Genomic DNA, 57671 nt, shown 5'->3' on the forward strand with positions numbered 1-57671 from the left:
CAACTATCTGGGGATGAAAGAACAACTGCGGGCGCTCGGGGGCCCGATGCATTTCATGGCCTATCAGGAATACCTGCACGGACAAACGCTGACGCGTTTTAGTCTGGATCCGTTAATCACCAGCGTCGGCGAACGCCCTTACCCGGTAGCGCGTGCCGAGCTGCAGGCCATGTTGCTGGACACCTACGGCCGCGACCAGGTGCGCTTCGGCAAACGGGTTAGCGGTATTGAAGAAACCCCGCAGGGCGTTACCGCCTGGTTTGAAGACGGCAGTCAGGCCAGCGGGGATTTTCTGATCGCCGCCGACGGCACCCATTCTGCTATTCGCCCTTATGTGCTGGGCCATGGCGTGGAGCGGCGCTATGCCGGATACGTCAACTGGAACGGGCTGGTCACCATTGATGAGTCCATCGCGCCGGCCGACCAGTGGACCACCTTTGTCGGCGAAGGTAAGCGCGTGTCGCTGATGCCGGTCTCCGGCAACCGCTTCTACTTTTTCTTCGACGTTCCCTTGCCGATCGGGCTGGCGGAAGACCGCAGCACCGCGCGAGCCGACCTGCAACGTTACTTTGCCGGCTGGGCCGAACCGGTACAGAAACTGATTGCCGCAATTGATGCGGAAAGCGTCAACCGCATTGAGATCCACGATATCGAACCTTTCGAGCAATTGGTGCGGGGCCGCGTAGCCTTACTCGGCGATGCCGGGCACAGCACCACTCCGGACATCGGTCAGGGCGGCTGCGCGGCAATGGAGGACGCGGTGGTGCTGGCGATTGCCTTGCAGACCAATTCACTGGGTATTGAAGATGCGCTGCTGCGCTATCAGGAAAAACGCAGCTATCGGGTGAAAGATTTGGTGCTGAAGGCACGTAAGCGCTGTGATGTCACACACGGCAAAGAGATGGACGTCACCCGCAGTTGGTACGAGGAGCTGAAAACCGAAACCGGTGAACGCATTCTTTCAGGCATGAAAGAAACGATTCTGGGTGGGCCGCTGGCCTGATCCGCCCCCTCTTCGAGTCGAAGAGGGTTGATTCACCCTTTGCGCCGGTGAAGACGCCCGGCCGCCAGTTCGACGACCCGATCCGCCGAGGCGATGGTTTCCGGGCGATGGGCAATCAGTAAAATCGGCAGGCCAAGCTGGCGCAGGGTATGGCTAATCAGCATTTCATTATTCACGTCCAAATGGCTGGTCGCCTCATCCAGGATCAACAGTCGTGGTTTTTTGTAAAGTGCCCGCGCCAACAACAAGCGCTGTTTTTGCCCGGCAGACAGGGTGCCTCCCATTTCACCGATTAACGTCTGGTAGCCCATCGGCAGGTTATCGATATCCTGATCCAACTGCGCCAGCCGCGCGCATTCAACGAGCTTGTCCTGATCAACCCGTGGCGTGAAAAATGACAGATTCTCGGCGATAGAACCGCGAAACAGCTGATCCTCCTGCAAGACTACGCCGATATGCTGACGTACCTGCGAATAATCCCCCTGTCGATGCTCAATGCCCAGCGTACGTATCATGCCGGCCGTGGGCGAATACAGCCCCAACACCAGTTTGGCCAATGTGGTTTTGCCGCTGCCGGACGCCCCCACCAGCGCCACTACCTCACCGGGCATAATGTCCAGCGAGACCTGCGACAGGATTTCAGATTCGGTGCCGGCATAGTGAAAACTGACCTGCTCCAAACTCAGCGCCGGCCGATCTTGGGGCCAGGCGCTGGCGGACAATAACAGCGTTGAGTTGCCCGCCGCCTGCGCCGCTGCGTCTTCACGCGCCGTCAACACGATATCCGCCAGCCGTTGGTTGTAAACATCCAGCATTTTGTAGGCAACGGCCTTGTCGATCAGGCCGCTGATACTGGCGGAAAACCGGCCCTGAAAAGACATGTAGGCCACCAGCATGCCGACTGAAAACTGCCCGGCCAACACCGCCCCGGCCCCCAGCCACAGCACCGCCGCCCCAACCAGGCTGCCAATGACGGTTTGCATAATGCCGTAAACCATCATCAGCTTGCTTTCGCGCAGTTCAGCATTGCGCCGTGCGACATTGAGGTTACGCCAAACCGTTTCCCGTGGCGTAAGCGCCCCGTTGACCCGCAGGCTCAGTACGCCGCGCAGGCTTTCAAGAAAATGACTGGATTCCTGGGTGCCGGCAACCCAGGAGTCATCCGCCGCTTTACGCAACGTACTGAACCAAAACAGGCGCAGCAGCCCATACACCATCGCGGCGGCCAAAGCGACCAGGGTTAACTTCACGCTGTAGAAAAACATCATGGTTAAGGTACCAAGGACCAAAAGCACATCCAAAAAGGCTTCAAGCAACGTGGTGGTGAGGGTGTCCTGAATGGTGTCGACGGCATCAAATTTCGCGCTGATATCGCCCATGTTGCGCGATTCAAACCAGTTGATAGGCAGCCGCAACAGGTGGTGAAAAACATTCGCCGTCCACTGCATATTGAAGTTGACCGCCATGGTGAGCGTCGCCCACTGGCGGGCCAGCTCCAGCAGCGTCTGGGTGGCGGCCATCAGCAGCATGGCAATGACGATCAACGTCAATAAGCTGGCGTCCAACGCCACCAGCACCTCATCAATCACCAGTTGGTTGATTAATGGGCCGATCAACGCAAACACTTCCAGCGCCAGCGCGAAACAGAAGATCCGGGCCAAGGCCGCCTTCAGCCCCTGAGTTTTACCGATCAGCTCCCTCAGGCGGATCTTTTTTATCTGATCTTTGACGACAAACTGATGGGTTGGCGTCAATTCCATCGCCACGCCGGTAAAGTGACGATTTGCCTCCTGCAGACTCATTTTAACCAGGCCCCGCGCAGGATCATGCAACTCCAGAGTTTGCCCTCGCACCCGCTTGAGCACGGTAAAATGATTCATGTCCCAGTACAAAATGCAGGGCAGCGACAACAGGTGTAGCTCTTCAAGCTCCAGCTGCACTGCTCGGCCGCTCAGGTGCAGCCGTTCGGCGCAGGCAATCAGCTGCGAGAAGGTCATGCCGAGCTGAGAAACTTTAAACTGCGCACGCAGCGTAGGCAGATCTATGCGATGCCCATACCAACCGGCAATCATCGCCAGGCACGCCACGCCGCATTCTGCGGACTCCGTTTGGCGTATCAACGGTAGGCGCTTTCGCCAGCTCCAGTTGAGCCCTTCTGTAACGTCCATGTTTATATCCTTCCTTGCAGACTCCATAACGGCTCCAGCAGCCACTCGTACAGGCGGCGGCGATCCAACTCCACGTCTGCGGACACGGTCATCCCGACGCGCAATGGTTCCTGGCGCCCATAGGCGGTAATGGTGGTTTTCTCCAGCGCAACGATGACGCGGTAATGCCCTTCGTTTTCCTTCCAGGTCATCGGATTTTGCTGCATGACGTCATTGGCGCTCAGGCTGGCATCGGTGATGGCGCGGGTGGCGCCATACTGCACGCCAAACTTTTCATAGGGAAAGGAGGCAAAGCGCAACCCGACCCGTTGGTGAGGTTTGATAAAGCCCACCGCTTTGCTGGGCGCAAAGAGTTCAACCTGCAGCTCGGCACCGTCAGCGACCATCATCAGCAAAGGATCGTTTTGCTTGACCGTCTGCCCCGCCCGGGCCAGCACTACTACGACATGCCCGTCTACCGGCGCAGTGAGCGTGTGGTCACGCTGGGCAACCAGTTCTATTTCCTGTTGCCTGATGCCCTGCAACTGGCGTTCAAGTTCGGCGTCACGCCCTTGTTGATGTTGCGCCAGCGTCCGCAGTTCCGAGGCCGCCGCGGCAAGCTCACGCTTTAACCGCAACTGCGCCTGACGCTGCATTTCTACTTTTTCCCGCGCCGTCGACAACGTCATTTTCTGCTGCTGAAACTCAAGTTCGGAAACGTAACCTTTGCCTATCAGCTTGTGGTAGCGCGCCATCAGCGAATGCGATAATTCCGCCTGTTGCTTTACCTCCACCATTGCCGCCTCTGCGCTGGCCAGTTCATCCTGAAGTTGCGTCATGCGCTGGCGCACACCGGTTTGCTGTAAAATCCGAGTGGCCAGTTCTTGTGCGCGTTGGCGCTCCAGCATGTGATATTGCCGTTTTAACGAGTCGGAAACCGACGCCAGCGTCGCGATACCTTGACCATTGAAATATTCGCCGCTGAGCCGATAAAGTGCCTGGCCGGCTTTGACGGTCGCCCCCTCCGTCACTAAACGTTCGGTAACCTGTCCGGCGCTGCGGGCAACCACCTTGATCAAACCGCTGGATGGCATCACCACACCGTCCAAACGCGCTTTACGGGTATATTCACCCAAGATCAGAAATAGCCCGATAGCCAACACCAGCAAGATGCTGGCCCAGGCATAGGCGGTCAGACTGAGGCTGGCAGGAATAATTACCTCACCCTCCGCTTTATTGACCTGCGCAGCGAAATAACCCTCACGATAAATCTGGAGAGAACGTTCTGACATGGGGGTTACACCTTTATCGGGATTTTGGAACGATAATTATCTTACTGACCGCGACGCTTCCATTTGCGGACTCACCCTCGCGCTGAATTATATAATTTTTTCATCAATGTCATTACCCCTGGCGGCAATGAAAAACAAATCATCCATTTAGCCATTGCATCAGGGTTACTGTTCCTGATCAGGCTGCCCTATTGGCTAATGCCCACAATAAAAACAGATTATGGGATAGCGTAACGGCAAAAAGCACAATAATAAAAGCTGTCGAAATTGTTTTCGCCCGCCCTCTTTTAAGAACGTAAGGAAGATATAGATATAAATACACGTCGCCGCCATGTCAATATATAAAACCATTTCTGTCGATAGAACCAAGTGAACTAAATAGAATGAATTACACGGAACATTTAATTTAACCGCTAATACAACCCAATTACTTCGCAACTGCGTGAAATATTATTTACTCGCATTTAACTAATGCCATTCCACACTATTTCAATTCCCAAAACTAACAGACCGATAAAAAAACAGCGACGAAATACCGCAGGGCGACAATGCTGGCGCAGCACACTCCCCAACCACATCCCCACCAGCGCAGGAAGCAATGCCAATAATGAGGTGCCTAGCAACGCGCCCGGCAATGCATGTTGCCACGCCAGGCCAGCGGCTAATGCCAACGTCGAAACGGTGAATGACAGCCCCAACGCCTGCACCAGATCGTCACGCGCCAATCCCAATGCATTTAAATAAGGAACCGCCGGGATCACGAATACCCCGGTAGCACCGGTAATCAGCCCGGTAAGTACACCGCATAGAGGGCCCAACCTGCGTTCAGCCCTGGGTGAAAGCCGCCACTGAAAACGGCTAAAACCCAACAGCGCGTAAACGACCAAACAGACCCCCAACGCTATCGGTGCCAACCGGTTTTGACCGGTGGTCAAGGTGCCCGTGGTCAGCATTGTGCCCATGGCGACACAGGCCATCATCGGCCACAACCTGCGGCAAAGTGCACGGACGTCCGGCCCGGTGAACAACTGCCAGAAGTTGGTCACCAGCGACGGCACCAGCAACAGCGCCGCAGCCTGTGCCGGAGACATCAGCAGGCTGAGTAACCCCATAGACACCGTCGGCAGCCCCAGGCCAATCACTCCCTTTACCGTGCCCGCCAGCATAAAGATGCCCAGCAGGGCTAAAATTTCAGGTAGCGTCAACGTCATAGGTCTATCCTTCCTCATTATCCCTTGGTGCATGGATTGTCCGCAGCCCTTGCCTGCCGCACAATGCGGCAATCACTGAGCCAGCCTGAGGCAAATACGTAGGAGAAGCCGATGCATTTCGATTTTACCGACCTGCGGCTGTTTATCGCCGTGGCAGAGGCGGGCAGCATCACCGCCGGGGCCGATCGTGCCTGCCTGTCGCTGGCATCGGCCAGTGCCCGCATTCGCGGATTGGAGCAACAGGCTGGTATTCAGCTTTTGGCCCGCGGCGCGCGGGGAGTACAAACCACTCAGGCCGGTGAACGCCTGTTGGGCCATGCTCGTCTGTTGTTACAGCAAAGCGAACGGCTACGGGGGGATATGGCAGAGTTTTCCCCGGGCAACGCCTGCCATTTGCGTATTCTGGCCAATACCGTCGCCGCCAGCGCTTTTCTTCCGGAGTTGCTGGCCGACTATCTGCTGCTTAACCCACAGACGGACATTGCGTTGGAAGAGTTGCCCAGCACGGCGATCAGCCAGTCGATCCTCGATCAAACTGCGGATATCGGCATTGTCGCCAACCACGCCGACCTGCGCGGGCTGGAAAGCTACCCGTTCCGCCAGGATCGCCTGGTGCTGGCGCTACCGGTCGATCATCCGTTAGCCGGGCGCGCCAACGTCAGCTTTAGCGAAACGCTGGCATATGACTTTATTGGCTTAAGCGACGACAGCGCGCTGCAGCAACATTTGGCGCAACACGCCCTACGCAACGGCGGCCCAATGCGCTTACGCGCCCGGGCAGGAAGCTTTGAAGTGGTGTGTCGGATGGTGACGCGTGGTGCCGGTATCGCCGTGGTACCGGAGGAGATCGCCCGGCAATGGCCGGGCATGCAAGTCAGAATTCTTGTGCTGGACGATACCTGGGCCACACGCCAGCTGTCTATCGTAGTGCGTCAGTTGGCCCAGTTACCGCTACCGGCGCAGCGGCTTATTGCTTTCCTGCAACCGCAATAGCACCGTTTTTTAACGACAGTTAATGGCTGCCCGGATTGGCACGTAGCCTGGCAACCTGCGTTTCGACATCGCGCCATGCCGGTTTGTCCCCGGCATAATGCTGCCGTAGATAATTCACCAGATCAGCCACTTGACGATCGGAAAAACTGTCTTTGAATCCAGGCATAAAGCCCAAATCAGCGGTAGCCGGTTTGGAAATTCCCTGCAAAATCACATTAATCAGGTTATCCGGCCGCTCGCTGAATATATTGGTGTTGTTCGCCAAGTCCGGGCTGACGCCAAACAGCTGCGGCCCGCCGCTGGCGGCGCTGTGACAGGCTTGGCAGGCGCCCTGAAACAGACGTTCTCCGCCCAATTGCCCTACGGCGGTCGAAAGAGTGGTAGCCGGTTTAGCCTGCGGTTCCAGGTTCAATCCGGTCGGGTTGCTCAATGAAATCAGGTAATTGGCCATCGCTCGAACGTCGGTTTCCGGCAGTGTGGCCAGTTCGCCGACCACCGGCCCCATCGGGCCGGCCGCGACGCCGTGCTCGGCAGAATGACCGCTACGCAAATACTGGAATAGCTGCTCTTCGGTCCAGGATTTGTCCGCATTGGCCAATTGGTTTAATGCCGGCGCTTCCCAGCCATCCACCATCGCCCCCGCCAAAAAGTTGCTGCCGCCCTTTTCAGCGCCCATTAGATTGCGCGGGGAATGGCAGGCGGCACAATGGCCCAACCCGTTAACCAGGTAAGCGCCACGGTTCCACTGCGCGCTTTGCGCGGGATTTGACTGAAATTCGCCCTGGCGGAGAAACAGCGCATTCCAGCCGGCCATTAACGGGCGCATATTGAACGGAAAACGCATCTGATTAGCCGGGGTACTTTGCAGCACCGCCGGTTGCGACATCATATAGGCATACAGCGCTTGCATGTCACCCTCGGTCATCTTACTGAACGCCGTATAGGGAAATGCCGGATACAAATGCCTGCCATCGCGGCTGATGCCCTGACGCATCGCCCGGTCGAACGCGGTAAACGACCAGTTGCCGATACCGGTTTCCACATCTGGGGTGATATTGGTGCTGTACAGGGTTCCAAACGGAGTTTCCATCGCCCGCCCCCCGGCATTGGTTAGCCCTTCTGAGGCGGTATGGCATACCGCGCAATCCCCGGCGGCGGCCAACTGACGCCCCCTTTCCAGGGTCGCGGCAGACCAGGTACCTGAGCCAGGGGTAGCCACCGGCGCAATTTCGGCACGCCATGGCAGTGCCGTCGTCGCAACACCCAGCGCGGCGCCTAAAATCCCGGCCACGCCACCAAACCACCATTTACTGCGTTTGGTTTTGACTGGCTGCGTTGACGGCTGCCGCTGACTATCCGGACCGTTCAACGCCTCGCGCAGTCGATCAGAGGTGATCGGCAACTCGCGAAACCGAATACCGGTGGCATCAAACACCGCATTGGCGATGGCTGCCGCGCTGGGCACCGAGGCAGACTCACCGGCCCCCAATGGCGGATCGTAAGGGCGTGGCATCATCACGACATCCACCTCTGGCACCTCCGGGAAAGTCAGGATCGGGTAAGCCCCCCACTCTTTGCTGGAGATCGTGGATTCTTCGAAGGTCACTCGCTCTTTTAGCACCCGGCTGGTCGACTGGATAACGTTGCCGTGGATCTGGTGACGTACGCCGTCCGGATTGACCATCATGCCGGCGTCGTGCCCGACCACAATCCGCGTGACCGCCACTTCGCCGCTGACTTTGTCGATAGCAACGTCGGCGACCCAGGCGGCCCACGCGGCACCGAAACCGGGAAACTTACTGTGAATATAACGCGCATAGGCAAAGCCTCGTCCACGCAGTACGCCGTCTTCCGCCGGGGTTTGCATAGGTTCGGTATGCGGCGTCCAGCCGGCACGTTCGGCGGTACTGCGCATCAGTTCGGTGGCACGTTGATCCTTGATATAACGCAGCCGATATTCAAGCGGATCGACGCCGGCGGCGATAGCCAGTTCGTCAATATAGGACTCGTGCGCGAAGGTATTCGGCAGTGCCGATACGCCCCGCATCCAGGAAGCGCGGACAATCGGTGCCATATCCTCAATGCTGACGCGCAACGCCGGATATTCATAGGGCGGTACCGAAGTGCGATCCCCCATCTCATAAGCCACCGGCACCGGCTCCACCCTTCCGGTCAGCAACAGCGCCAGAGTGGGTGCACCGTTGGAAGGATAATAGGTGCGAAAATCATAGGCGACCGGATCACCGGCGGCGTCCAACCCACCGTCAACCTCCATCAGTTGCGCAGTGCCCTTCGGTTCCCACAGATGTTCCTGCTCACGGGTTAGCTGCACCCGTACCGGACGGCCTACCGCTCGCGACAGCAGCGCCGCATCCGCACAGACATCATCGGCGCAGTTACGACCATAACAGCCGGCGGCCTCCATGCGGATGATATCAATCTGATTTTCCGGGTACTCCAGCAGCCAGGCGAGATCGGCGCGCAACAAGTGCGGGTTCTGGCTACCCGACCACACCCGCAGTTGCTGTGGTTGGTAATCTGCCAATGCGCAGGACGGGCCAATCGACGCATGCAGTTGATATGGCCAAAGATAACTGCGGGTAAAGCGTCGGTCGGCGGCAGCCAACGCTGTATCCACGTTGCCGGTATCATGCACCACCCGCGTCGAATGGGGATTATCGCGCAGCGCCTGAGCCACATCGGTCATCTGCGGCAGGTTACGCCGCCAGTCTTTCCAGCTCACCTGCAGCGCCTGTGCCGCCTTGATCGCCTGCTCCTCGCGCTCGGCAACAATGCCGATAAAGTCTTCTATCACCACCAGCTTGACGATGCCGGGAATATGGGCAATCGATCGTTCGTCCACCGCCAGCAGGCTGGTGCCGACAAACTCACCGCTGTCGTAGCCCGCATACGGCGGTCGCACCACCCGCCCGTGTAACATGTTCGGCAACCGCATATCGTGCACATAGGTGGATTCGCCTGTGGCCTTGGCCGGGATATCGACACGTGCGGTGCTGGTCCCCACCAAACGGTACTCGGCCTGCGGCTTAAGCGGCGCATCACCGCTGATCGTTAATGCAATATGTACACCAGCCACCAGTTCGCCATAGCTCAGCCTTTGCCCGTCAGGGCTAACAACGATGCCGTCGTCCAGCGTCAGTTGCTCTACTCTGAAGTCAAAACGTTGTGCCGCCTGCTGCAGCAACCAGCGGCGCGCTTCGGCGGCGGCATTACGCAGGGGTACCGCCGAAATCTGCAGGGTGGCACTGGCGATAGTCGCCCCCTGATTCGGCGTGCTCTCAGTGTCGCCCAGCACCATGCGCACCTGATCCATGCGCAGGTAGAGCTCTTCGGCGACAATCTGACCTAATGCGGTGCGCACGCCAGTGCCCAGATCGACATGGCCGTTGAAGGCATAAACCTCACCGCTGTCGCAAATGGCAATAAACAACCCTTGTTCTTTGGGTTTCAGGCTCGGCGTCTGACCTTTCGGTACCAGCCCTGGCGGCGGTTGGATCTGATCGACAATCAGCAATGTGCCCTGGCGCTGCAATAGCTCCGCCTGACTCGGCAATGAGGAATGGGTATCAGTCATGGGACGAGGTTTCCTCGTTGCGATACAGAGTGATAGCGCGCTGAACCGCACGCAGGATTTCGATATGGGTGCCGCAACGACACAGATTGCCGGACAGTGCCTGACGGATTTCTCTGTCACTGGGCGAGGGATTTCGATCCAACAGGGCTTTGGTGGTCATGATCATGCCGTTCAGGCAATAACCGCACTGCGCCGCCTGTTCTTCAATAAAAGCGCGCTGCACCGGATGCAGATGTTGGCGATCGCCCAGCCCTTCCAGCGTGGTGACCTCACGGCCGGTCACACCCAGAGCCGGGATCACGCAGGAGCGTGCGGCAATGCCGTCAACCAATACGGTGCATGCGCCGCACTCTCCGAGGCCGCAGCCGTACTTTGGGCCATTGAGCGCCAAATCGTTGCGTAACACCAATAACAGAGGCGTATCCGCCATCACCCAGGTATGAATATTTTCGCCATTTACCGACAGCATCAATGGGTGCTCCGTCAGCGTTTTTACCGCGCCTTCCCTGGGCGATTGCACTTCAGATATCGCCATTCTCGCGTCTCCGCCTGCGCTCTGGTGATACCCGTCATCTTTCACGCCGCTGCGTCGTTGCCGCACTTGCCCATCCCAGTTACTGACTTGAGAGTGGGCAAGCTGCCAGCCTGGCTGCAATTTGAAAGCTATAGGGTATGAATTGTGGGCCGTGACCTCGCCGCCACCGCACTCACCAGACAACAGCAGTTGCGCGGGGCGAATCAGCCGGGTGGCTGGTCTTCCAGCATTTTATTGAGCAGGAACATCAGTGCTATACGCTCGGCCGGATTGAGCGTGCCGAAGGTTAATTCTGTGATCTTCGCCGCATGCGGCACCGTTTCCCTCAACAGATCGGCACCGGTATCAGTCAGCCCGACCACCACTTTGCGCCGGTCGACAGGATCCGGCATAACGGTGATCAGCTCACGCGCTTTGAGGCGCTCGACAATGCCGCGAATGGTGGCTTGATCGACTGCCGTCACCTGCACCAGCTCAGTTAGCGAACTCGGGCCCATGTCACGCACCGCGCACAGGGTAATAAACTGCACCGCGGTCAGCTGCGAATCGCCAACGTTCTGCTGAAAGATGGCCACATGGCGCTGGTAAACCTTACGAAGCAGGTGCCCGACTTGTTCAGTAAAATGATAATTTTCGGTCTTGCCGTTTTCTGCAGCCGGGTATTCGGGGGGCGTCATTGCGTTACTCTCACCATCTATGGAAACCACCGAGAATAGTACAAACCCCCGCGTTTAGCAGCAAGGTTAGCCCTGGCTTACTCGGGACGCCGCAGGAGCCACCACTTCGCCATCCGCCACTACCGTCGTGCCGTCCAGGCTAATGTCGCAATGGCGCAGCGCGATATCCATGTGGCACGGCGTTTTACGCGTACCACCGACTTCGGTATTCGGCCCGGTGGAAAAAAGGAAGTTGCCATAGAAGGCACGTGCATCCATACACATCCCGTCGTTTTTGTCGTGCAGCCCCATCGCCGTCCACTGTGCACGTGGCTGTAAGCCCCAGCCGATGTGCGAGATGCCGTACACTTCCGGATCGTTGAAATATTTCATGTACTCCCGAAGATATTCCGCCTCAAACCCCCCGTGAATACGCGTCACAAAGCCCTTGTCTATCTCCAGCGTGATCCGTTCCCGCGCATAGCTCTTGAACGGCAGCAGGATATCGCCCACATCCAGCACCAGTACCCCTTCGGCCTGTTCCTCATTCGGCCAGGTGAACAGGAAGCCGCTTGGCCAGTGATCCCAACGTCCCGGTTCGTCGGCGTAACCGTATTCGGTTACCGTGGGGTATTGCCCCAGCGGGGCGCGAAAATCGCTGCCGGCGACAGATTTCACCTGCATTAATTTTGCCTGTTCCAGCACGGCAGCCGCCGCCAACACTCGCGCTTTGTCTTCCGCATTAGGCAACATCCGTGCCAATACCTCCGGCGGCTCGACCGCCAGCAAAATACGCGTGCCGGTCTTAAGGATTTGCTCCTGCTCCGGCGAGTGCAGCAACATCATGGTATCGACCACCAGATCGGCGGCCTCCAACGCTCGCTGCGCCGCATGGTTGCCGGTCAATGCCGTATCACCGCAATAAGCAGTCATGTCGTTGCCCATGGCGCGCGGATGGTTAAACGAGGGCAACTCCACCGCATAAACCTTAGCGCCCAATCGCAGTGCAGCATCGGTAGCTGCGCGTACCGTGCGCGCATCGGAATAGTGACTTTTCAGGATCGCCACGCTTTGCGAAGCATCAACCTTTGACAGCGTAAGCACCTGCTCGAACAGCTGAACCAACTGACTATCATTGACCGCCATGCGGTATCTCCTGTTTTGCCTAAAGGGGTCGACGCGCCCGGCGCCAACGAGGTTATTTTGTACAAATTACAGTGAATACACTCTTTTAATTATCTAAGACTAAAAACCCACCGGAAGCAAGAAGCCCGAGACACCTATAAGCAAATCCTATTTTAAGCCCTTACCATCCTGTGATTAACATAAGGTTAACAGAAACCGGCAACCAATTAGCGTGAGCCAAGTCAAAATTAACACTTGTGCAACTTTGCGTTATTTAGCGTATACACTATAAATCGATTATCCGTTATCGCAGCGGATAGCAGGTAAAAAAACCAACAGTCAGGGGAAAAATGATGAGCAAACAACAACGCATTGCCGTAGTCGGCGCCGGTTTGGGTGGCGCCGCCGCCGCCGGTCTGCTGCAAAAAGCGGGCTTTACCGTCGATCTGTACGAACAGAGTCCGGTGTTTTCACGATTGGGTGCCGGTATCCATATGGGGCCAAACGTATTGAAGATTTTCCGCCGTCTCGGCATTGAACAACCCTTGGAGCAAATGGCGTCTCACCCGGACTTCTGGTTCAGCCGCGACGCCGAAACGGGTGATTATCTATCTCGCATCGAACTGGGGGCATTTGCCCGCAAAGAGTACGGTGCCGCTTACGTGACGGTACACCGCGGCGATCTGCAGGCCTTGCAGATGGCGGCGCTGCAACCGGGCAGCGTGCATTTTGGCAAGCACCTGAGCAAGATTGAAGAGCGCGAAAACCATGTGGTGCTGAATTTTGCCGACGGTACTCAGGCCAGTGCAGACATCGTGATTGGCGCCGACGGCATCAATTCCCGCATTCGCGAACACCTGCTGGGCACTGAAGCCCCTACCTACAGTGGTTGGGTGGCGCACCGGGCGTTGATCCGCGGCGATAAACTGGCCAAATACAACCTGAGTTTTGAAGACTGCGTTAAATGGTGGTCGGCGGATCGTCACTTGATGGTCTATTACACCACCCAAAAGCGTGACGAATACTACTACGTCAGCGGCGTGCCGCACCCGGCATGGGATTTCCAGGGCAGCTTTATCGACAGCAGCCGCGAGGAAATGTACGAAACCTTCGCCGGTTATCACCCGATTGTGCAGGCATTGATCGAGTCCAGCGAACAGGTCACCAAATGGCCGTTGCTGAACCGTAAACCGCTGCCGTTGTGGAGCGAAGGCCGCATGGTACTGCTCGGCGATGCCTGCCACCCGATGAAACCGCACATGGCTCAGGGCGCAGCCATGGCAATCGAAGACGCCGCCATGCTGGCGCGTTGTCTGCAGGAAACCGGCCTGACCGACTACCGCACCGCTTTCCAACTGTATGAAGCCAACCGCAAAGAGCGCGCCTCTCGCGTGCAGGCGGTATCCAATGCCAATACCTTCCTGCGCACGCAGGAAGATCCCGCCTGGGTTTACGGCTATGACCTGTATGCGCAAGCGCTGAAATCGGAGAACGCCGCATGAGCCACTTTCTGTATGGTGCCAACGTGCAGGCCAACGGCATTCGCCAGCACTATCTGCGCTACGGCGGGCAAGGCCCGGTGGTGATCCTGATCCCCGGCATCACCAGCCCGGCGATCACCTGGGGCTTCGTCGCCGAACGACTGGCTGAAAAGTACGACACCTACGTGCTGGACGTGCGTGGGCGCGGACTATCCGCCAGCGGGCCGGACCTGGCTTATGACGCCGAAACCTGTGCCCAGGACATCACCTCTTTCGCTTGCGCTTTGCAATTGGAAAACTACGCCCTGCTCGGTCATTCAATGGGGGCACGCTTTGCCTTACGCGCTGCCGCGCTCCATCCGGCAGGGGTGCGACGGCTGGTGCTGATCGACCCGCCAGTTTCCGGCCCCGGTCGGCGCGAATATCCGGGCAAGTGGCCCTGGTATGTCGATTCGATCCGTCAGTCACTGTTGGGTATGAACGCCGAACAGATGCGCACTTACTGCCCCAGCTGGAGCGAATCGCAGCGCCAACTGCGTGCCGAATGGCTGCACACCTGCTATGAACCGGCCATCCAACGCGCCTATGAAGATTTCCATCAGGTCGATAGTCATCGCGATTATCCCGCGTTGAGCATGCCGACATTACTGATGGTCGCGGGCCTTGGCGGCGTGATCCAGCAGGAAGACGAGGCGGAGATCCGCGCATTGCAGCCAGAGATAACTCTCGCGCACGTTGAAAATGCCGGACATATGATCCCGTGGGACGACTTTGACGGTTTCTTCCGTGCTCTGGGCAATTTTCTGGATTAATTAAGGAGTGGTGTCATGACTAAAAATTACCGCATCGGCCAAATCGTCCCCAGCTCCAACACCACGATGGAAACCGAAATTCCGGCGATGCTGAACGCTCGTCAGCTAATCCGCCCGGAGCGTTTCACCTTTCACTCCAGCCGTATGCGCATGAAACACGTCAGCAAGGCGGAGTTGGCGGCGATGGACGCCGAATCCGACCGTTGTGCTCTGGAACTTTCCGACGCACAAGTCGACGTGCTCGGTTATGCCTGCCTGGTGGCAATCATGTCGATGGGGCTGGGCTATCACCGTGAGTCACAGGCTCGGCTGGCACAGGTGACGCAAGATAATAACGCCGGCGCTCCGGTCATCAGCAGCGCCGGAGCGCTGGTCAACGGTCTGAAAGTGCTGGGGGCCAAACGCATTGCGTTAGTCGCCCCCTACATGAAACCCCTGACCCAAATGGTGGTGGACTATATCGAGCACGAGGGTATTGAGGTCAAGGTATGGCGGGCACTGGAGATTGCCGACAATCTGGCCGTGGGACGCCATGACCCGGCCAAACTGCCGGGCATTGTCGCCGAGATGGATCTGAGCGACGTTGACGCCATCGTGCTGTCCGCCTGCGTGCAAATGCCGTCCTTACCTGCGGTGGCTACCGTTGAAGCACAAACCGGCAAACCGGTATTGACCGCCGCCATCGCAACCACTTACGCCATGCTGACCGCACTGGAGCTGGAGCCGATCGTTCCCGGCGCAGGTGCCCTGCTGTCCGGCGCCTATTAAGGAGCAACTATGGCATCCGCAGCCGATAACTCACTCACCGATAATTACAGCGGCGTCTGGGGCAGCCGCATCGGCTTCGGCCGACATCCGGCCCTGCTGATGATCGATTTTATGCAGGGCTACACAACCGAGGGTGCACCGCTGTTCGCTCCCGGCGTGGTCAGCGCGGTCGAAGAGAGCGTGGCGCTGTTGGCCACCGCTCGCCAAACGGGAATTCCGGTGATTCACACCAATATCCGCTATCATGCGGGGCATTTTGCCGATGGCGGCATTTGGGTGAAAAAAGCTCCGGTTATGAAGGACATGGTGGAAGGCAACCCGCTGGCGGCTTTTTGCACGCAGGTAACTCCTCTGGCCGCAGAAGTGGTATTAAGCAAACAGTATGCCAGCGCCTTTTTCGGCACCTCTTTGGCCCCGATGTTGGTGGCGCTGGGCGTCGATACCCTGCTGTTGGCCGGTTGCTCCACTAGCGGCTGTATCCGTGCCAGCGCAGTGGACGCGGTACAGCACGGCTTCCGCACCATCGTCGTGCGGGAATGCGTAGGCGATCGTCACCCCGGGCCGCATGAGGCCAATCTTTTCGACATCGACAGTAAATACGGTGATGTCGTGACTAAAAAGGAGGCCCTCGACTATCTGAACCGGCTGTAACCCAGAGCTTCACCTGCACGGAGAGCTGAACAATAAAGAAGGCGCGGAAAGCGCCTCAAAAGCAAACACACAACGCTCCTCCTCCGGAGGCCACCATGCACCACCTGGAGACATCATCATGGCCATTGTTGAAACCCCGTTAACCGGGAAAGCGGGAGCAGAATCGCTTCTGTACCGCAAAATCACCTGGAAGCTGATCCCGTTCCTCTGTTTGTGCTATCTGGCCGCCTATCTCGACCGCATCAACGTCGGTTTGGCCAAGTTGCAGATGGCCGACCAATTGCAACTGAGCGAGGCCGCCTTCGGGCTGGGCGCCGGGCTGTTCTTTGTCGGCTATATCCTTTTTGAAGTGCCGAGTAACCTGATCCTGCAGCGCGTCGGCGCCAAGGTGTGGATTGCCCGCATCATGATCACCTGGGGCCTGCTTTCCGCCTGTACGATGTTTGTCACCACCCCCAACCAGTTTTACATCATCCGCTTTTTACTTGGCGTAGCGGAAGCCGGCTTCCTGCCAGGAGTACTGTATTATCTGACGCTGTGGTTCCCGACTTACCGTCGCGGCCGCATCATTGCGCTGTTCATGATCGGCCTACCCCTGTCTAGCGTGCTTGGCGGCCCGCTGTCTGGCTGGATCATGGGACATTTTGATATGCGACACGGGCTGCACGGGTGGCAATGGCTGTTTCTGCTGGAAGGCATTCCCAGCGTATTGTTGGGCGTACTCACGTTCTGGGTGCTGCCGAACAACTATCGACAGGCCAAATGGCTGTCCGAGGACGAAAAACAACGCATTGCAGAAGATCTGGCCCAGGACGACGCCGAAGCCAGCCACAGCAAGCACAGTTTTCGCGACGGTTTCTTTAACCTCAAAGTGTGGATGTTGGGTGGTATTGACTTCTCGATCCTGCTTAGCGCCTATGCCATGGGCTTTTGGATGCCAACCTTTATCAAGACTGCCGGCGTGACCAACATCACTACCATCGGCCTGCTGACTGCGTTACCGAGCGTTGCTGCCCTGCTGGGCATGTTGCTGATCGGTACCAGTTCCGACCGCATGCGTGAGCGTCGCTGGCACATCATTGTGCCCTTTATTGTCGGCGCGATGGCGATGGCCGGCAGCACGTTCTTCACCCATAACGTGATCGCCACGGTGTTGCTGTTCTCTGTTGCGCAGGCCGCAATCATCGGTGCGGTACCGGTGTTTTTCAGCCTGCCAGCCACCTTTTTGCGCGGCACAGCAGCGGCAACCGGCTTCGCGCTGGCCTGTTCGCTGGCAAACATTGCCGGGTTAGTGAGTAACTCGCTGATGGGGCTGGCATTGGACCTGACCGGTAAAAGCGGCGGCGCTCTGTGGGCATTCGCCGGGTGTCTGCTGATCAGTTCATTGCTGGTAGTTGCATTGCCTGCCAAGGTGGTTAACCGCTGAGGACGTTGGGCCCCGCTCGCGGGGCCTGACTTATTGGCAACCACAGGATCGGTCTGCCATCTTTGTCCTTGATTGCTCACGGGCCAAAATATCCGGCGCATGATAAATCCTCGTTTCGGCTATGTCCCGACGAAAAAAAGGACGCAAGAAACTTGCGCCCTTCCGGGAGTTTTGGGTTATGCCGCGAACTGTTATTCGTCTTTAAGACCGCGGTTGATCAACATCGGCTCGATGCTCGGTTCTTTACCGCGCCACTCGACGTACAACTTCTCCAGATCCTGGCTGTTACCGCGCGACAGCACCATATCGCGGAAACGCTGGCCGTTCTCCGCCGTCAGCCCACCGTGCTCGCTGAACCACTGGAAGGCGTCATCCGCCAGCATTTCAGTCCACAGATAGGCATAATAACCGGCGGCATAGCCGTTACCCCAGATGTGTTTGAAGTAGCTTGAGCGATAGCGTGGCGGCACGTAGCTGAGATCGATCTTGTCTTTCATCAGCGATTCGGCTTCGAATTTATCCACGTCCTGCTGCGGCTGATCGGCGCTCAGCATGTGCCAGTGCATATCCAACAGTGCCGCAGACAGCAGCTCGGTCATGTCGTAGCCCTTGTTGAACTTGTCGGCTTTTTTGATTTTATCGACCAGTTCCTGCGGCATGGCTTCACCGGTTTTGTAGTGTTTGGCGTAATGCGCAAAGACTTTAGGATCGCTGGCCCAGTGCTCGTTGAACTGCGAGGGGAATTCGACAAAATCACGTGCGGTATTGGTACCTGAAAGGCTTGGGTATTCCTGATCGGCGAACATACCGTGCAACGCATGACCAAACTCGTGGAACATGGTGATCACGTCGTCGTAAGACAGCAATGCAGGCTGACCTGCTGCCGGTTTGGTAAAGTTGGCAACGTTGTAAATCACCGGTTTGGTGCCTTTCAACTTCGACTGTTCGACGAAGTTGCTCATCCAGGCGCCGCCGCCTTTGTTGTCGCGTTTAAAGAAGTCGGTATAGAACAGCGCCATCGATTTGCCGTCTTTATCGAACACCTCATACACGCGCACGTCCGGCTGGTAAACCGGGATATCCTTACGTTCTTTGAAGCTGATGCCGTACAGCAGGTTGGCGGCATAGAACACGCCGTTGTTCAGCACGTTATCCAATTCGAAGTAAGGTTTGATCTGCGATTCATCCAGATCGTACTTCGCCTTGCGCACCTGTTCGGCATAGAACTGCCAATCCCAGGCGGCAACCTTGAAATCGCCTTTCTGCTGGTCGATCACCGCCTGAATGTCTTTGGCTTCTCGTTCGGCACGCGCAGTGGCTGCCGGGACGATATTACGCATAAAGCTCAGCGCCGCATCCGGCGTTTTGGCCATCTGGTTTTGCAGCTTCCAGGCCGCATAGTTCGGGAAGCCCAAGAGTTTGGCCTGTTCGGCACGAACTTTGGCCAGGCGCGCGATGGTCTGGCGAGTGTCGTTGCCGTCGCCCTTTTCTGCCCGGTTCCACGAAGCGTCAAACAGCGCCTTGCGAGTGTCTCGATTTTTCAGGCTTTGCAAATCCGGCTGCTGGGTGGTGTTTTGCAATACCAGTAACCACTGCTTGTCCAGCTTACGCTCACCGGCGGCCTGAGCGGCTGCGGCCAGTTCGCTTTCAGACAATCCGTCCAACTTACCCTTGTCGGCGATAGCCAGCGCACCGTCTTTGGTCGCCGCCAGCAGCTTGTTGGAGAACTGGGTACTCAGCGTCGCCGCTTCCTGGTTCAGCGCCTTCAGCTTGGTTTTATCGGCGTCGGAGAGATTGGCCCCCGCCAGCTCGAAGTTTTTGTAAGTCACTTCCACCAGGCGGCGAGATTCGGCATCCAGCTTCAGCGCATCACGCTGCTGATAAATGGTCTTGATACGCGCGAACAGTTTGCTGTTGAGCATGATGGCGTCGTCCAGCGCCGCCAGCTTCGGTGAGCTTTCTTCATCCAACTTTTGCAGCGCGTCGCTGGTGTTTGCCGAGGTCATGGCACTAAACACGTTCATCACTCGCGACAGCAACGCCCCAGACTGTTCCAGCGCCACGAAGGTATTTTTAAAATCAGGCTTGGCCGGGTTGTTGGCAATCTTCTCCACTTCCTCCAGCTTTTGCTTGATACCGGCATCAATTGCCGGGGCGTAGTCGCTCTCTTTAATCAAATTGAACGGCGGCGCCTGGAACGGCAGGCGACTTTGGTAGAAGAACGGGTTCTGGTTCTTTTTATTGTTGTGCTGGTTGGCTTCACCGGTCACGTTAGCCTCCTTCGCCTGACCACTCGGCAACGCGGTGTGGTCAGCGTGCGGGTTAGTTTCTGCTGCCTGTGCCTGCGAGCTCAGCGCCATGCCGATCGCCAACACCAATGTAGATAAACGCATCAAATCGAAACTCCTCCATGTTCACAGAATAAATTGCGCGGGAACCCCAGTTCCCAGGCCACATCCTAGCTTAGGCGCAGTTGGCAGTTTGAGCAAAAACAAGTGATTAGAATGTTGAGTTGGCCTAAGCATCAGGCTTTTGGCCTTCGGTTTAATGAAAACCTTTTCAGCGTAAACCTTGTCCGTAGCAGGCAATAACCTCTCCGGCCACCGCCACCGCGATCTCCGCCGGCAGTTTGCCCTTCACGTCCGGCAGGCCCAGGGGGCAGCGCATGGCGGCGATCGCCGTTTCGCTGATGCCGCGTTGGCCGAGCTTGTATTCGAAGCGTTTGCGTTTGGTCAGCGATCCGATCAGGCCAAAGTACCCTGCGTCGCCGCGACGCAAAATACGCTCCGCCAGTGCCAGATCCAGCGCGTGATCGTGGGTCATGACGATAAAGAAACTGCCCGGCGGCATGGCGTCGACGATCTCCAGCGGCTCATCGCTGATCTCTTGCTGCACCCCGGCGGGAATAACCCGCGGGAATTCCGCAGCGCGGCCGTCCACCCAGCGCACCCGGCACGGCAGCGTGGCGAGGATATTCACCAGTGCGCGCCCGACGTGGCCGGCACCAAACAGCGCGATCTGCGGGCGCGGCGATATCATCGGCTCAAACAGCACGCTGGTGGTGCCGCCGCAGCACTGGCCCAGTCGCGCCGCCAGCGGGAAACGCTCCAGCCGTAACTGGGGCGCAGCCTGTAGCAGCATTTCTCGGGCAATCGCCAATGCCTGAAACTCCAGATGGCCGCCGCCGATGGTATTCACCGCACGTTCGACGGTTACCAGCATTTTGGTACCCCGGTTGCGTGGCGTAGAGCCTCGTTCATCGACCAGCGTCACCAATACGCAAGGTTCACCGCGTCGCCGCAGATCGGCCAGTACTTCAATCCACTCGTCCATCGCCGTTCCCCCGCACGTCATCGGTGACAACGTCACCGTGTAACATCTGCTGCACGCCCCACAGCACCCGTTCCGGCGTGGCCGGTGCGTCAATGTTGGGTTGCAGGCGGTAATCCGCCAGGCTGGCGACCGCATCCTTGATCGCGCACCAAACCGAAATCCCCAGCATAAACGGCGGCTCGCCCACCGCTTTGGAATGAAACACCGTATCTTCCGGGTTTTTGCGGTTTTCCAGCAGCCTGACACGCAAATCGGCAGGCACATCGCCGATAGCCGGGATTTTGTAGCTGGCTGGCCCGTTCGTCAGCAACTTCCCTTGTTCGTCCCACACCAGCTCTTCGCTGGTCAGCCAGCCCATGCCCTGCACAAAGCCCCCCTCGACCTGACCGACGTCGATTGCCGGGTTCAGCGAGTCGCCCACGTCGTGCAGGATGTCGGCGCGCAGCAGTTTGTACTCGCCGGTCAGGGTGTCGATCAACACTTCCGCGCAGGCCGCGCCGTAGGCGAAGTAATAGAACGGGTGACCGCGGGCCTGGTCGCGATCGTAGAAAATTTTCGGCGTGCGGTAATAGCCGGTGCTGGCGAGCGAAACCTGATTGAAATACGCCTGCTCAACCACCTGCTCGAAGCTGAAATAACGCTCGGCCACTTTGACCTGGCCGTTATTGAAAATAATCTGCTCCGCACTGACCTGATGCTGTTTGCTCAGCATCTCGATCAGCCGCTGTTTAATGATCAGCGCGGCATTCTCCGCCGCCTTGCCGTTGAGATCCGTGCCGGATGACGCCGCCGTCGGCGAGGTATTCGGCACCTTGCCGGTATCGGTAGCGGTGATTTGAATACGTTCGATGTCCACCTGGAACACTTCGGCGACAATCTGCGCCACCTTGGTGTTTAGCCCCTGGCCCATTTCGGTGCCGCCGTGGTTAAGTTGAATGCTGCCGTCGGTGTACACCAGCACCAACGCACCTGCCTGGTTAAGGAAGCCGGCGGTGAAGGAAATACCAAACTTCACCGGCGTCAGCGCCAGCCCTTTTTTCAGGATTGGATTTTGCGCGTTGAACTGCCGGATCGCCTGACGGCGGGCCTGATAATCGGCACTTTGCTCCAGCTCTGCGGTGATTTCCTGCAGCAGGTTCTGCTCCACCGGCTGATGATAATGCGTAACGTTGCGTTGATCCTTGCCGTAATAGTTGTTTTTTCGCACCGCCAACGGATCGAGCGCCAGATAGCGTGCAATATGATCCATGACCTGCTCAATCGCCATCATGCCCTGCGGCCCGCCAAAGCCCCGGTAAGCAGTATTGGAAGCGGTATGCGTCTTACAGCGGTGGCCGGTAATCAGCACATCTTCCAGAAAATAGGCATTATCAGCGTGGAACATGGCGCGATCGACGATAGAACCCGAAAGGTCGAGCGAATAACCACAGTTGCCTGCCAGGCTGATTTTCACCCCGTGCAGCAGCCCGCTGTCGTCGAAACCTACGTCATATTGAATATAAAACGGGTGGCGCTTGCCGGTGATCAACATGTCATCGCGGCGGTTAAGGCGCATTTTGACCGGTCGCCCGGTGAGATGCGCCATCACGGCGCACAAACACGCAGGACCGGCAGCCTGCGTTTCCTTACCGCCAAAACCACCGCCCATGCGCCGCGTATCAATTGTCACTCTGTGCATTGGCAGGTTGAGCACCGAGGCCACCAGCTTTTGGATCTCGGTCGGGTTCTGAGTCGAGGAATACACCAGCATGCCGCCGTCCTCGGCCGGCATCACCGATGCAATCTGGGTTTCCAGATAAAAGTGTTCCTGACCGCCGACATGCAGCTCCCCCTGAATGCGGTGTTTCGCCTGCGCCAACGCGCGGTCGGCGTCGCCCCGTTGATGACGATGCGCCTCCTGCACCAGGAAACCTTCCCGTAAAGATTGAGTGACGTCCAACCGTGCCGGTAAATCCCGATAGGTCACTTTAATCGCCTGAGCGGCACGCCAGGCAATTTCCGGATCTTCCGCCGCCACAACCGCAATGACCTGTCCGACGTATTCCACCTTATCTTTCGCCATCAGCGGATCGCCGTGCGTTAAAGGGGCGATATCCAGTTCGCCCGGTACGTCCTGCCAGGTGATCACCCTTACCACGCCGGGAAAGTCGTAACAAGCCGACAGGTCCAGCTTTTCGATCTGCGCATGAGCCCGTTCGCTCAGCCTGGCCGCCAGATGCAATTGGTTCGGAAACTCAAGCCTGTCGTCGATGTATTGCGCTTCACCGCTGACGTGCTTGTCGGCACTCTCGTGCTTGCGGCTGCGGCCTACGCCGCTGGTTAACGACTGGCGGAAACGTTCTGCCAGGTGTTCCTGGGTGTGTTCGGTCCCTTTGCGATTACTCATGAGCGGTCACCTCTATTGCCAGCTGCAGCGCTGTCAGCGCAATGAAGTAGCGGCGCAGCAGGTTTTGCGCCACCAGCAAACGGTAAGCGCTGCTGGCGCGGAAATCGCTCAGCGGCGTAAAGTCCTGCGCCAACGCCTGTGCCGCTTGCTCAAGGGTTTCTCGCCGCCAGGGCTGCCCAACCAGTTGCTGCTCACAGAGTTCGGCGCGTTTCGGGGTCGCCGCCATGCCGCCGAACGCCACGCGGGCGCTGCGGATAACGCCTTGATCAAAGGTCAAATTAAAAGCGCCGCACACGGCCGAAATGTCGTCTTCCAGGCGTTTGGAGACTTTCCAGGCACGAAAGTCCGCCGGTGCGCTGGCAGGCAGGACGATACTTTCAATAAATTCCCCCGGCTGCAGTGCGGTTTGGCGGTAGCCAAGGAAGAAGTCGTTCAACGGCAGTTCACGCTGGGTAGCACCACAGCGCAGGATCAGCAGCGCGTCCAGCGCCAGCAATAAGGGCGCACCGTCGCCAATCGGTGAAGCATTGGCAATATTGCCCCCCAACGTGCCCTGATTGCGGATCTGCTGGGAAGCAAAACGCGCCAGCAGTTCACCAAAGGTCGGATGATAGTTGGCCAACATCGGATACAAATCGCTCAAGGCGGCGCCGGCGCCAATCACCAGACGATCGCCCTGCCAGCTTACCTGCCTGAGCGCCTCGATTTGGCCAATAGCGATGATCAGCGGGATATCCTGATGCCGCTGGGTGATATCCAGCGCCAGATCGGTCCCACCGGCCAGCAGTTTGGCCTGCGGGTGCTGTTGATAGAGCTGCGCCAGCTCATCGAGGCTCTGCGGCAGCAAACAGCGCTTGCCGTCAGCCTCCAGCGGCGTTGCGGCACGCATGGCCTGCAGCCGTTGCAGCGTTTGTGGCTGGTGGTGGTCGAAGCTGTCTGGCTTAGGGTTATCGCACGCCTGCTGCGCCGCCGCCAAAATCGGGCGATAGCCGGTACAGCGGCACAGGTTGCCGGCCAGTGCCTGCTGCGCCTGTTCGCGTTGATAAGACGCTGTGTTTTTTTGCAGGCAGAACAGCGACATCACGAAACCCGGTGTACAAAAACCGCACTGTGAGCCGTGGCAGTCGACCATAGCCTGCTGCACGCCGTGCAATTCCCCCTGCTGTTTCAGATCCTCTACGGTGATCAACTGTTTGCCGTGCAACGCGCTGACGAAGGTCAGACAGGCATTAACGCTGCGATAACGCAGCCGATCGCCTTCCGGCTCGGCCAACACCACGGTACAAGCGCCGCAATCGCCGGAGGCACAGCCCTCTTTGGTGCCGCAGCGGCCAAGGTCACGCCGCAGGTAGTTCAGCACCGTGGTGTTGGGATCGAGTGCGGTTTCTGTTTTCAGGGTTTGATTAAGCAGAAACTGGATCATGCCGCCTCCTGGCACTTGGCCGCTCGGTACACCACTTTGCCGTCGACGTAAGTACGATAAACATTGCGATCGTCACCCAGGGTCATCAACACAAACAGTTGCTCCGCCAGTTCGCGGCTGTTTTCATGTCGCAACTTTTGCAGCGGTGACACGGCCGGATCCAGCACCACAAAATCCGCCTCTTTGCCCACGTCGAAGTTGCCGATTTTGTCGTCGAGCGACAGGGCTCGAGCTCCGCCCAGCGTCGCGTGGTAGAAGGCTTCACAGGCGGAAAGCTGATAGCGCTGCAGCTGAGCGACCTTGTAAGCCTCACCCAGCGTTTCCAGCATGTTAAAGGTGGTCCCGGCCCCGACGTCGGTGCCGATACCCAGCCTGACCTGCTTCTGCCAGGCCTTTTGCAGGTTGAACAAACCGCTGCCCAGAAACAGATTGGAGGTTGGGCAAAAGGCGATCGCCGAACGGGTTTGGCACAGGCAATCCCACTCTTGTTCTTCCAGATGCAAACAGTGGGCGAACACGCTTTTCTCTCCGGTCAGCCCGTACTGGTGGTACACGTCCAGGTAGCTGCGGCTGTCGGGGAACAACTCTTTCACCCAGGCCACTTCATCAAGATTTTCGCTCAGATGGGTGTGCAGGTAGGCATCCGGAAATTCCTGGCGCAGCCGCTGCACCTGCTCAAGCAGCGCCGGGGTGCTGGTGGGCGCAAAGCGCGGCGTAATGGCGTAACTCAGCCGCTGTTTGCCGTGCCAGCGCTCAATCAGCGCTCGCGTTTGGCGGTAGCTCTGTTCCGGGCTTTCCAGCAAGGCTTCCGGCGCATGGCGATCCATCATCACCTTACCGGCAATCAAGCGCATGTTCAGCGCCGCCGCCTGGCGGAACAGCGCTTCAACCGACTGAGGATGCACGGTGCCAAATACCAGCGCCGTAGTGGTGCCGTTGCTTAACAGCTGCTGCAGAAAGAATGCCGACATTTTGTCAGAGTGCTGTTCGCAGCAAAATTGGCTTTCTGTCGGGAAGGTATAGTTTTTCAGCCAGGTCAGCAGTTGCTCGCCATAGGCGCCGATCATTTCGGTTTGCGGGTAGTGAATATGGGTGTCGATAAAACCCGGCACGATCAGTTTGTCCGGATAATGAGCGACCTCAAACCCCGGCGGCAACAGCGATTCGCCCTGCTGCCAGCTGCCGAACCAGGCAATCGCGCCTTCATGGAGCAGCATTAACCCGTCAGGAATATGGCGCAGTTGCTGACCTAATTGCTGCGGGTGATCCACGCAGGCCGCGATGTCGAAAAAATTGCCACGGATCGCCGTGGTGAATGGCATGTTCATTTTGCTTTCCTTTTCTACCGACCAGCGCACAGCACCCGGCTGAGTCAATTCAGCCTGGAGAGCGATGGCGGTCTTTTTATCGAACGCAGATGTTGATTTAAGAATAGCAAGCCGCGTGCCAGATGGTTTTTTATTGATTATTTATGTTTAAAAACAGAAGGATAAAATTCACCGAACAATATTCCGAGCCAACGAAAAATAAGCAGAATATAAGCAAACGGTTGCCCTTAAATAGCAACCGTTTGCTTATATTGGATTAATGATTAGCCTGCACCATTATTGGGCAAGAATATAAATCGTAGGATGGGTTTTATGACTTCAATAACACTTCATAACGGGGATTGAATTCATCAAACAGCGGCAGTGCCGCCGCCCCCAATGCGGCGGTATCCGCACCGGTGGTGCCCAGCCGCACCCGCAGGCCGTCGAGGTATTTGCTGCGCACCGAGCGATGCAGCGGCGCCAACCGTTTGATCAGTTGCGCCACGAGGCTTTCCGGCATCAGGCCGCCGATAATCACGGCTTCAGCGTCAAACATGCATTCAACAATGTTGATCGCCTGACGTAACGCAGGCACCGCCAAATCCAGCCAGGTGTCAATCTGCGACTGCGGCAATACCAGCAAGTCTTGTGGTCTGGCGCTCATCGGATCCAGCCCGCAGCTCTCGTAGGCCGCCTGCAGCGAGACATAACGTTCCAGGCAGCCCTGGTTGCCGCAGTAGCAGGCGCGCCCGCCCGGTTGCACAATCATGTGGCCGACTTCACCAGCATTGTGCGCATGGCCGGTATAAATTCGGCCATCGGTGAAAATCCCCGCGCCAAGCCCGGTACCGAGATACAAATAAATAAACGAATTCAGCTGTCTGGCTACGCCGTGCAAACGCTCGCCGATGGCGGCGACGGTGGCATCGTTCTCCAGCGTCACCGGCAGGCCACTTTGCGCGTTAAGTTCAGCCACCACATCGATATTTTCCCAACCGTTGAGCGTGGTCGGCCCCACCGACGAAATCCCTTCCACGCCAAACGGCCCCGGCATTACCACGCCGATCCCCAGCATTTTCCCCCAGGCCAGATCCGGCTGCTGGCGCATTTCTTGCAGTACATCACAAATCAGTTTCAAGGTCGCAGCAGGTTGCGGCTTTTGCACCATAATCAGCCGGTGGAAACGTACGCTGCCTGACAGATCAACCACGATCATCAGCAGGGACTGGTGATCCAGATGGATGCCGATGGAATACGCACTGTCTGGGTTAAGGGTCAACGGCGTGGCTGGCTGACCTCGCCCGCCGGCACGACGCGGCAGGTGCGAAGAGAGAATGCCGGCCTGTTCCAGCTCGGTTGCGATGTTTGAAACGGTTTGCGGCGTCAGTGAGGTCAGCCGGGCAATTTCGGCACGGGTCAGTTCTCCGTGCAGACGGATAGCCTCTATCACTACGCGCCGGTTGTGTGCGCGAGCATGTTCAAGGTTAGTGCCGGAAGTCGTCATAACTGCCTATGCAGAAAGGGAAATCGTCTTTGCAGTATGGTGCCCTCCAATAAAGCAATCAAATTGATTTAAAAATCTTTTTAACACCGGAGAACGCACAATGAAAAGCCATACCCTTGCCGCTACGACAGTCTGTACTTTGTCTGCCCTGGCGCTCAGTCTCTCATCCGCCTATGCCGCCCCCACGCAAATTAGCGCGTTGTTTATGACCCAGGCGGCCTACAGTGAAAACGATATCCGCGCCATGACCGTGGACTTCAGCAAACAACACCCGGATATCACCGTTAATCTGGAGTTTGTCCCTTACGAGGCGCTGCACGATAAAATCGTCGCGGCGCGCGGTGCCGGCAGCAATGGTTACGACGTGGTGCTGTTCGACGCCATCTGGCCGGCGGAATTCACCAAGTTCGGCCTGCTGCAAGACGTCACCACGCGCATCAGCGCCGACGACAGCGCCAAAATCTTTGCCGGCGCCATGACCACCGTCACCTACAAAGACAAGCGCTGGGGCATGCCGTGGATCCTCGACACCAAATACCTGTATTACAACAAGGCCATGCTGGCCAAGGCCGGGATTGCCGCCCCGCCGAAAACCTGGCAGGAGCTGGAACAGCAGGCGGAAATTCTGAAGCAGAAAAACGTGGTCAAGTACCCGCTGGTGTGGAGCTGGTCACAGGCCGAAGCGCTGGTTTGCGACTACACCACGCTGGTGTCGGCCTTCAAGGGCCAGTTCATCCAGCAGGGCAAAATCACCTTCTCCAGCCCGGGTTCGCTGCAGGCCGCCAGCTACATGAAAGCGTCACTGGATAAGGGGCTCACCAACCCGAATTCTCGCGAGTATCTTGAGGAGGACGTGCGCAAGGCCTTCTCCAATGGGGATGCAGCCTTCGCACTGAACTGGACCTATATGTACAACATGGCCAACGATCCGAAGCAAAGCAAGGTGGCCGGCGACGTCGGTATCGTGCCTGCACCGGGCTCCGAGGCCGGTCAGGTTTCTGCGGTGAATGGCTCCATGGGTCTCGGCATTGCCAAGGCCAGCGCCCACCCCGATCAGGCCTGGCAGTACATCAGTTACATGACCTCGCAGCCGGTGCAGGACAAATACGCCAAGCTTAGTCTGCCGATCTGGAAATCCTCCTATGAGGATCCCGCGGTGCAGAAAGGTCAGGAACCGCTGATCGCTGCCGCCAAACAGTCGTTGAACGTGATGCTTTCGCGCCCCGAAACCGCGGATTACTCACGGCTGTCCAACGGATTGCAGCAGGACCTGCAGCAAATCCTGCAGGGCAAAGTCACGCCGCAGGCCGGGCTGGATGCCGCGACCCAAAGCGCTGCACGGTTGCGTTAAGCGATGACGATGCTCACTTTGCCCCAACGTGAGCGTCGTCAGGCATGGGTGCTGCTGGCACCCATGCTGCTGATGATGCTGCTGCTTACCGCCTGGCCGCTGGGTCGTACCCTGTGGCTGAGTTTTACCGATGCGGCGCTGGTCGGCGACGGCGTTGCGCCGGCCTGGGTCGGTGCGGATAACTTTCTTTATGCTCTGACCGACCCGGACTTTCAGGCGGCTCTGGGGCGTACGTTGTATTTCACCCTGGTTTCGGTGGCGTTTGGAGGGGTGATTGGCGTGCTGGTGGCGCTGTTGCTCAATCAAAAATTCCACGGTCGCAATCTGCTGCGGGTGTTGGTGATTTTACCCTGGGCGCTACCGACCATCGTCAATGCCACGATGTGGCGACTGAATTTCAACCCGGATTACGGCAGCATCAACGCGCTGCTGACTCAACTCGGCGTGATCGACCACTATCGCAGTTGGCTGGGAGACCCGGCTTCGGCACTCAACGCGGTAATGCTGGCGGACATTTGGAAGAACTATCCGCTGATCACCCTGCTGACGCTGGCGGCATTGCAAACCATCCCGGACGATTTGTACGAGGCGGCTCGGCTGGACGGCGCCTCTGCCTGGCGACGATTCCGCGCCATTACCCTCCCCGCCATTCTGGCGCCGCTGGCCGTGGCGTTGGTACTGCGTACCATCGACGCGTTCAAAGTGTTCGACATCATTTACGTGATGACGCGCGGCGGGCCAATGGACAGCACCAAAACCCTGAGTTTCTTTGTCTATCAGGAATCGTTCAGCTATCTGCGCGCCGGCAGCGGTGCCGCCTACGCCGTGCTGATGACCTTGTTGTGCGGCGTGCTGATTGCACTGTACATGCTGATGCTGTTCCGCCAGCGCAGAAGGAGCCTCGCCGATGAAGCCTAAACTCCGCCTGCTCTTGCGCTACGGCGCCGCGCTGCTGCTGGCAGTGTCGATCCTCGCACCGATGCTATGGCTGTTTCTGATGAGCGTCAGCTCTTCGGCCGATCTGACCCGCGTGCCGCTGGAATGGCTGCCGCGTTACTGGGATTTTTCGCGTTACGTCAGCCTGCTGTCGTTGCAACCCGGCCAACCCGGTGCGTTGTTTCTGCATGCGTTGTTCAACAGCCTGCTGGTTGCCTGCGGCGCGACGCTGATTTCATTATTGCTGGCCATTCCTGCGGCGTTCAGCTTTTCCCGCTACCCCGGCCGCGACGGCTGGCTGTTTGCCAGCCTGGCGATCTACATGGTGCCGCCGGTGGCTTTCGTGCTGCCGCTGTACTTTATCCTGCAACAGTTGGCGCTGTTGAACACCCATATCGGTCTGGTGCTGGTCTACTGCTCGCTGATCCTGCCGTTTCTTACCTGGATGCTGAAAAACCAGTTTGATGCCCTGCCGATCGACATCGAGCAGGCCGCCCGGCTGGACGGGTTACGCCAGTGGCAAGTGCTGTTGCGCATTACCCTGCCGCTGGCCAAACCGGCATTGGGTGCCTCGGCGCTGTTCGGCTGGTTGCTGGCCTGGGACGAATTTTTCTACGCGCTGCTGTTTACCAGCAATATTCAGGCGCAGACCTTGCCGGTGACCATAGCCGGTTTCACCGCCGGGCGGGCCACCGATGACGGGCTGATCGCCGCCGTCGGCATTCTGGCTGCCATTCCACCGCTGTTCATTGCCCTCTGGCTGCAAAAAACCCTGGTTAGCGGCTTAACCAGCGGCGGCAGCAAGGGCTAATTTATTCAGGGAAAATAGACATGATGAAGACCAACACCAAACCCACGCTGTACGTGGTGGGCAATATCAACGTCGATGTGATCATGAGCACCTTGCAGCAATGGCCACAGAAAGGAACTGAAGCGATGCTCGAACACAGTGAACTGCGCCCCGGCGGTTCAGCAGGCAACTGCGCACTGGCGCTGGCAGCGCTGGAAACCCCTTACCGGCTGGTGGCCAATCAGGGCAATGACTATTTCAGCCCCTGGCTGGCGCAGCTGTTTCCGGACAGTTCGCCGTATTGGCCGATCTACAGCTGCGAAACTTCGCTGACTTTCGGCGTCACCCACCCCGACAATGAACGCACGTTTTTTAGCAATCAGGGGCATATTACCCGCCTCAGCCAGGACGATGTGCTGCATCAGATCCCTGTATTGGCCGGCAGCGGCGACACCGTTTTGTTGTGCGGCACCTTCCTGTGCACCACCTTGTTGGCGGACTACCCGGCGTTGCTGAAGACCCTGCGCCAGCGCGGCTATCGCATTGCGGTTGATACCGGTTGGCCCCCACAGGGCTGGAGCGAACCGTTACGCACACAAATCGCCGACTGGTTGCCATTCTGTGATGTTTTGCTGCTCAATGAAGTGGAAACCTGCGGCATGGCGGGCAGTGAGGATCTGTACACCGCCGCTCGCACCCTGAATCGTCAACAGCCTGCCGACGCCGCCTGCGTGGTGAAATGTGGCCCGGATGGTGCGCGCATGTGGTGCGGCGAACGGTTATTGCAGGCGGCGGCACATCCGATCAAGGTGGTCGACACTATTGGCGCCGGCGACAGTTTCAACGCCGGTTTCCTGACCGCCAGCCTTCATGGCCACTCGTCAGCAGTGGCGCTGCGCTGGGGTATTCGTGCTGCCAGCCACGCTATCAGCAGCTCACCGCGCCAGTATCTGGACTGGAATACCCTGAAAACCTGCGCCGGAGAAATGGTCTGATGGCAAGTGTAGAACTGGTAAAAGTGGCCAAATACTACGGCAAACAGCGGGTATTGAACCCCTTGGATCTGGTGATCCCCGACGGCAGTTTTACCGTGCTGGTCGGCCCGTCAGGCTGCGGCAAGTCCACGCTGCTGCGCCTGTTGGCCGGGCTGGACAGCCTGACGGAAGGCACGATCCTGCTGGATAAAAAGAAGATCAACGATCTGGATCCTGCCGACCGCGACATCGCCATGGTGTTCCAGAGCTATGCGCTCTATCCGCACCTGACGGTGGCGGAAAACATGGCTTTTCACATGCAGGTGATGAAGGTAGCCAAGGCCGAGCAGCAGGCCAAGGTTCAGCAAGCAGCGCGCATTTTGGCGATCGATCATCTTTTACAGCGCTATCCAAAAGAACTCTCCGGCGGCCAACGGCAGCGGGTAGCGATGGGCCGCGCCATGGTGCGTAATCCCAAAGTATTTTTATTCGACGAACCGCTGTCCAATCTCGATGCCCAACTGCGTATGGAGTTGCGTGCCGAGATCAAGGCCCTGCATCAGCAGTTCAAAACCACCACGGTGTATGTCACCCACGATCAGATTGAAGCCATGACGCTGGCGGACCAAATCGTGGTGATGAAAGACGGCAATATCGTGCAGCAAGGCAAACCGTTGGAGATCTACGACGCCCCCGCTGATACCTTTGTGGCGCGCTTTATCGGCTCACCGCCAATGAACCTGTTGGACGGCGTCGTCACGCCGCGCAACGACCGGCCTGGCGTCACCTGTGACGAACTCTGGCTGCCATTGCCCGCAAAATGGCAGCATGTTGTGGCAGGCAGCAAGGTGATCCTCGGGCTGCGTCCCCATGACTTCCACCTGGTCGACACCAGCGAGCAACCTGCCGCCCAACTGCGACTGATGGAGATCACCGGCGATGTCAGCCTGCTGCATATCAACTGGGGCGGTTATCGGCTGCACGTACAGTTCAACGGACGAATTAACGCACAAAGCGACCAGCCGCTGTGGTTAGCGCCCAACCGTGATGCGATCCACCTGTTCGATGCCGCGACGGGACTGCGCTTGAGTGAAAGTTGAAAGTTCGCGTGGCCAGGGATGGCGTCAAACTTGAAACGATAACCATTCTCAATTATCATCCGCGCATCTTTTTTGACCGGCAGCGCGGAACCCATGTCAGCCACAGCCCCTACTTCCTCAGATGCGCTTACACGCCTCTACGCAACCCATCACGGTTGGCTGCGGGGCTGGCTGCAACGTCGACTCGGTTGCGCTTTTGACGCCGACGACCTGGCACAGGACACCTTCATGCGGGTCCTGAAAAACGACTCCGCCGCCGCTATTCGCGAACCCAAAGATTTTTTGGTCACCCTCGCCAAGCGGGTGATGGTCGATTTCTTCCGCCGCAAAACGCTGGAGCGCGCTTATCTGGATATGCTGGCGCTGATGCCGGAGGCGCTGGCGCCCTCACCCGAACAGCGCCACAGCCTGCTTGACAGTCTGCAACACATCGACAGCATGCTCGACGGGCTGGGGCCGAAGATCAAACAGGCCTTTTTGCTGTCGCAGCTCGAAGGACTGGGCTATGCCGAGATTGCACAACGCCTCGGCGTTTCGGTCAGTTCAGTAAAAAAATACATGGCCAAAGCCGCCGAGCACTGCCTGCTGTTCAGCCTGGAAACAGAATACCCGTAATGAGCCACACCCTCACCCCCGAGCAGCGCCAGGCGCTGAAAATGGCCGCCCAATGGTTTGCCCTGTTATGCGACGAAAACGTCACCGAGCACCAACGGCAACAGTGGCAGGCCTGGCACCAACAAAACGAAGATCACCGCTGGGCCTGGCAACGCGTTGAAGCACTGCAAAGTCAGTTGCAGGGCGTACCTGGAAAATTCAGCTATCGCACGCTCGACCAGGCCGGCCGCCAGTCCACGCTGGATCGCCGCACCCTGCTGAAAAGTCTGTTGCTGTTGCTGGGCGTCGGTGGCAGTTGGTTGGGCTTTCAGTCCCCGTTGGGCCGCGAGCTGCGCGCCGACTACCGCACCGCTACCGGTGAAATTAAACCCATCGTCCTCAGCGACGGCAGCCAGTTGGTACTCAATACCGCCAGCGCTGTCGATGTTCGCTACAGCGCTGAAAAACGGCTGATCCTGCTGCACAGCGGAGAAATCAGTTTGATTACCGGCCGCGACGACCGGCCGTTTTGGGTCGAAAGCCGGCAAGGTGCCATGCGCGCACTCGGCACCCATTTCCTGGTGCGAGAAAACGACGATCAAACGCAACTGACGGTGCTTGAACACGCCGTGGAAGCCCAACTGGCACAGTTCCCACAGGAAAAACGACGGGTTAACGCCGGGGAACAAATCAGCTTTAGCGCTGCGGCATTCGGCCAACAACAGGCAGCCGGCAACGGCGACAGCTGGACCCGCGGCGTGCTGAGCGTCAGTCAATGGCGGCTGGATCAGGTGCTTGCCGAACTGGCGCGTTACCGTCACGGCCGTTTGGATTGCGATCCTGCCATTGCCGGCCTACGCGTGAGCGGCAGTTTCCCCCTGAGGGAGCCCGATCGCGCACTCCTGCTGCTCAGCCAAACGCTGCCGATCCGGCTGCAAAGCTTTACCCGTTATTGGTTAAAAGTGGTCCCCGCCTGATTTATTTAAATGAAAATGATAAAAAATCTCATTCTTGATTGTCCCTTTTTCGTTTTCATCCGACTCCAGTTAAAACACTGCAGCAAAAAATAGAATAATCAGGAGAAGGTATGAACAATTTTTGGGGAAAACCGCTTCAACCACTGGCGGTCGCCGTGGGTCTGGCATTCGCTTCACCCTTGCTGGCAGCGCAGACAGCACCGGTTGCCGCTACCGCTTATCAGATCCCCGCAGGCGATCTGGATGGCGCGTTAAATGCCTTTGCCGCCCATGCCGGCATTGCGCTGTCCGTTGACGGAAGTTTGACCGCCGGCAAGCGTTCACCAGGGTTGAAAGGCAACTACGACGTTAATCAGGGGCTGAACGCACTGCTGGCAGGCAGCGGCTTGCAGGCCAAGGCGTTGGGGGCTAATGGCTTTACGCTGGTCAAACAGCCGACGGTGCAGCAAGAACAAGACATCACCGTGGTCGGTGACTGGCTGGCTGAAGGCCGTCAGATTGACGTATTCGAACACGCCGGCGCGCGTGACGTGGTGCGCCGAGAAGAGTTTGCCAAAACCGGCGCCACCACCTTGCGAGAAGCGCTGAATCGCGTGCCGGGCGTGGTTGCTCCGGAAAATAACGGCACCGGCAGCCACGATATGGCACTCAATTTCGGCATTCGTGGTTTGAACCCGCGCCTGGCCAGCCGTTCGACGGTGCTGATGGACGGCATTCCGGTGCCCTTTGCCCCTTATGGCCAGCCGCAGCTGTCGCTGGCGCCGGTATCCCTCGGCAATATGGATGCGGTAGACGTGGTCCGCGGCGGCGGTGCCGTACGTTACGGACCGCAAAGCGTCGGTGGCGTAGTGAACTTTGTCACCAAGGCCATCCCGAAAACCTTCGGCATGGAAGCCGGCATGCAGGGCCAACTTAGCCCGACCTCCCGTCAGGATCACCCCAAAGGCACCGGCAACCTGATGATCGGTGGTACCGCCGACAACGGCTTTGGCAGCGCGTTGCTTTATTCCGGCACCCGCGGCAGCGACTGGCGCGAACACAGTTCGACCAAAATCGACGACGTGATGTTGAAAAGCCGCTATGCGCCAAACGAGGTGCACACCTTTAATAGCTTATTGCAATATTACGAAGGCCAGGCCGATATGCCGGGTGGATTAAGCCGGGCGGATTACAACGCCAATCCATTCCAGTCTACGCGTCCTTATGACAAATTCTGGGGCCGTCGCCAGTTGGCCAACTTCGGCTATCAATATCAGCCGGATCAGCAACACAAATTCGACGTGCAGAGTTTCTATACCTATACCCTGCGCAGCGGCTATCTCGATCAGGGCAAGAACCTGACGCTTTCGCCGCGCGAATATTGGGTACGCGGCGTGGAGCCACGTTACAGCCAAAGCTTCCGCTGGGGCCAGTCGGCGCATGAAGTCGGCGTAGGTTATCGCTACGTCAGCGAATCGACCCATGAGCTACGCTACTACAGCAAGGCCAGCAGCGGCGTATTACCTTCAACCAGCAGCCCTTACGATCGCGATACTCAGTCCGGCACTGACGCCCACGCCTTTTACATTGATGACCGCATAGATATCGGCGATTGGACCATCACGCCGGGCATGCGCTATGAGCATATCTCTTCCTATCAGAATAACTACATCAAGAATAATCGCCTCGACGTCAGCTACAACGCCCCGCTGCCGGCGCTGAATGTCATGTATCATCTGAACGAATATTGGAACCTGTACGCCAATACCGAAGGCTCGTTCGGCACGGTGCAATACAGCCAGATGGGTAAAGCGGTCGACAGCGGCAATATCGAACCGGAAAAAGCGCGAACCTGGGAACTGGGCACCCGCTATGAAGGCGATGCGCTGCAAGGCGAAGTTGGCCTGTTCCTGATCAACTTCAATAATCAGTACGATTCGAACCAGGTCACCGACAGCGTCACCGCACGTGGCAAAACTCGACACGCCGGGCTGGAGGGCAACCTGCGTTACGATCTGTCGCAGTTGACTCCCAAACTGGACGACGTGACGGTTTACGCCAGCTATGCCTATGTCAACGCCACCATCCGTGAGGAAGGCGCCTACAAAGGCAACCAGGTGCCGTTCTCACCGAAGCATAAAGGTACGCTGGGGCTGGATTACACGCCGGGCAGTTGGACGTTCAACCTCAACAGTGAATTCCAGTCCAGCCAGTTCGCCGACAATGCCAACACCGTGGCGGAAAGTGCCGACGGCAGTACCGGCCGCATTCCTGGCTATATGCTGTGGGGCCTGCGCGCCGCCTATGATTTTGGACCGGAAATGGCCGGACTGAATCTGGGCCTCGGGGTTAAAAACCTGTTTAACCATGAATATTTCACCCGCGCTTACGACGATAACAACAAGGGGCTATACATCGGTCAGCCACGAACTCTGTATTTGCAAGGTTCAGTGAAGTTCTGATTTCCCTGTGCGGGCGCAAGCGCTGCGCCCGCTAATTATCACCCGCTCAACCTCTTTTTAACCTCGGCGCAATGCGTTATCCTCAAAAACTCTTCCGGCGTTAACATTTTTGAAACGGGGTTTCTGTCATGTCCGCATCCTGTCCGCGCTTCGTCCGGCGTGCTTTGCCATGAGTTTCTTTTCACGCGCCACTGCGCTGCCACTGCTGGTGGCGGGTGCCTTTTTTATGGAAAACCTCGACGGGACAGTGATCGTCACCGCCATGCCGCAGATGGCGGCGGCTTTCGGCGTGCGACCGGTGGACATGAACATCGGTATTTCGGCCTATATTCTGACGCTGACGGTATTTATTCCTGCCAGCGGCTGGATTGCCAACCGCTTTGGCGCGCGCAATATCTTCGCGGCGGCAGTGCTGATTTTTACCCTGGCATCGGTGCTCTGTGCCGCCAGCGTTAACCTGCCGACGTTTACTGCTGCCCGAATTCTGCAGGGCTTCGGCGGAGCGTTGATGGTGCCGGTCGGGCGCCTGGTGGTGCTGCGCAATACCGCCAAACCCGATTTAATCAAAGCCATCGCCACCATTACCTGGCCGGGCCTGGTGGCCCCGATCCTCGGCCCGCCGGTCGGGGGATTTATTACCACTTACGCCTCGTGGCACTGGATTTTTATTCTGAACGTGCCGCTGGGCATCGCCGCACTGTGGCTGGCCTGGCGACTGATCCCTCAGGAAGCGCCGCAGAAAGGCGTTCCCTTTGACGCCCTCGGCTTCGTGCTGACCGGCATTGCCTGCTTCGGCCTGATGTTCGGTTTGGATCTGATCAACCATCCGCAATTGTCCTGGCTGGTACCCGCGTTGTGCATTTTTGGCAGCCTGGCACTGGGTGCACTGGCGGTTCGCCATGCCAAGCGTGCGGCACATCCTTTAATCAACCTGTGGGCGATGCGGATAAAAAGTTACGCCGTCACGATTTGGGGCGGTACGCTGTTCCGCATCGCCATTGGCGCCGTGCCCTTCTTGCTGCCGCTATTGTTCCAGATTGGGTTTGGCCTTAACGCCTTCGATGCCGGGCTGTTGGTGCTGGCGGTGTTCGCCGGCAATCTGGTGATGAAGCCCTTTACCTCGGCGGTGCTGTACCGTTTTCGCTTCCGTACTACGCTGGTGGTGAACGGTTTGCTCAATGCCGCTACCATTTTCGCCTGTGCGTTGTTGACGCCGCAGACGCCGACCTGGCTGATTTTGGGGCTGCTGTTCGTCAGTGGACTGACGCGCTCCATGCAGTTCACTGCGCTCAACACGTTAGCATTTTCCGAAGTGCCGCAGCCGCAAATGAACGGCGCCAATACGTTGTTTAATGTCTCGCAGCAAATGGGCAGCGGGCTGGGTATCGCCATCGGCGCGTTGGCACTGCGCCTGGCGGAAATGCTGATGCCGCAGTCCACAGCGCGCATTCCATTGGTCGATTTCCAACTGGCGTTTGTAGTCATCGGCGTTATCGCGCTGCTGGCGGTGATTGACAGCTTTACCCTGGATCCGAACGCCGGCAGTGAGGTACGCCAGCGAAAACCGACGGCCGAACCTTTGCCGCTCTCGCCTCAGCGATTGCAGAAATAAGTCGCATCTGTCGCCAATCAACGTAATATCGATGATCCGCCCCGTTTCACCGGTGCGGATTTTTTGCCGTTTTGGCCTGAAAAGCGAGGTAATAATAATGATCCACAGTGACCTTTCTCAGTGCCGCGTGAACACCGACCGGTTGTTGATTGCCCCTTTTACCGCAGCAGATGCCGACGATGTTTACCAGGCGATTACCCCTACACTGACGCGCTTTATGAATTTTGAGCCTGAAGAGTCGCCGGAGGCCTTCGCCAACGTTTGGCAAACCTGGCTGCCGCTGATCCGCGAAGGTGAGGAGCTGATTTTCGTCGCTCGCCTGCGCGACAGCAAAGAGTTTGTCGGCATGGGCGGCCTGCATGACTTGCACAACACCACCCCGGAGCTGGGTATCTGGGTAAAAGAGAGCCTGCACGGTAACGGCTACGGCCGCGAAATCGTTCATGCCATGGCGGTGTGGGCCAGCGAGCGCTACCGGCCGCGTCACTTTATCTATCCGGTGGCAGAACAAAACACCCCCAGCCGACGCATCGCCGAATCTCTGGGCGGCGTAGTGGCAGGCCGACGCGAAAATACCAAATATGACTGCGTGGTGTACCACGTACCGCCTCAGCTGTAGCTGCATTGCAGAACGGGCACTTTCAGCCCGGCTTGCATAACCCTCTGACCAAAAAACCGCCCGTCTGGCAGCAGCGATGGCGGTTTTTTTATGTCGACGCCGATAACCACTGCCACTTAAACCGGGATTATGCTAATGCTATTAGCATGTGGTTAAAAACAGTTGAGGAACAGTAGCATGATCATTTTTGTCACGGGCGCCACCTCAGGGTTTGGTGAGTCCATCACACGACGTTTTATCCGCGAAGGCCATCAGGTGATCGCCTCCGGCCGCCGTATTGAACGTCTGGAAGAGTTGAAAGACGAATTGGGCGAGGCGCTGCATATCGTCCGTCTGGACGTACGTAATCGCGCGGCAATTCAGCAGGTGATTGATGAGCTGCCTGCGGCACTGCGCCAGATTGACGTGCTGGTGAACAACGCCGGCCTGGCGTTAGGTTTGGAGCCTGCGCACAAGGCCAACGCCGATGATTGGGAAACCATGATCGACACCAATGCCAAAGGCCTGGTGAACATGACCCGCGCCCTGCTGCCGGCAATGGTTGAACGCAACGTCGGCCATGTGATCAATATCGGCTCCGTTGCTGCCAACTGGCCCTATGCCGGCGGTAACGTCTACGGCGCGACCAAGGCCTTCGTCAAGCAATTCAGCCTCGGCCTGCGCGCCGACCTGCACGGCACCCGCATCCGCGTAACCGACATTGAGCCAGGCCTGGTGGGCGGCACGGAATTCTCTAACGTGCGCTTCAAAGGCGATGACGGCAAGGTGGATAAGGTCTACGACGGCGCCAATGCGTTGACGCCGGAAGATATTGCCGAGTCGGTGTTCTGGGTGGCGACTCTGCCGCCCCACGTTAACATCAACTCGCTGGAGATCATGCCGGTCAGCCAATCCTTTGCCGGATTGAATATCCACCGCGAAGCGTGATTTTATGCGGCAGGGCCAGCCCCTGCCGCCGCTTGTCAGGCCGCTCGCCAGCCCGAAACAATAATCAGCATCCCCGCCAGCGCCACCCCGGCGCCCAGCCAGTCCAACGCCGACAGTTTCACCCCATCAACCACCCGCAGCCACAACAGTGCCGTCGCAACGTAGACTCCGCCATACGCCGCATATACGCGCCCGCTGGCTGCAGGATGCAGCGTCAATAACCAAACAAACAGCATCAGGCTGGCCGCCGCCGGCAGCAGCAGCCAGGCGCTGGCGCCCTTTTTCAACCACAGATAAGGTAAGAAACAGCCGACGATCTCAGCCAGCGCAGTGGCGAAAAATAACAGGGTGGTCTTTAACATGGGGAAAGCTTTCTCTCTGTAAAGTAAACGATGCGGCGCTTAATTGGTGCACTCCAAGAGCAGGATGGTATATTTATCAGCACGCCCGAGGGCGCGTTAAAGCCAGTGCTGCCGCTATCAGGCAACACTAACTCATAAGGATGAAACGATGAAAACACTTTCTACTCAACGACTGCTGCGCGGGATGCTGCCGGTCGCCATGCTGATGCTGATGAGCGCCTGGCAGGCACCGGCACTGGCCGCCAGTTGCACTCAGGGCAGCACCTGCGTGACCGTCGACGGCAGTAACAGCGGCGCCATGAGTACCGAAGCGGCTCGTCAGAGCAAAGAACAGTTCAACGACACCAAATCCCTGCGCCATAAGGTCAACACCCGCGTGGAGAAAGAGTTCGACAAGGTAGACAAGGCGATTGATAACGAAGACCGCTGCAACGACAGCCTGAACGTTAATGCATATTGGGAACCCAATACTCGCAAGTGTCTGGATCGTCAGACCGGTCGTCAGATTAATCCTTAATCTTGCGGCAGCACGCGGCGGCCGTTACTCTCCGCCGCCGTTGCTGCTATTCTGACTAAGGAAGCCCATTCTCAAAAAGGACGAATTGATGAAAAAAGCGCTTATCTTGGGTGCAGTGCTGATGGCCGCAGCCCCCCTGGCCGCCCTGGCCTCGTGCGAGAGCGTGAAGGCGGACATTTCGCAGAAAATTATCAACAACGGCGTGCCGGAATCCGGCTTCAAGCTGGATATCGTGCCTAACGATCAGGCCCAACAGGCCGGCGGGCTGGTGGTTGGCCACTGCGAGAACGACACCCAAAAGATTGTATATACTCGCCTGAGCAACGGCGACGACAGCGGTGACGCGGCCCAGACCGGCACCAGTCAAGATACCAAAACCGCACAGTAATTCTGATCCAGGGCGCTATCAGCGCCCTTTCCTTTAGGCTTGTTCCGCCTCTTCTCCCTCACCCTGCGGCCGATGCCGGGCGGGGATCAACATCGCAGCCGCCAATGCCAACAGTGAAATGATGGCGGAGACCAAAAATACCCAATGCAGTGAGGCGGCAACCTGCTGCGTCATCTCTGCCAGCATTTCCGACCCCATTGCGCCACGCGTAGCCGGCTCCATCAGCTGTTGGACCGGATCGGTCGTTTGCGGCAGACGCACCTGAAGGTTAATGTTCAGCGTGGCCCCCAAAATCGCGGTGCCGATCGCCGAGCCCATCATACGGGTAAACACCGTGCAGGCAGTGGCGATGCCACGGATGCTGTGGTGCGCGGCGTTCTGCACCGAAACCAAAAACGTGGTGTTGCACAGCCCCATACCGGCGCCGATCATAAAGGCGGCCACTCTGCCCCACAGCAAACCGCCGCTCGGTTGCATCAGCAATAAGATCAGCCCGCCGGCCACCAGCAACAGCGCGCCCAGCAGCGCCGTCGTACGGTAGGACGTCATCAGCATCAGCCGTCCGCTGAAGGTGCTGGCCAGCGGCCAGCCAATCGACATCAGCGCCAGCGTGGTACCGGCTTCCAGCGGTGTCCCGCCCATCACGCCCTGAATAAAGGTCGGCAGGAAAGCGCTGATCCCCATCATCGCCGCACCAATCACCAGACCGCCAATATTGCCGGCCACAATCACCCGGCTTTGCCACAGCGCCAGCGGGAACAATGGCTCCGGCGCACGGCGCTCCTGTCGAACCAACAACATCAGCGCAACGGCCGCCAAGCCCAACAGGGGCAGCACCCACCACCCGAGGTTTTCGGCCTGCAGCAGCGACAACAACAGCGCCGAAACAAACAGCGTCAGCCAAGCCGTGCCCGCCAGATCCAACGCATGCTTACGTAGCTGTTGGTGAGAAGGCAAATAGCGGCCAAGGAAAAACATCGCCAACAGGCCAATGGGTAAATTAACCCAGAACACCAACGCCCAAGGCAGATGCTGGACGATAAACGCGCCCAGCAGCGGGCCAACGATCGCCGAAACACCCCAGACGCTGGACAGATAACCCATTACCTTCGGCCGTTCGGTGGCGCTGTAAACATCCCCGATGATGGTGGTGGCTATCGGCATAATCGCCCCGGCCCCCAGGCCCTGCAGCAGCCGAAAACCGATCAGCCAGTACATATTGGGTGAGAAACCACACAGTACCGAGCCCAGCAAAAACAGCGTGGCGCCAAAGAAAAATACCCGCTTGCGCCCGAGGAAGTCCGCCAGCCGGCCATAAATCGGAATGGTAATGGCCTGCGCCAATAAATACACTGCAAACACCCAGCCCAGCAGAGAAAACCCGCCCAGATCGCCGATAATTGTGGGCATCGCCGTGGCGACAATCGTCGCCTCAATGGCTGACATAAACATCGCCAACATGCAGGCAATCAGGATCAACGGACGATGAGGGAGTGGCGCTGGGGCTTCGTTATTTGTCATAGCGTGATTACAAACCTTGGATTCTCATTTTCATCCCATTATATCAGCCCGACGAGTCGCTGCCGTTACCGCTGTCTAGTTAGCTGTTTTCGCTGGCGAAAAACGCACCATTTGAACTTCAAGTGACATCGTCACAAAAATCAGGGTGAATCCCTGCCACCCCGCTAAACCATGAGCCCTCCGCCAATTCTGCAAAGATTCACTGGCCTTCGGCTGACACGGCAAGCACAATACTCCGCTGAACCTTTCATTTTTCTCCTGATTTTACTGACGCATGAAACGATGGGTCCACCTGCACCACTATCGCGCCCTGCTGCGCCGCCTGTTTATTGCCATCTTTCTTGGTATCGCCGCCGCGTTGGTGGTTTGGCTGTTTCACCGTGCGATGCTGGGCCTGGAATGGCTGTTGCTCGACCATGAGAGCGGCAGCCTTGTCGCTGCCGCCTCAGCTTTACCGGCCTGGCGAAGGGCGCTGACCCCGGCGTTAGGCGGCCTGGCGGCGGGCACGCTGCTGTGGGTTTACCAACGCTATCAACATCAACGACAGATAGCGCCAACCGATTATATGGAAGCGATCGAAACCGGCGACGGGCGGCTGGACGTCAGTGCCAGTCTGGTGAAATGCCTGGCTTCGCTGCTGGTGGTCTCCAGCGGCAGCGCCATCGGTCGCGAAGGTGCGATGATCCTGCTGGCCGCGCTGGTGGGTTCCGTGTTTGCTCAACGCTTCACCCACGAGAAAGAATGGAAACTGTGGGTCGCCTGCGCCGCGGCTGCCGGGATGGCCAGCGCTTACCACGCCCCGTTGGCAGGCAGCCTGTTTATTGCGGAAATCCTGTTTGGCACGCTGATGCTGGCCTCGCTGGGCCCGGTGGTGATTGCCGCCGTTTGCGCACTGTTGATGACCAACTTGCTTAACGGTGGCCAGGCGCCACTGTATCTGGTTGAGCCTCTGCCCGCCCCCTGGCCGGTGCAATATCTGCTGATGGCGCTACTGGGCGTATTGGCCGGCATTTGCGGCCCGCTATTTTTATGGGCGATGCAGGCCACCGGCCATGCTTTCCGTTCGCTGCGCCTGAAGCCCCCTTTGCAATTGGCGCTCGGCGGGTTGATCGTGGGGTTGCTTTCGCTGCTGTTTCCTGAGGTGTGGGGCAATGGCTACAGCGTGGTGCAGTCACTGCTCAGTGCGCCGCCCGGCGTATTGCTGGTTGGCGCCATTCTGATTTGTAAACTGTTGGCGGTGCTCGCCAGCAGCGGTTCCGGAGCGCCCGGCGGCGTATTCACGCCAACGTTGTTTGTCGGGGCCGCTCTGGGTTCGGTGGTTGGGCAACTGTGCGCCACCTGGCCGGAACTGGGCAGCGCGGTGCCGCTGCTGATGGCGCTGACCGGTATGGCCACGCTGCTGGCCGCAACCACCCACGCGCCGATCATGGCTGCGTTGATGGTGTTCGAAATGACCGGTGAATATACCCTGCTGCCGGGCATTTTGCTGGCCTGCGTGATCGCCACTACCGTTTCACGGGGTTTGCGCTCGGTGTCGGTCTATCACAACGCCTAGCGGTTCAGCAGCGGTGAGATATCCAGGTAATGCGCCAATTCACGCTGCTCAGCCCGCGGCAGATAAGGAATTTCACCCAGCAACGGCGCAGGAATGCGCTGCTGCAACGCGTCGATGGTTTCGGCATAGTGCGCCAGCCCCGGGTTAATGCGGTTAGCCACCCAGCCCAGCAAAGGTAAGCCGTCATTAATGATCGACTGAGCCGTTAACAACGCATGGCTGACACAGCCCAATTTAATCCCCACCACTAAAACTACCGGCAGTTGCTCCTGCACCACCCATTCGGCATAAGGCCGCATGTCGTTCATCAGCACGCGCCAGCCGCCACTGCCCTCGACCACCACGGTATCGGCCTTGGCGGATAGATGCTGCAGTCCGCTGCTCATCACACCATAGTTGATATCGTCGGTAGGTTGCGCGTGAAACACTTCTTCCAGACAGGTGATGGGATTAATTTCCTGATATGACAGCGGCAGAGTTGAAGAGGCCTGCAGAACCAAAGCGTCTTTATTGCGAAGGCCTTCACTGGTTTCCTGACAGCGTGCGGCAACCGGCTTGTAGCCGGCCACTGAGCGGCCCTGTGCGGCAAAGGCCTGCAACAAAGCGCGAGAAACCACGGTTTTACCGACATCGGTATCCGTTCCTGTTACAAATAAACGCGTTAACATGACTTAATTGCCCCGAGATACACCGTTAACCAAAATATCGCCGGGTTTACGGCGAAAGAGTAGAACGGGGAAAAGTCTAGAGGATGCCGACAGGCACGGGCTTGAGGTAGCGCAACATTTTGGCGTTAAACGATAAGTATTCCTGATTGGTGTTAGCCTTGCAGCAACTGAACCAATAGCGAACCGTTGTATAACGCTTCTTTCACCAAAGCCGCACCGGGCATGGTGCCTTTGTTGAAGAACTGGGTGGACTCCACCTTAATATGCTCGCTGTAAGCCGGCAAAGATTGCTGACGAATGCAGGAGGCAATGGCCGGGTGCAGAATTTCCGCCGCGCGGTTTAGCGGGGAGCCGACCAGGATTTTTTCCGGATTGAACAGGTTGACCATGATAGCCAGGATACGGCCTACGCTGTGGCCCACGCCAAGGATGATATCTTTGGCCAGTTGGTCGCCTGCCAGCGCTGCATCACACAGCGATTCGACCGTCAGCGGCATGCCGTGCAGGCTGGAACTCATCGAGGTGCCGAGCCGCGTGCGGGCGATTTCCAACATATTCTCGATACTGGCTACGGTTTCCAGGCAGCCGTGGTTGCCGCAGTAACAGCGTTTGCCGTAAGGGTCGACCTGGGTATGACCAATCTCTACCACACTGCGGCTACCGGCATGCAGCACCCGACCACCGGTGATGACGCCGGCGCCGACGTTATGATCGATCACCACCTGAATGACGTTTTGACTGCCGCGTGAAGCGCCGTATAAGGCTTCGGCCATGGTCCAGGCGCTGATGTCGTGCTGCAGATACACCGGCAGACCGGTGCGCGTTTCCAACGCCGGCCCCAAGGGCATATCTTCCACGTCGTAAAACGGCATGCGATGCACCACGCCGGAAATCGCATCCACCATCCCCGGTAAAGTAATGGCAATGGCCGTCAACCGCTCAAGCTTGCTTTGATGGCGGATAAAGAACTGATCGACTTCGGTCAGAATGCGTTTCAGCAGCGGATCGGGGTGTTCGGCGGCCAGGGGGAGGATTTCCTCAACTACCAGCTTGCTGCTGATATCACGCAGCGCCAGCGTGATGGTGCCACGGCTGATGCGGGCAGAAAGGTAATGCCAGGCTTCGGTGTCCAGCACCAGACCCACCGCCGGGCGGCCGCGGCTGCCTACTTCCTGATATTCGGTTTCTTTAACCAGATGGGCTTCCAACAGCTCCCGCACGATTTTGGTGATGCTGGCGGGCGCCAGCTGTGCTCGCTTTGACAGTTCGATGCGCGAAATTGGGCCCAGTTGATCGATTAACCGATAAACTGCCCCTGCATTTGTTTGCTTGATTTGATCAATATGCCCAGGCTGCCCAACAGCAATCACAAACCTGCTCCTACTATTTTTCGCGCTTCTAAATAAAGACTATCGGCTATGGTGGGGCTTTTGGAATACAGCGTCAACTATTTGATTCGTTATGTGATTTGCTGCACAAATTCACCCTGCTTTCGCTACGGATTGTGTTTTATTTACCCAGTTGCTCCGTCAGGGCAACAGTAACGCCATCAAGGATTTTGCTGCCGCCGTCAACGGCCGTTGACGATGGTGCACCAGCCACACTTCAGTCATCGCCTCCGGCTCCGCCAGCGGCAAATATTGTACTCCATCGATTTTGACCCGTGCGAAAGACGCCGGAAGTATAGAGATACCCAGGCCAGAAGACACCAGGCCAATGATGGTCATCGCCTCACCAACCTCCTGAGTGATATAGGGCGTGATCCCCGCCTTGGCCAGCAGCGACAAAATTTCGTCATGCAACGCGGTTCCCACCTCACGCGAGAAAAACACAAAGGGTTCTTCCGCCAGATGCTGGAAACGCAAGGTACCGGAAGCCACCTGGGTTAGCGGATGCCCTTCCGGCACCACCGCCACCAGAGGCTCACATAGCAGAAGTTGATGTTTCAACACGTCCGGCAAGCGGGTGTTACGCATCACGCCCAGATCGAGCTCGCCATTGAGCAAGGGTTCGATCTGCTGCTTGGTGTTCACTTCTCGCATCTTGATGTGCACCTGCGGGTGTTGCTGACGGAAAGCCCGCAGGCTGCGCGACACTACGCTGATAAAGGGTGCCGAAGAGGTGAAACCAATGGTCAGTTCGCCAAGTTCGCCGCGTTCCAATCGCGCTGCCTTTTCCGCCGCACGACTGACCTGATCGAGCACCTGATAGGCTTCTTTCAGGAACATCTCCCCCGCCTGAGTCAGGCTGACATTGCGGTTATTACGCGCCAAAAGGCGAGCGCCAACCATTTCCTCCAGCGCCTGGATTTGTTGGCTGAGCGGCGGTTGTGAAATACGCAGCCGCTCCGCTGCACGGCCAAAATGCAACTCTTCCGCCACGGCGATAAAATAACGCAGATGCCTCAACTCAATATTCATACTTTAAACGTCTTAATTTTAATTATTAATATATTAGACAAAAAACTGCCCTCTCCCTATCATTTTGTTAACTCATCAAGTGTTGTGTAAGGAAAGACTGTGACAACCCCTGTGCGTTCTGCGGCCGGTATGCCGTCGACGCTGGCCGCTAACGACGACGCGGCTGCTGCGCCAAAAACCCAACGTTCCACTCTTAACAAACTTCCCTACATCGAGCGCGGTACGCCGCAGTTTATGCGCGTGACCCTGGCGCTGTTTTCCGCCGGACTGGCTACCTTCGCCTTGCTGTATTGCGTGCAACCGATTCTGCCGGTTTTGTCGCAAGACTTTGGCATATCCCCGGCGGAAAGCAGCCTGTCGCTGTCGGTGTCTACCGGATTGCTGGCCCTGGGCCTGATGTTTACCGGCCCGCTGTCTGACGCCATCGGCCGTAAACCGGTGATGGTTGTGGCGCTGCTGCTGGCGGCAATTTGTACCCTGATTTGCGCCTTTATGACCAGTTGGCAAGGCATTCTGCTAATGCGTGCGCTGATCGGGCTTTCCCTGAGCGGAGTCGCCGCCGTTGGCATGACCTATTTGAGCGAAGAGATCCACCCCAGTTTTGTCGCTTTTTCCATGGGGCTGTATATCAGCGGGAATTCCATCGGCGGCATGAGCGGCCGATTGGTCACCGGTGTGCTGACCGACTTCTTTTCCTGGCGTGTGTCACTGGCGGTGATCGGGCTATTCGCTCTGGCCGCCGCCTGCATGTTCTGGCGTATTTTACCCGCTTCAAAACATTTTCGTGCCAGTTCGTTGCACCCACGCACCCTGCTGATCAACTTCCGTCTGCACTGGCACGATAAAGGCCTGCCGCTGCTGTTTGCCGAAGGCTTTCTGCTGATGGGCAGCTTTGTCACCATGTTCAACTATATTGGTTACCGCCTGCTGGCTGATCCTTACCACCTGAGCCAGGCGATTGTCGGCCTGTTGTCGGTGGTCTATCTGACCGGTTCATACAGTTCGCCGAAGGCCGGTGCCATGACGTCCCGCTTCGGCCGCGGGCCAGTGTTATTGGCTTCGACCCTGATTATGCTGATCGGGATACTGATTACTGCCCTGGCCCCGGTCGCGGTGATTTTTATCGGCATGATGCTGTTCACCGCCGGTTTCTTTGCCGCCCATTCGGTTGCCAGCAGTTGGATCGGACGTCGCGCCCGCCGCGCCAAAGGACAAGCATCCTCGCTGTATTTATTCTGCTATTACGTTGGTTCCAGCGTCGCCGGGACCCTCGGCGGTGTTTTCTGGCACAGCTTCGGTTGGAATGGCGTCGTAGCATTTATCAGCGTCATGTTGCTACTCGCCCTGCTGGTCGTGCATTACCTGAAAAAACTGCCGGAAGCAGCTCGCGTTTAACCCTCCCTCCCCTGTACCCACGGGTGCAGGGGGCCTTAACCCCTCTGGTTAGCCTGGACCACTCGGTGTCTCATTCCTCACCTTAGCCGATGCTGCCCTTCCGTTTGTCGTCCCCTTAATGTATGTTGTAACTAAAATGAGAGGTGCCAGATGGATAAATACGATTTAATTGGCAGGATGAATGGTTGTTTTAACCAACTGGAACAGGCGCTGACAGCCCTCCACCAGCAGGTATTACCGTTACGTTTGTTAGCCGGCAGGGTGTTCAGCCTACCGGAAATCGAGAAAGGCAAAGAGCATGCGACGGTAGAACAGATTGCCGTCGAGCAGCATGTCGGCCAGGCCGCTCGCGACCTGGCGCTGGAGCATTATCAGCGGTTATTTATCCATCACAATAAACACAACGTCAGCAGCAAGGCGGCGGTACGCCTGCCCGGCGTTATTTGCCTGGCGGTAGAGCAGCCGGAATACCTGCAGATCCAGACGCAAATTGGCCTGATAAACCGGCTGAAAGCCGAGCTGGAACAGATTATTACCGTCGATTCCGGCCTGGCGCCGGAGCAACGCTTTGACTTCGTTCATACTCATCTGCACGGCCTGATTACTCTTAGCGCCTACCGTAGTTTGACCGTTGTGACGGATCCGGACTCGGTTCGTTTCGGTTGGGCCAACAAGCATATTATCAAGAACGTAAAGCGCGACGATATTCTGGCGCAACTGGAAAAGAGCCTGAAAGCCGGCCGAGCGGTACCGCCACATAACCGTGAACAGTGGGCAGAACTGGTCAGCCGTGAAATCGATGATGTCAGTCGCCTGCCCCAGCATGCGGCGCTGAAAATCAAGCGGCCAGTGAAAGTACAACCCATTGCCCGGGTATGGTATCAGCCGCAGCAAAAACAGGTGCAGCACCCCTGCCCGCTGCCGCTGATTGCGCTATGCCAGGTGGAACATGGCGCCCAGGTGCCGAAGATTGGCGAGTTGCTCAATTACGACGCGGCGACGGTCAAACATAAATATAAGCCGGACGCTAAGCCGTTGAGGTTGCTGATCAAACGGCTCCACCTGTATACCGACGCTCCTACTCGCTGAGGCTGTAAACCCGCAGACGGTGGCCGTCAGGATCGGTGGCGACGAAGCTATGACCGAAGTCCAGCGTCACCGGCGGCTGAATGATATTCAGCCCCCGATCGCGCCACTGCTGATAAAGCGCATCCACCTGCTGCGGCAATTCGCACAGAAAACCGAGTTCTCCGCCGCCACCGGTCACCGTCGCGCCAGGCTGCACGGTATGCTTCGACCACATCGCCAATTTAAGGCCGTTACTCAACACAAACAGCGCAAAAGTGGGCGAAAGCTCCACCGGCTCCTGCCCCAGTAACTGACGGTAGAAGATGGCGCTTTTTTCTGGGTTATCGACATAGATAAGGGTCATATTTGGGGTTGTCATCGCATTAACCTTTGGGTGAGGGAACCGGCTGGCTCCCGAGACCTTAAGACTAAGCGCCCCTACTGACAGTTTTTGGCAGCAGCGTGGGATTACTGCGTAGGGATGCCCTGCGATTGATGCCACTCTTTCATCAGCAGGCGGCGCCCCCGTGGATAGCGTTGCGCCAGCGGCGTAGCCAGCCGGATACGATCGAGACGAAAATGGCGGAATGACTGACGCAGTTCGCACCAGGCCACCAGCATCCTCGCCTGCTCAAAATAACCGAGGGCAAAAGGCCAGAGGATACGCTCGCTTTCATTGCCGTCGTTATCGCAGTAATGCACCTCGAGCTTGCGTTCCTGGCGAATGACTTCGCGGATCAACACCAGGGTTTCGTCCGCCACCTTGATCAAATCCAAGGGACCAATCAATAACGTGCTGGCCTCTAGCTCGTCGCGTAATGCTGCAGGCAGCACGTCGGCAATTTTTACCAGGGCATTATTGGCCGCTTCGGCTAACTGACTGTCACCCCGGCGGCCTACCCAGCGCATGCCCAACACCAGTGCTTCAATTTCCTGCTGTGAGAACATCATCGGCGGCAGCATAAACCCCGGCCGCAGCACATATCCCACGCCCGCCTCCCCAACAATCTCGGCTCCCTGCTGCTGCAAGGTGGCAATATCGCGGTACAGCGTGCGCATGCTGATATTCATTTCCTGCGCCAACGCGTGGCCGGCGACCGGGTAGCGATGCCGTCGCAGTATTTGCATCAGATCGAGTAGACGCTCGGTGCGTGACATGCATTTTCTCCATAAAAAAGGCTTACCTCAGTAAGCCTTTTACAAGCCGAGCAATCAATTACTTCTTCATACTGCCAACCATGTCTTCCGGACGTACCCACAGGTCGAACTGCTCTTCGGTCAGGTAGCCCAGCTTCAGCGCGGAGGCTTTCAGCGTCAGGCCTTCCTTATGCGCTTTCTTGGCAATTTCGGCCGCCTTGTCATAGCCGATATGCGTGTTCAGCGCGGTAACCAGCATCAGCGACTCATTCAGCAACTGGCTGATACGATCGCGATTAGGTTCAATGCCCACAGCACAATGCTCATTAAAGCCCTGCATGCCGTCAGCCAGCAGGCGGATCGACTGCAGATAGTTGTGGATCACCATAGGCCGGAACACGTTTAGCTCAAAGTTACCGGAGGCGCCACCAATATTGACCGCCACATCATTACCCAGCACCTGAGCACACAGCATGGTCATCGCTTCACACTGGGTTGGGTTGACCTTGCCCGGCATAATGGAACTGCCCGGCTCGTTTTCGGGGATCGCGATCTCGCCAATGCCGCAACGTGGGCCAGAAGATAGCCAGCGCACGTCATTGGCAATTTTCATCAGCGAAGCCGCCAGCCCTTTCAACGCGCCGTGGCCGTGCACCAGTGCATCGCAGGTAGCCAGCGCTTCAAATTTGTTAGGGGCGGTGACAAACGGCTGCCGGGTCAGATCAGCCAAAGCCTTGGCTACGCGAACCGCGTATTCCGGATGAGTATTCAAACCGGTGCCCACAGCGGTGCCGCCCAGCGCCAGTTCGCAAATATGTGGAATGCTGGCTTCAATATGCTGCAGGTTGTGCGCCAACATCGCCGCCCAGCCGGAAATCTCCTGCCCCAGCGTCAGCGGCGTGGCATCCTGTAAATGGGTGCGGCCAATTTTGACGATATCGCGATAGGCTTCCGCTTTGTCGCTCAGCGTTTTATGCAGTACTTTCAGCTCGGGGATCAGGTGTTCGCGCACGGCGATCACCGCCGCCACGTGCATCGCAGTCGGAAACACGTCGTTGGAACTTTGGCTCTTGTTAACGTCGTCGTTCGGATGGACTCGCCGCTCTTCCCCACGCACGCCACCCAATAGCTCGCTGGCGCGGTTGGCCAGCACTTCATTCATATTCATGTTGGTCTGGGTACCGGAGCCGGTTTGCCAGATAGACAGCGGGAACTCGTTCGTATGCTGGTCCGCCAGCACTTCATCGGCGGCGCTGATAATGGCGTTGGCCCGCTCCGCAGGCAGCAGCCCCAGGTCCATGTTGACGCTGGCAGCGGCGCGTTTGGTCAATGCCAGCGCATGAATCAACGCGGTCGGCATCTTTTCGGAAGAAATGCGGAAGTGCTCCAGGGAACGCTGCGTTTGTGCGCCCCATAGCCGGTCGGCCGGCACTTCGATGGGTCCCATAGAGTCTTTTTCAATACGAACGGCTGCCATCACTATCTCCTTAGTACAATTCCTAAAAATGTACGATTACGCCAGCGCGCGCGAGGCCGCCGGCACACCCATCCAGTATAGTGACATAATAACTATTCGCATTAAGAGAGTTGCCTCACAGCATTTTTCCTCCATTGTCATGGTTATTGTGCGGGTTTTATTTTCTGGCAACACGTCCTTGCCTTTTTCATCGACCAATTGAATATTAACAATAGAAAAAGCGCCGTCTGGCGCTCTCTTTATTAATTTCTCACGAGGGAATTAATGGTGATGTTGATTATAAGCATTAATTCTTTGGTCCTGCAGATGATTGATTTCATCGTAGGCATCCTGACGTTCATTATGGCGGTAAACGCCCACCCCCACCGCACCGACCGCGGCGGCAACCGGGTGGGCGACCGGTGCTGAAGTTACTACGGGCGCCGTTGTCACCACCACCGGAGCCGGCGCAACAACCACCGGGCGCGGTACGACTACCACCGGGCGAGGTACGACTACCACCGGGCGAGGTGCGACGACAACCGGGCGGACACCGTAGCCGTAAGCATGGGTCACCACCACGGCCGCATTGGCACCGGAAGTACACATCAGCAGAACCAGCAAAATTTTTTTCATTAGCGCCTCGGCGTTAGGAATAATCGGAGAATCATTTTATTGGCCTGCACTGTATAGCGGTGCTACAGGTTAATTTAAGCCATTTGTGTGGTTGGCAATTTAAACGGAGTCATTATGGTGATAGAGATATTCAGCAGGTAATAATTTGCGTCAAAAAACACAGCTTGAAATATAACGAACAAATAAAGCCAAAAATAACATTTATTTTTGCGCTCACGCCGTCTGAAATTTTGTTATTGCCACCGTCAACTTGCCCACAAACGAAAATGGCGTTTTTTAAGCCGTTCAGGCCAATGTTCAATGATATCTGGAGGGTGACAGAGGTCGTTATCTCGTTATACTTTACCCACCCTGAGCTGCGGCCCGGCGCGAATACCTTATACCGCCGACCACTGCGCCACTTGTTTGATCGCGCACCATTTTGTCACCCTCTTTCGGGTGTAGGATAAGACGCACCAAATTTGTTTGTTTTACAGTCAGCCAATTACCGTCACCTGGCGGCGAATGCAAAGGACGTTTATCAAAATGCAAAAAATGACCAACGCAGTGCAAAACTATGCATGGGGCAGCCACGACGCGTTAACCCAGCTGTATGGCATTGCCAACCCACAAGGACTGCCGATGGCGGAACTGTGGATGGGGGCTCACCCGAAGAGCAGCTCTCGCGTAGCCGGTACCGACGGTAATTTGCGCCCGCTGCGCGATGTTATTGATGAAGATCAGCCTAAGCAGCTGGGTGCCGAAGTCGCACGTCGTTTCGGCGAGCTGCCGTTCTTGTTCAAAGTGCTGTGCGCCGATCAGCCGTTGTCGATTCAGGTGCATCCAAGCAAATCCGCCGCCGTAGCGGGCTTCGCCAAAGAGAACGCGGCCGGCATTCCGTTGGATGCTGCCGAGCGTAATTACAAGGATCCCAATCATAAGCCGGAACTTGTATTTGCCCTGACGCCTTTCCTGGCGATGAATGGCTTCCGCGAACTGTCCGACATTGTTTCCCTGCTGCAGCCGATCGCCGGTGCACACCACGATATCGCCGCCTTCCTGCAGCAACCGGATGTCAGCCATCTGTCCGCTCTGTTTGCCAGCCTGCTGGCGATGAGCGGCGAGCAGAAATCGCTGTCGCTGGGGGTGTTGAAAGCCGCGCTGAATAACCAACAGGGGGAAACCTGGGACACGGTGCGCTTCATTGCCGGTTTCTATCCGGATGACAGCGGTCTGTTCTCGCCGCTGCTGCTGAACGTGGTGCAGTTGCAACCTGGCGAAGCGATGTTCCTGTATGCCGAAACACCACACGCTTACCTGAAAGGGGTGGCGCTGGAAGTGATGGCCAACTCGGACAACGTGCTGCGCGCCGGTCTGACGCCAAAATTCATCGATATCCCAGAACTGCTGGCCAACCTGCAGTTCCGCCCGCAACCAGCCTCAGGGCTGCTGACCCAGCCGCAAAAGCGCGGTGACGAACTGTTCTTCCCGATCCCGGTAGAGGACTTCGCCTTCTCGCTGCACGATCTTTCCGCCGCTCCACAAGCATTGGCGCAAGATAGCGCGGCAATTGTTTTCTGCGTTGAGGGTGAAGCAGTACTGAGTAAACAGGATCAGCAACTGGTGCTTAAGCCCGGTGAATCCTGCTTTATCGGCGCTTTCGAATCGCCGGTCAGCGTTAGCGGTACCGGTCGAATCGCGCGTGTTTATAATCTGTTGGCGTAAACACTCGGTAAATTTCCGCAAATTAGTTGCTGAAAGAGTAGCTTACCTTCACAATTAAACGCCTGCGGGCGTTTTTTTGTTGGCCCAAATTTGCCCATCCATCTGCGAGAGACAGATGGCTTAATAAGGATGAACAGAACTATGAAAAAATCGTTAGTCGCTGTTAGCGTCATTGTGGTTCTTGGCGCGGCATGGACCGGGGCTTCCTGGTACACCGGCAAACTGATCGAACAACGGATGGGTGAAGTGGTTGATAACGCCAACAGCCAGCTGAAAGCCTATCTGCCGAAAGCCGGCGTTAAACTGGGTTATGAAAATTACCAACGCGGTATTTTCAGCAGTAAAATTCGCTATGTGCTGCGCGCCGACGGCAGCGTCACTACCGACGACGCTCCACTGAAGCCGGGTGACGAAGTGGCGTTCCAGGAAACCATCGACCATGGTCCGTTCCCGTTTGCTCAATTGAAAAAATTCAACCTGCTGCCAAGCATGGCGTCAGTGCATACCGAACTGGAAAACACCCCGGCGACCAAAGGCCTGTTTGATATCACCAAGGGCAAGTCGCTGTTTACGGCGGAGTCGCGTATTTCCTACAGTGGCGACACCTCCTCCGCCATTGACGTGATCCCGCTGGATTATCAAAAAGACAAGTCGGGGCTGAAATTCGGCGGTGCGACCATTAATGCCGATGTGTCACGCGACATGAAAGCCATCACCCTGGACGCCAACAGCGACAGCGCGGTGATCAGCGGCCCGAACCAGTTTGGTCAGACCGAACAGGTTCAGTTGCTGGGTGTATCACTGAAGAGCCAGACCCATGCCGGGCAGTTCGATCTCAGCCTGGGTAATCAGAACCTGGTGTTGAAACAGATTAAGGTTGCCGTTGACGGTAAAGACACCCTGTTGTTGGACGGCTTTAAGCTGGCGAGCCAATTTGGCGAAAAAGACAGTAACCTGAACGGTCAAATTGATTACACCATCGATTCGCTGAAGGTGCAGAACAGCGACTTCGGCTCCGGCAAGCTGTTGCTGAAAATCGACAAACTGGATGCCAAATCACTGAAAGAGTTCGCCGACCGTTACAACCAGCAGGCGATGGCCATGCTGCAACAGGCGCAAACTATGGATCCGGTGGCTTACCAACAGCAGACCACCGACATCTTGCTGCAGAACCTGCCGCTGCTGTTGAAGGGCAATCCGTCCATCAGCATCGCGCCACTGAGCTGGAAAAACAGCAAGGGTGAAAGCACCTTTACGTTGAATCTGGATCTGACCGATCCAGCGCAGGCCGGCTCCCCGGCAGAATCTCCGGACCAGTTGATTGCTCGCTCGGTGAAAAAGATCGACGCCAACCTGAGTATTCCGGTAGCGATGGCGACGGAAACCACTTCCCAAACGGCCTTACTGCAAGGCTACAGTGCCGAAGAGTCGCAAAAACTGGCGGAACAACAGGTGCAAGGGTTAGCAGCCATGGGCCAGATGTTCAAACTGACCACCCTGAAAGAGGGTGTGATCGGCAGTAGCTTCCACTACGCTGATAACCAGGTTGATCTGAACGGCAACAAAATGTCGCTGCAGGAATTCATCGGTATGTTCGGCCTGTTGGGCGCCCCGGCGGAAGACAGCGCACCGGCACAATAAACGCAAATTTACACCCAGGGGTTCGGCTTGCCGAGCCCCTTTTTATTTCCCCATGCTTACCTCGATTCATTACTTTTATTTTTCGCGCTGCGCTCGTCAAATATACTACCGCGGGCAATTGCAACCTTCAGTGCATGCTATTCAGCAATTAACCCACGTATTGACGGTTAAGCCGCACTGATTAAATCACGGTTGTTTATCATCTGTTGATATTCCCTCTCGCCAGTCCAACGAAAATTGATTGCTGAAAGAGTGGGCTACGCACACAATTAAAAGGTTGTGGGCATTCTTTGTTGGCCCCGACTTGCCTATATATCTGTTTGGAACAGATGGCTCAATTTAATTTAAGGATGAATAAAACCATGAAAAAATCGCTAGTCGCGTTAAGTACTATTGTGGTTCTTGGCGCAGCATGGACCGGGGCCTCCTGGTACACCGGCAAACTGATCGAACAGCGGATGGGTGAAGTGGTTGATAACGCCAACAGCCAGCTGAAAACCTACCTGCCGAAAGCCGGTATTAAACTAGATTACGAAAATTACCAGCGCGGTATTTTCAGCAGTAAAATTCGTTATGTACTCCACCCCGATGACGCTCCGCTGAAAACGGGTGACGAAGTGGCATTCCAGGAAACTATCGACCATGGTCCCTTCCCGTTTACTCAGTTGAAGAAATTAAACCTGCTGCCAAGCATGGCATCGGTGCATACCGAACTGGAAAACACCCCGGCGACCAATGGCCTGTTTGATATCACCAAAGGCAAGTCGCTGTTCACCGCGGAGTCGCGTATTTCTTACAGTGGCGATATCTCCTCCACCATTGATGTGATCCCGCTGGATTACCAAAAAGACAAGTCGGCGTTGATTTTCGCTGGCGCGACCATCAACGCCGATATATCCCGCGACATGAAAGCCATCACCCTGGACGCCAACAGTGGCAGCGTGATAATCCGTGGCCCGAACCAACTGGGTCAGGCCACTGAGACTCAATTCCTGGGCACTACGCTAAAAAGCCAGACCCATACCGGGCAGTTCGATATCAGCCTGGGCAACCTAAACCTGATGTTGAAACAGATTAAGGTTGCTGTTGACGGTAAAGACACCCTGTTGCTGGGCGGTTTTAAGTTGGCGAGCCAGTTAGATGAAAAGGACGGCAACCTGAAAGGTCAAGTTGATTACAGCATGGATACGCTGAAGGTTAAGAACAGCGACTTTGGCTCCGGCAAACTGTC

The 57671-nt window shown here is 57.2% G+C and carries 48 protein-coding genes (2 of these 48 running past the window's edge); 26 read left to right on the plus strand and 22 right to left on the minus strand.

All coding sequences use genetic code 11. The annotated features are described in order from the left end of the window. A protein-coding gene (gene hpxO / locus AC1RKC_RS02035; RefSeq protein ID WP_493092183.1) for an FAD-dependent urate hydroxylase HpxO crosses the window boundary here: on the plus strand, positions 1–1003 show its 3' portion. Its footprint begins 155 nt before the window's first position; only the last 1003 of its 1158 coding nucleotides appear in the window; its start codon lies beyond the left edge, outside the window; the stop codon is at positions 1001–1003. A gap of 32 nt (positions 1004–1035) precedes the next feature. Here hpxO and AC1RKC_RS02040 read toward each other — a convergent pair whose 3' ends face one another. From AC1RKC_RS02040 to AC1RKC_RS02050, 3 genes are all read right to left on the minus strand, one after another. Further along, the gene (locus AC1RKC_RS02040) at positions 1036–3171 is read right to left on the minus strand and encodes a peptidase domain-containing ABC transporter (RefSeq protein WP_493092182.1); all 2136 of its coding nucleotides are present in this window, start codon (positions 3169–3171) and stop codon (positions 1036–1038) included. Between the two features lie 2 nt (positions 3172–3173). After that, on the minus strand, positions 3174–4442 hold the full coding sequence (locus AC1RKC_RS02045) for an HlyD family secretion protein (protein WP_234530215.1): 1269 nt from the start codon (positions 4440–4442) through the stop codon (positions 3174–3176). 464 nt (positions 4443–4906) lie between these two features. After that, complete coding sequence (locus tag AC1RKC_RS02050) at positions 4907–5653, minus strand: sulfite exporter TauE/SafE family protein (protein WP_493092181.1); 747 nt, start codon at positions 5651–5653, stop codon at positions 4907–4909. A gap of 111 nt (positions 5654–5764) precedes the next feature. On the opposite strand from AC1RKC_RS02050, the gene AC1RKC_RS02055 reads away from it, so the two are divergent. Further along, positions 5765–6646 carry a LysR family transcriptional regulator gene (locus AC1RKC_RS02055; protein WP_046373621.1) on the plus strand — a complete coding sequence of 294 codons (882 nt, stop codon included), beginning with the start codon at positions 5765–5767 and terminating at the stop codon, positions 6644–6646. Positions 6647–6665: 19 nt separating this feature from the next. Here the strand turns inward: AC1RKC_RS02055 and AC1RKC_RS02060 are convergent, their stop codons facing one another. The 4 genes from AC1RKC_RS02060 to AC1RKC_RS02075 all read right to left on the minus strand — a co-directional run bounded on the left by AC1RKC_RS02060 (position 6666) and on the right by AC1RKC_RS02075 (position 12578). Continuing rightward, the gene (locus tag AC1RKC_RS02060) at positions 6666–10241 is read right to left on the minus strand and encodes a molybdopterin cofactor-binding domain-containing protein (protein ID WP_493092180.1); all 3576 of its coding nucleotides are present in this window, start codon (positions 10239–10241) and stop codon (positions 6666–6668) included. Continuing rightward, complete coding sequence (locus tag AC1RKC_RS02065) at positions 10234–10776, minus strand: (2Fe-2S)-binding protein (protein WP_116690529.1); 543 nt, start codon at positions 10774–10776, stop codon at positions 10234–10236. Before AC1RKC_RS02065 ends, AC1RKC_RS02060 begins: the two co-directional genes overlap by 8 nt. Before the next feature lie 203 nt (positions 10777–10979). Continuing rightward, positions 10980–11453, minus strand: a complete 474-nt coding sequence (locus AC1RKC_RS02070) for a MarR family winged helix-turn-helix transcriptional regulator (protein WP_046373624.1) — start codon at positions 11451–11453, stop codon at positions 10980–10982. Positions 11454–11519: 66 nt separating this feature from the next. Then, on the minus strand, positions 11520–12578 hold the full coding sequence (locus tag AC1RKC_RS02075) for a 2,5-dihydroxypyridine 5,6-dioxygenase (protein WP_129982901.1): 1059 nt from the start codon (positions 12576–12578) through the stop codon (positions 11520–11522). Positions 12579–12907: 329 nt separating this feature from the next. On the opposite strand from AC1RKC_RS02075, the gene AC1RKC_RS02080 reads away from it, so the two are divergent. From AC1RKC_RS02080 to AC1RKC_RS02100, 5 genes are all read left to right on the plus strand, one after another. After that, positions 12908–14059, plus strand: a complete 1152-nt coding sequence (locus AC1RKC_RS02080) for an FAD-dependent monooxygenase (RefSeq protein WP_041414542.1) — start codon at positions 12908–12910, stop codon at positions 14057–14059. Beyond that, a complete protein-coding gene (locus AC1RKC_RS02085) occupies positions 14056–14850 on the plus strand; it encodes an alpha/beta fold hydrolase (RefSeq protein WP_020826784.1) in 795 nt (264 codons plus the stop codon). Before AC1RKC_RS02080 ends, AC1RKC_RS02085 begins: the two co-directional genes overlap by 4 nt. Before the next feature lie 15 nt (positions 14851–14865). Beyond that, positions 14866–15618, plus strand: a complete 753-nt coding sequence (locus AC1RKC_RS02090; RefSeq protein WP_020826783.1) for a maleate cis-trans isomerase family protein — start codon at positions 14866–14868, stop codon at positions 15616–15618. A 9-nt stretch (positions 15619–15627) separates the two neighbouring features. Beyond that, positions 15628–16269, plus strand: coding sequence for an N-carbamoylsarcosine amidohydrolase (locus AC1RKC_RS02095; protein ID WP_493092179.1), 642 nt, complete (start codon positions 15628–15630; stop codon positions 16267–16269). Positions 16270–16387: 118 nt separating this feature from the next. Then, complete coding sequence (locus AC1RKC_RS02100; protein WP_048759082.1) at positions 16388–17695, plus strand: MFS transporter; 1308 nt, start codon at positions 16388–16390, stop codon at positions 17693–17695. A 191-nt stretch (positions 17696–17886) separates the two neighbouring features. Here the strand turns inward: AC1RKC_RS02100 and dcp are convergent, their stop codons facing one another. From dcp to AC1RKC_RS02130, 6 genes are all read right to left on the minus strand, one after another. Further along, positions 17887–20088, minus strand: a complete 2202-nt coding sequence (gene dcp / locus AC1RKC_RS02105) for a peptidyl-dipeptidase Dcp (protein WP_493092178.1) — start codon at positions 20086–20088, stop codon at positions 17887–17889. A gap of 166 nt (positions 20089–20254) precedes the next feature. Continuing rightward, positions 20255–21028 carry a xanthine dehydrogenase accessory protein XdhC gene (xdhC, locus tag AC1RKC_RS02110; RefSeq protein ID WP_493092177.1) on the minus strand — a complete coding sequence of 258 codons (774 nt, stop codon included), beginning with the start codon at positions 21026–21028 and terminating at the stop codon, positions 20255–20257. Beyond that, positions 21012–23414, minus strand: a complete 2403-nt coding sequence (xdhB, locus tag AC1RKC_RS02115; protein ID WP_493092176.1) for a xanthine dehydrogenase molybdopterin binding subunit — start codon at positions 23412–23414, stop codon at positions 21012–21014. The genes xdhC and xdhB overlap by 17 nt, the downstream gene beginning before the upstream one ends. Further along, positions 23407–24837: a xanthine dehydrogenase small subunit gene (gene xdhA / locus AC1RKC_RS02120; RefSeq protein ID WP_493092175.1), complete on the minus strand. Its 1431-nt coding sequence runs from the start codon at positions 24835–24837 to the stop codon at positions 23407–23409. Before xdhA ends, xdhB begins: the two co-directional genes overlap by 8 nt. Next, the gene (guaD, locus tag AC1RKC_RS02125) at positions 24834–26165 is read right to left on the minus strand and encodes a guanine deaminase (RefSeq protein WP_115058889.1); all 1332 of its coding nucleotides are present in this window, start codon (positions 26163–26165) and stop codon (positions 24834–24836) included. The genes xdhA and guaD overlap by 4 nt, the downstream gene beginning before the upstream one ends. 310 nt (positions 26166–26475) lie before the next feature. Further along, a complete protein-coding gene (locus AC1RKC_RS02130) occupies positions 26476–27651 on the minus strand; it encodes an ROK family transcriptional regulator (protein ID WP_493092174.1) in 1176 nt (391 codons plus the stop codon). 100 nt (positions 27652–27751) lie between these two features. On the opposite strand from AC1RKC_RS02130, the gene AC1RKC_RS02135 reads away from it, so the two are divergent. The 11 genes from AC1RKC_RS02135 (at position 27752) to ydfG (ending at position 39972) form a co-directional block, all read left to right on the plus strand. Then, entirely contained in the window at positions 27752–29002 is a 1251-nt protein-coding gene (locus AC1RKC_RS02135; protein WP_493092173.1) for an extracellular solute-binding protein, read from the plus strand. Between the two features lie 9 nt (positions 29003–29011). Beyond that, positions 29012–29920, plus strand: a complete 909-nt coding sequence (locus tag AC1RKC_RS02140; protein WP_493092263.1) for a carbohydrate ABC transporter permease — start codon at positions 29012–29014, stop codon at positions 29918–29920. Then, the gene (locus tag AC1RKC_RS02145; protein ID WP_261138190.1) at positions 29910–30749 is read left to right on the plus strand and encodes a carbohydrate ABC transporter permease; all 840 of its coding nucleotides are present in this window, start codon (positions 29910–29912) and stop codon (positions 30747–30749) included. Before AC1RKC_RS02140 ends, AC1RKC_RS02145 begins: the two co-directional genes overlap by 11 nt. Before the next feature lie 20 nt (positions 30750–30769). Then, positions 30770–31723 (plus strand): carbohydrate kinase family protein, encoded by a 954-nt coding sequence (locus AC1RKC_RS02150; RefSeq protein ID WP_493092172.1) that lies wholly within the window; start codon positions 30770–30772, stop codon positions 31721–31723. Then, a complete protein-coding gene (locus AC1RKC_RS02155; RefSeq protein ID WP_129940547.1) occupies positions 31723–32802 on the plus strand; it encodes an ABC transporter ATP-binding protein in 1080 nt (359 codons plus the stop codon). Before AC1RKC_RS02150 ends, AC1RKC_RS02155 begins: the two co-directional genes overlap by 1 nt. Positions 32803–32895: 93 nt before the next feature. Continuing rightward, positions 32896–33417: a ferric citrate uptake sigma factor FecI gene (fecI, locus tag AC1RKC_RS02160; RefSeq protein ID WP_046373637.1), complete on the plus strand. Its 522-nt coding sequence runs from the start codon at positions 32896–32898 to the stop codon at positions 33415–33417. Further along, the gene (gene fecR / locus AC1RKC_RS02165) at positions 33417–34373 is read left to right on the plus strand and encodes a ferric citrate uptake sigma factor regulator FecR (RefSeq protein ID WP_261460582.1); all 957 of its coding nucleotides are present in this window, start codon (positions 33417–33419) and stop codon (positions 34371–34373) included. Before fecI ends, fecR begins: the two co-directional genes overlap by 1 nt. A 110-nt stretch (positions 34374–34483) precedes the next feature. Continuing rightward, positions 34484–36814 (plus strand): TonB-dependent Fe(3+) dicitrate receptor FecA, encoded by a 2331-nt coding sequence (gene fecA, locus AC1RKC_RS02170; protein WP_493092171.1) that lies wholly within the window; start codon positions 34484–34486, stop codon positions 36812–36814. Between the two features lie 169 nt (positions 36815–36983). Then, positions 36984–38426 (plus strand): MFS transporter, encoded by a 1443-nt coding sequence (locus tag AC1RKC_RS02175; RefSeq protein ID WP_046373640.1) that lies wholly within the window; start codon positions 36984–36986, stop codon positions 38424–38426. A 97-nt stretch (positions 38427–38523) separates the two neighbouring features. Continuing rightward, on the plus strand, positions 38524–39045 hold the full coding sequence (locus tag AC1RKC_RS02180; protein ID WP_041414537.1) for a GNAT family N-acetyltransferase: 522 nt from the start codon (positions 38524–38526) through the stop codon (positions 39043–39045). 177 nt (positions 39046–39222) lie between these two features. After that, entirely contained in the window at positions 39223–39972 is a 750-nt protein-coding gene (gene ydfG, locus AC1RKC_RS02185; protein ID WP_115058896.1) for a bifunctional NADP-dependent 3-hydroxy acid dehydrogenase/3-hydroxypropionate dehydrogenase YdfG, read from the plus strand. Positions 39973–40007: 35 nt separating this feature from the next. On the opposite strand, the gene AC1RKC_RS02190 is transcribed toward ydfG, so the two are convergent. Then, positions 40008–40334 carry a YnfA family protein gene (locus tag AC1RKC_RS02190; protein ID WP_020826763.1) on the minus strand — a complete coding sequence of 109 codons (327 nt, stop codon included), beginning with the start codon at positions 40332–40334 and terminating at the stop codon, positions 40008–40010. Between the two features lie 148 nt (positions 40335–40482). On the opposite strand from AC1RKC_RS02190, the gene AC1RKC_RS02195 reads away from it, so the two are divergent. Then, positions 40483–40851, plus strand: a complete 369-nt coding sequence (locus tag AC1RKC_RS02195) for a DUF1283 family protein (RefSeq protein ID WP_261107532.1) — start codon at positions 40483–40485, stop codon at positions 40849–40851. Positions 40852–40939: 88 nt separating this feature from the next. Beyond that, positions 40940–41239: a DUF1161 domain-containing protein gene (locus tag AC1RKC_RS02200; RefSeq protein WP_020826761.1), complete on the plus strand. Its 300-nt coding sequence runs from the start codon at positions 40940–40942 to the stop codon at positions 41237–41239. A gap of 33 nt (positions 41240–41272) precedes the next feature. Here the strand turns inward: AC1RKC_RS02200 and AC1RKC_RS02205 are convergent, their stop codons facing one another. Then, on the minus strand, positions 41273–42760 hold the full coding sequence (locus AC1RKC_RS02205) for an MDR family MFS transporter (RefSeq protein ID WP_116690545.1): 1488 nt from the start codon (positions 42758–42760) through the stop codon (positions 41273–41275). Between the two features lie 274 nt (positions 42761–43034). Between AC1RKC_RS02205 and clcB the strand changes: the two genes are divergently transcribed. Continuing rightward, complete coding sequence (gene clcB, locus AC1RKC_RS02210; protein WP_046373643.1) at positions 43035–44315, plus strand: voltage-gated ClC-type chloride channel ClcB; 1281 nt, start codon at positions 43035–43037, stop codon at positions 44313–44315. On the opposite strand, the gene bioD is transcribed toward clcB, so the two are convergent. The 3 genes from bioD to AC1RKC_RS02225 all read right to left on the minus strand — a co-directional run bounded on the left by bioD (position 44312) and on the right by AC1RKC_RS02225 (position 47403). Then, positions 44312–44983: a dethiobiotin synthase gene (bioD, locus tag AC1RKC_RS02215; RefSeq protein WP_020826758.1), complete on the minus strand. Its 672-nt coding sequence runs from the start codon at positions 44981–44983 to the stop codon at positions 44312–44314. The two genes, clcB and bioD, sit on opposite strands and share 4 nt — an antisense overlap. 152 nt (positions 44984–45135) lie before the next feature. Beyond that, positions 45136–46353: a sugar metabolism global transcriptional regulator Mlc gene (gene mlc / locus AC1RKC_RS02220; RefSeq protein WP_020826757.1), complete on the minus strand. Its 1218-nt coding sequence runs from the start codon at positions 46351–46353 to the stop codon at positions 45136–45138. 159 nt (positions 46354–46512) lie between these two features. Continuing rightward, a complete protein-coding gene (locus tag AC1RKC_RS02225; protein WP_046373645.1) occupies positions 46513–47403 on the minus strand; it encodes a LysR family transcriptional regulator in 891 nt (296 codons plus the stop codon). Between the two features lie 129 nt (positions 47404–47532). On the opposite strand from AC1RKC_RS02225, the gene AC1RKC_RS02230 reads away from it, so the two are divergent. Together AC1RKC_RS02230 and tus are read left to right on the plus strand one after the other, a co-directional pair. Further along, positions 47533–48798 carry an MFS transporter gene (locus AC1RKC_RS02230; protein ID WP_493092262.1) on the plus strand — a complete coding sequence of 422 codons (1266 nt, stop codon included), beginning with the start codon at positions 47533–47535 and terminating at the stop codon, positions 48796–48798. 150 nt (positions 48799–48948) lie between these two features. Beyond that, complete coding sequence (gene tus, locus AC1RKC_RS02235) at positions 48949–49887, plus strand: DNA replication terminus site-binding protein (protein WP_128864958.1); 939 nt, start codon at positions 48949–48951, stop codon at positions 49885–49887. Here the strand turns inward: tus and AC1RKC_RS02240 are convergent. The 4 genes from AC1RKC_RS02240 to AC1RKC_RS02255 form a co-directional block, all read right to left on the minus strand. Then, the gene (locus AC1RKC_RS02240; protein WP_493092170.1) at positions 49877–50245 is read right to left on the minus strand and encodes a VOC family protein; all 369 of its coding nucleotides are present in this window, start codon (positions 50243–50245) and stop codon (positions 49877–49879) included. The two genes, tus and AC1RKC_RS02240, sit on opposite strands and share 11 nt — an antisense overlap. An 89-nt stretch (positions 50246–50334) precedes the next feature. Beyond that, positions 50335–51024, minus strand: a complete 690-nt coding sequence (locus AC1RKC_RS02245) for a helix-turn-helix transcriptional regulator (RefSeq protein ID WP_187962821.1) — start codon at positions 51022–51024, stop codon at positions 50335–50337. A 58-nt stretch (positions 51025–51082) separates the two neighbouring features. Then, positions 51083–52480 (minus strand): class II fumarate hydratase, encoded by a 1398-nt coding sequence (gene fumC / locus AC1RKC_RS02250; RefSeq protein WP_116690548.1) that lies wholly within the window; start codon positions 52478–52480, stop codon positions 51083–51085. Positions 52481–52741: 261 nt separating this feature from the next. Beyond that, complete coding sequence (locus AC1RKC_RS02255; protein WP_493092169.1) at positions 52742–53095, minus strand: hypothetical protein; 354 nt, start codon at positions 53093–53095, stop codon at positions 52742–52744. 525 nt (positions 53096–53620) lie between these two features. On the opposite strand from AC1RKC_RS02255, the gene manA reads away from it, so the two are divergent. From manA to AC1RKC_RS02270, 3 genes are all read left to right on the plus strand, one after another. Continuing rightward, positions 53621–54799, plus strand: a complete 1179-nt coding sequence (gene manA, locus AC1RKC_RS02260) for a mannose-6-phosphate isomerase (RefSeq protein ID WP_308531310.1) — start codon at positions 53621–53623, stop codon at positions 54797–54799. A gap of 141 nt (positions 54800–54940) precedes the next feature. After that, positions 54941–56440 carry a YdgA family protein gene (locus AC1RKC_RS02265; RefSeq protein ID WP_493092168.1) on the plus strand — a complete coding sequence of 500 codons (1500 nt, stop codon included), beginning with the start codon at positions 54941–54943 and terminating at the stop codon, positions 56438–56440. Between the two features lie 362 nt (positions 56441–56802). Continuing rightward, positions 56803–57671, plus strand: partial view of a YdgA family protein gene (locus AC1RKC_RS02270; RefSeq protein ID WP_493092167.1) — the 5' portion only. It continues 643 nt past the right edge of the window; 869 of the gene's 1512 nt are visible here — the first part of the coding sequence; the start codon lies at positions 56803–56805; its stop codon lies beyond the right edge, outside the window.

Source organism: Serratia sp. GW822-FHT06E05 (assembly GCF_058799445.1).

What these genes read in the sequence shown, in the direction of transcription:
- AC1RKC_RS02070 (WP_046373624.1), bottom strand. Translation starts at nt 11,453, where the DNA reads ATGACGCCCCCCGAATACCCGGCTGCAGAAAACGGCAAGACCGAAAAT.
- AC1RKC_RS02055 (WP_046373621.1), top strand. Translation starts at nt 5,765, where the DNA reads ATGCATTTCGATTTTACCGACCTGCGGCTGTTTATCGCCGTGGCAGAG.
- AC1RKC_RS02190 (WP_020826763.1), bottom strand. Translation starts at nt 40,334, where the DNA reads ATGTTAAAGACCACCCTGTTATTTTTCGCCACTGCGCTGGCTGAGATC.
- AC1RKC_RS02240 (WP_493092170.1), bottom strand. Translation starts at nt 50,245, where the DNA reads ATGACAACCCCAAATATGACCCTTATCTATGTCGATAACCCAGAAAAA.
- AC1RKC_RS02145 (WP_261138190.1), top strand. Translation starts at nt 29,910, where the DNA reads ATGAAGCCTAAACTCCGCCTGCTCTTGCGCTACGGCGCCGCGCTGCTG.
- AC1RKC_RS02090 (WP_020826783.1), top strand. Translation starts at nt 14,866, where the DNA reads ATGACTAAAAATTACCGCATCGGCCAAATCGTCCCCAGCTCCAACACC.
- AC1RKC_RS02195 (WP_261107532.1), top strand. Translation starts at nt 40,483, where the DNA reads ATGAAAACACTTTCTACTCAACGACTGCTGCGCGGGATGCTGCCGGTC.
- AC1RKC_RS02085 (WP_020826784.1), top strand. Translation starts at nt 14,056, where the DNA reads ATGAGCCACTTTCTGTATGGTGCCAACGTGCAGGCCAACGGCATTCGC.
- AC1RKC_RS02255 (WP_493092169.1), bottom strand. Translation starts at nt 53,095, where the DNA reads ATGAAAAAAATTTTGCTGGTTCTGCTGATGTGTACTTCCGGTGCCAAT.
- guaD (WP_115058889.1), bottom strand. Translation starts at nt 26,165, where the DNA reads ATGAACATGCCATTCACCACGGCGATCCGTGGCAATTTTTTCGACATC.
- AC1RKC_RS02065 (WP_116690529.1), bottom strand. Translation starts at nt 10,776, where the DNA reads ATGGCGATATCTGAAGTGCAATCGCCCAGGGAAGGCGCGGTAAAAACG.
- AC1RKC_RS02045 (WP_234530215.1), bottom strand. Translation starts at nt 4,442, where the DNA reads ATGTCAGAACGTTCTCTCCAGATTTATCGTGAGGGTTATTTCGCTGCG.
- AC1RKC_RS02100 (WP_048759082.1), top strand. Translation starts at nt 16,388, where the DNA reads ATGGCCATTGTTGAAACCCCGTTAACCGGGAAAGCGGGAGCAGAATCG.
- xdhC (WP_493092177.1), bottom strand. Translation starts at nt 21,028, where the DNA reads ATGGACGAGTGGATTGAAGTACTGGCCGATCTGCGGCGACGCGGTGAA.
- AC1RKC_RS02205 (WP_116690545.1), bottom strand. Translation starts at nt 42,760, where the DNA reads ATGACAAATAACGAAGCCCCAGCGCCACTCCCTCATCGTCCGTTGATC.
- tus (WP_128864958.1), top strand. Translation starts at nt 48,949, where the DNA reads ATGGATAAATACGATTTAATTGGCAGGATGAATGGTTGTTTTAACCAA.
- AC1RKC_RS02155 (WP_129940547.1), top strand. Translation starts at nt 31,723, where the DNA reads ATGGCAAGTGTAGAACTGGTAAAAGTGGCCAAATACTACGGCAAACAG.
- AC1RKC_RS02265 (WP_493092168.1), top strand. Translation starts at nt 54,941, where the DNA reads ATGAAAAAATCGTTAGTCGCTGTTAGCGTCATTGTGGTTCTTGGCGCG.
- AC1RKC_RS02050 (WP_493092181.1), bottom strand. Translation starts at nt 5,653, where the DNA reads ATGACGTTGACGCTACCTGAAATTTTAGCCCTGCTGGGCATCTTTATG.
- AC1RKC_RS02130 (WP_493092174.1), bottom strand. Translation starts at nt 27,651, where the DNA reads ATGACGACTTCCGGCACTAACCTTGAACATGCTCGCGCACACAACCGG.
- ydfG (WP_115058896.1), top strand. Translation starts at nt 39,223, where the DNA reads ATGATCATTTTTGTCACGGGCGCCACCTCAGGGTTTGGTGAGTCCATC.
- AC1RKC_RS02075 (WP_129982901.1), bottom strand. Translation starts at nt 12,578, where the DNA reads ATGGCGGTCAATGATAGTCAGTTGGTTCAGCTGTTCGAGCAGGTGCTT.
- AC1RKC_RS02245 (WP_187962821.1), bottom strand. Translation starts at nt 51,024, where the DNA reads ATGTCACGCACCGAGCGTCTACTCGATCTGATGCAAATACTGCGACGG.
- dcp (WP_493092178.1), bottom strand. Translation starts at nt 20,088, where the DNA reads ATGCGTTTATCTACATTGGTGTTGGCGATCGGCATGGCGCTGAGCTCG.
- manA (WP_308531310.1), top strand. Translation starts at nt 53,621, where the DNA reads ATGCAAAAAATGACCAACGCAGTGCAAAACTATGCATGGGGCAGCCAC.
- clcB (WP_046373643.1), top strand. Translation starts at nt 43,035, where the DNA reads ATGAAACGATGGGTCCACCTGCACCACTATCGCGCCCTGCTGCGCCGC.
- AC1RKC_RS02140 (WP_493092263.1), top strand. Translation starts at nt 29,012, where the DNA reads ATGCTCACTTTGCCCCAACGTGAGCGTCGTCAGGCATGGGTGCTGCTG.
- AC1RKC_RS02180 (WP_041414537.1), top strand. Translation starts at nt 38,524, where the DNA reads ATGATCCACAGTGACCTTTCTCAGTGCCGCGTGAACACCGACCGGTTG.
- fecA (WP_493092171.1), top strand. Translation starts at nt 34,484, where the DNA reads ATGAACAATTTTTGGGGAAAACCGCTTCAACCACTGGCGGTCGCCGTG.
- fecR (WP_261460582.1), top strand. Translation starts at nt 33,417, where the DNA reads ATGAGCCACACCCTCACCCCCGAGCAGCGCCAGGCGCTGAAAATGGCC.
- AC1RKC_RS02095 (WP_493092179.1), top strand. Translation starts at nt 15,628, where the DNA reads ATGGCATCCGCAGCCGATAACTCACTCACCGATAATTACAGCGGCGTC.
- fecI (WP_046373637.1), top strand. Translation starts at nt 32,896, where the DNA reads ATGTCAGCCACAGCCCCTACTTCCTCAGATGCGCTTACACGCCTCTAC.
- AC1RKC_RS02200 (WP_020826761.1), top strand. Translation starts at nt 40,940, where the DNA reads ATGAAAAAAGCGCTTATCTTGGGTGCAGTGCTGATGGCCGCAGCCCCC.
- AC1RKC_RS02230 (WP_493092262.1), top strand. Translation starts at nt 47,533, where the DNA reads ATGCCGTCGACGCTGGCCGCTAACGACGACGCGGCTGCTGCGCCAAAA.
- AC1RKC_RS02225 (WP_046373645.1), bottom strand. Translation starts at nt 47,403, where the DNA reads ATGAATATTGAGTTGAGGCATCTGCGTTATTTTATCGCCGTGGCGGAA.
- xdhB (WP_493092176.1), bottom strand. Translation starts at nt 23,414, where the DNA reads ATGAGTAATCGCAAAGGGACCGAACACACCCAGGAACACCTGGCAGAA.
- bioD (WP_020826758.1), bottom strand. Translation starts at nt 44,983, where the DNA reads ATGTTAACGCGTTTATTTGTAACAGGAACGGATACCGATGTCGGTAAA.
- fumC (WP_116690548.1), bottom strand. Translation starts at nt 52,480, where the DNA reads ATGGCAGCCGTTCGTATTGAAAAAGACTCTATGGGACCCATCGAAGTG.
- AC1RKC_RS02040 (WP_493092182.1), bottom strand. Translation starts at nt 3,171, where the DNA reads ATGGACGTTACAGAAGGGCTCAACTGGAGCTGGCGAAAGCGCCTACCG.
- AC1RKC_RS02175 (WP_046373640.1), top strand. Translation starts at nt 36,984, where the DNA reads ATGAGTTTCTTTTCACGCGCCACTGCGCTGCCACTGCTGGTGGCGGGT.
- AC1RKC_RS02150 (WP_493092172.1), top strand. Translation starts at nt 30,770, where the DNA reads ATGATGAAGACCAACACCAAACCCACGCTGTACGTGGTGGGCAATATC.
- AC1RKC_RS02080 (WP_041414542.1), top strand. Translation starts at nt 12,908, where the DNA reads ATGATGAGCAAACAACAACGCATTGCCGTAGTCGGCGCCGGTTTGGGT.
- AC1RKC_RS02135 (WP_493092173.1), top strand. Translation starts at nt 27,752, where the DNA reads ATGAAAAGCCATACCCTTGCCGCTACGACAGTCTGTACTTTGTCTGCC.
- xdhA (WP_493092175.1), bottom strand. Translation starts at nt 24,837, where the DNA reads ATGATCCAGTTTCTGCTTAATCAAACCCTGAAAACAGAAACCGCACTC.
- AC1RKC_RS02060 (WP_493092180.1), bottom strand. Translation starts at nt 10,241, where the DNA reads ATGACTGATACCCATTCCTCATTGCCGAGTCAGGCGGAGCTATTGCAG.